Below are 55,690 nucleotides of genomic sequence, written 5' to 3'. Positions count from 1 at the left end.
CCCGGCCTGCTTGTTCTTCTGTGGGCAGTCCCGAGGCGGCGAGGATCCGGTCGAGCAGCCTTTGGGTATGGACAGCTTCCCGGCCGGAGGTCAGTGGCTGCGCCCTGTCGGCGACCCGGTCCAGGAAATGGTGGACGGCGGCGGAGAATCCGAGCGTGTCGGTGGCCGTTGCCCAGCCGTACGCCTCGGCGCTGAGCTCGCGTGATGTGGTGACTCCCTGGACAGTGGTCGAGACGGTTTCCGGGGCCCTGACTTCCACGGTCTTGCCGTCGCCGTAGGCATCGAGTTTTTCGCTCCAGGCACCGGCTGTCCGGGCTGCCATGAGCACTCCGGTGTTGCCGGTGCTGAAGCGGATCATGGCCGCGACGCCGTCTTCCTCCCACGGGTCGTCACCGGCTGCGTGTGCCGCCACGTCCACAGGTTCGCCACCGCAGTACCAGCGGAGCAGATCGACCATGTGGATGGCGTTCTCGAACGTTGCGCGGTATTCCGATCCGGGGCGGTTCTTCTGGGCCACGCAGAAGGTAGCGCCTTTCGTGCCAAACAGCTCACGGCCGGCGGTGTAAACGGGGGCATAGCGGCGGTTGAAGTCGACCATCAGAATGCGGCCGCGCTCATCGGCCAGGTCCGCCAAACGTTCTGCCTCCTCGGTGGCCGGGGCCAGAGGCTTTTCGCAGAACACATCGACGTCGCGGTTCAGGCACAGTTGGACCGCGTGGGCGTGTTCGGAGCGGGGCGTTAGGACGAAGACTGCGTCCAGGTCCTGTGAATCCAGCATGTCCTCGACGGACTTGTATGCGGAGCCGAAGCCCCAGCGTCGGACCAGGCTGCCCGGATCCTCACGGCGGGACACCAAGGCAGCGAGCTCAACATCATCGCGTTGGACGAGCGTGGGCAATTGGGCAATGGTAGCGATGTTGCCCGCGCCGACGACGCCGACACGGAGCCGGTTGGTACTCATCGGGCGTTCCTCACTTCAGCGAGATCAGAAAGCATCGCGCGCAGCACGTCGACTGATTCCCTGAATCCGTCCTCGGGTGCGGGGAGGTCCTGCCGGTGCCAGCGGTACTCAAGTTCGATGCTCAGCACGTCATCGTAGCCGTGCTGCAGCAACGCGGCGAGGATTTGGGGCCAGGGAACGACTCCGCTTCCAACGACCCGGGACCGTACGGCCCGCTCTGAAGCGTTGACACGCGCTGTTTCCGTCGCGCGGAAGGCTGCGTTGGGGTCGGTGAACACAAGATCCTTCACGTGCACGTGACCGATCAGGTCGCCTTGAACAGCCATGGCCTGTTCGAACTTTTCGTCGTGGGTGAACGTGAGGTTCGCCTGATCGTACAGAACGCGGACGGCCGGGTGCGCGACTTCGCGGACCAGGGCTGCGGTTTCGGCTGCGGACTGGGTCATGGTGCCGAAGTGGTTCTCAACGCACAGCCGTACGCCTGCCTGTTCAGCTTCAGGTGCAAGGGTTTGCAGCGCATCCACGAGCTTTGCCCACCGCGGGGCGTGGTCGGAGTCTCCGGCGTGCCAGGATCCGGCGTAGACACGGACCCGGTCAGCCCCGACCATGTGGGCGGTTTCAATGGCGCCGCGGAATTCATCGACCGCGCCGCGCCACTCCTCGTCATCGAGGGAGTTGATGGCTGTGGTGTATGGCGTAAGGCCTACGATCGGCACGCCTTCGCTGTCGGAAGCCTTCAGTGCCTCCATCGCGGCGCGCCGGTCTCCCAGAGGCAACCCTGACAGGTAGTCGTCCTGGTAGATGACCTCCGCGGCGTCGAGGCCGGCGGCTTTGAAGAGCGCCAGTGCTTGGGGAACCGTGTGGTCTGGGGTTCCGAGTGTGTGACCTGCAAGCCGTATCATGGGTTGTCCTTTCTGGAAGTGTTTGGAGCCGCTGTCCAGTCCGCAGGACCGACCAGCCGCGGTGGGGCTGCGACGCGGGACCGGTCGACGATCTCCATCAGCAGGCCCCAGGGGGTAAGGAAGTAGGTCCAGCGGTTGCCGGCTACGCGCGGGCTGTCGCCGGCGACTTCTTTGCGCTCACCGAGCACCCGTACCCCAGGTGTTTCCTGGAGCACGGCGATCGCTTCATCGACGTCGTCCACGACGAAGCACAGGTGGTGTCCGCCGGCATCGCTATGCCGCGGAGGGGTTTCGCGCCGCTCAGCGCTGCTCCACTCGAAGAGTTCAATATTGAGGTTCGGGGGCAGGCGCAGCATGGCGAGCGTGAGTTTCGCATCTGCCGGGACGTCGAAGTTTGTGGGCATGAATTCTTCGTCGGGACCCCGCTCGGAGTGGTACAGTTCCTCGGCCCCGAGCACGTCGACGAAGAACCGGATACCTTCCTCGAGGTTGGGGACGGTCAGGCCGACGTGGTCCGTGTGCTGGAGCCCCGGCAGCCGCCGCAGTGTTTCTGCCGGGGCGCCATTCATTCGCGCGGTCATGTGCGCGGTCCCGAGGTGGAGCCACGGACCAGAAGTTCAGGTTCGAGGACGATGTGGTCCACGGAGCCGTCGATGTTCTGCTTTTCAGCCAGTTCGATGGCGATGTGTCCCATGTCGGCGATGGGTTGCCGGATGGTCGTCAGGGGAGGGTTGAAACGGGCCCCCAAAGCCAGACCGTCGAAACCGATGACCGACACGTCCTCCGGTACACGCACGCCGCTTCGGCCGAGGGCCGAGATTACCGCAAATGCCACCATGTCATTGGCCGCGATGATGGCGGTCGGCGGCTTCTCCATCTCGAGGAAATGCTCGGCCCCACGCGTGCCCGCATCCAGATCCGACCCGCTGTCCAGCACCACAGGTGCGCTGCCGCTCTCGGCGGACAGCTCCAGATACGCGTCCATCCGGTCCTGGGCGGTGTGCGTTCCGGCGATGCCGGAAACATAGCCGATCGAAGTGTGCCCCAGTGAATGCAGGTGGTCCAGCGCGAGCATGATTCCGCGGCGGCTGTCGACGGTGACCGTTGGGACCGCATCGTCCCCTTCCACCCGGTCGATCACGACCACCTTGTGGCCGAAGTCGAAGCGTTTCAGCGCCCCGGTATCGACCTTCGTGGAGGGCGCGACGATCCCGAAGGGGGCATACATGGCCTGCATGGCGATGAAGTATCCCTCAGTTTTGGCAGGGTCCCCATTGGTGACGCAGAGCAGCAGCTGGTAGCCGCGCTCGTCCGCCGCCTGCGTCATCGTCTTGGCAAGTTCTGCAAAGAACGGGTTGGTGATGTCAGGGACGATCAGCGGGATGAAGGTGCTGGTTTTTCGTCGAAGCGCCTGGGCGAGTGGACTCATCGTGTAGCCCAGCCCCTCGGCGACCCGGAGGATGTGCTCGCGGGTTTCACTTTTCACCGCTTCCGGGCGGGAGAATGCCCGGGAGACCGTGGACCGGTGGACACCGGCGGCTTTCGCGACTACGTCGATACTCAGATCAGGCATGTTCTCTTCCTCCGTGCTGGTCGTCATAGGCCTGCCAAATGGGGCGCATGACGTCTTCGAGCTGGGCCAGCGTCGGCAAGCCCTGGAATCCATCTTCCAGCGTCTGGGCGACCCGCCGCACGAACGGATCGTAAAGAGGGTCGCTGTCCACGTCGATCCTGGCGGACTCCGTGGTGCCATCGGCTGCGGTGAAGGTAGCAGAACCATCAGAGTTAACGGAGGCGTATCCTGCCTCACCAGCCGAGGTGTAGCTGCAGTAACGCTTCAGCGGGGAGCCAGGGAATGCGTATCCGACCTCCACGATGGCTTCGCGTCCCTCCGGCGTAGTGAGGATGAGACTGGCGTGGTCCTCCACGTCTCCGCCGTGCAACGTTGACGAAAGCCGGGACTGCACACGAACCGTGGTTGCGTCACAGCCCTGCAGGAACAGGTCCACGAAGTGGGGACCCAGGTTCGCCAGGCACCCTCCGCCCGCCTTGGCCGGGTCCAGCATCCACGCGTTGCCGTTATCGAGATAGCGGGACGGCGGTCCGGCAATAAATGAGATCCGCTGATATGTCGGCCGGCCGGCCTTGGCGAGCCACCGGTCGGTGGGGCCGCCCCGCTGGATCAGCGGGACAGTGGCAGGGACACCGGCTGCCTCGGCGGCTTTGCGCACCGCAGATAGTTCGGCAAGGGACGTTCCCAGCGGCTTTTCCACCACGAACGGAATCCCCCGTTCGATCAGGGCAAGACACTTCTCCGCCATGCCATCGTGCGGGCCAAAAACGTAGGCCAGCCCAATATCGGGGAGGTCAACCAGATTCCGCCAGTCAGCTTCCACCGGAGCCCCCCAGCCCTCAGCCAACCCCTGCACGAGGGACACGTCGTCGTCACTGACGCCGACGACCTGGTGCACTTCAGCGATGGCGTTTGCGTAGAGCGGAGTGTGCCAATGGGAAGCACCAAGAATGATTGTGCGTACGTTGGTCAACCGCGATACCCCCTTGTATGAGATCGGTTGCTGAGATCGGTTGCAATAACAGTATGGATGGTGGGAAAGTTTGTCAACGACACTTCAACAGTGGCCCAGGCAACAACGAGCATCAACACGCCTTGGCCCCAAGAAAGGCACACATGTACAAGAAACTTCGCACCCTGCAGACCATCGACGAATCCGGTGCCGTCCTCATCGTCCGCCTCGACAACGCCGACGTGGCAGAACGCGTTGCGGAAGCTGCCATCGCCGGAGGCTTCCGCGCCCTTGAAATCACACTGTCGATCCCGGGCGCCGTCGATGTAATCCGCCGACTCTCCGCCAGGCATGGGGCCAATGGAGTAGCGATCGGCGCCGGAACAGTGCTGGACGAGCACTCAGCCTACGAGTGCATCCGCGCCGGGGCTGAATTCCTGGTCAGTCCCCAGCTGAATCCGGCAATGATCCGGACAGCGAACCGGTACCAGATACCCACCATCAGCGGGGCCTACACACCCACTGAGCTTGTTAACTCCGCCGAGGCGGGCGCTGACATCCTCAAGCTCTTCCCCACCGAGGCCGGCGGCATCCCCTACGCCAAGTCTGTGCTCGCCCCGCTTGCGCATCTGCCGATCATGCCGGCAGGCGGCGTGACCGTGCAGAACGTAGGCGAATGGTTCGCGGCGGGCGTAGCAGGTGTCGGCGTCGGCAGCTACGTGACAAAAGCATGGCAGCCGGACGGCGACTTTAGCCGCGTCACCAAAGCCGCCGAGGAGTTCCTGTCAGCAGTGGCAGAGGCCCGACGATGACGATCCCCAGCGTCTTTATTGTTATTGGCCCGGCCGGCTCAGGGAAAACGACGGTCGCGCAGAAAACAGCAAAAGAACACAACGCGGCATACCTGGACAAGGACCGCGTATGCGGACGCTTCGTCGAGTTCGCGCTGAAGGCAACTGGACACGACCCCACCGACCGGGAATCCAACGACTACTACCGCGACAACCTGCTTCCCCTCGAGTACGAAACACTCATGGACATCGCCGGTGCCAACCTTCGCCTGGGCCGCTCCGTCGTACTCGACGCCCCTTTCGGAGCCTACTTCGACGAACCGGATTTTCTGACGCGCGCGGCAGAAAAGTTCCATTGGCCACCTTCTAAGACAACGGTGGTGCGGGTGAGGGTCCCCCAAGACCTTCTACGGGACCGGCTAACCCGCCGCGGCCTGGAACGAGACCAGTGGAAACTTTCCCACTGGGATGAGTACTGGTCCGTCTACGGGAGTTTGGAATGCGCATGGTCCGGCGTGCAGTACCTGGACTTCAACAACGAGACACCCCTTCCGGCAGAGGGGTGACGGCTCAACCGCCAGAGCAGCTCATTTCGGCCAGTTCTACGCGGGCCGCCCTTACAGCTTGCAGCAGAAATGGGCCACACCGCCCCAAATCCGACTGAGGCAGCACGTCTGCCTCCAGTGCACAAAGCGGTGGCCCTCCCCCGGAGGCGGCAACGCCAGAACCTGCGACGCGGCTCACGAAAAGACGTTGACAAGCCGCTTTTGTCGCGCTTAGTGTTGTTGCAACCGATCTCTGCAACCGATCTCAGCAACCGATCTTATTAGTTCCGGTGAAAAGCCGGAGGACCGATTGCCTCCGGTTCGATCCCTAACCCCTCCTCAGCAAACGTGAAAGTATGGAGAGTTCAATGAAGACCTCAAAAGATGCGCTCAACAGCTCGGGCCCTTCTGAATTTCCGGAAGTGCCGGAGCCGCCCCGGCGCTCCGTCAACATGGTGGCAGGCACGATCGGCCACTTTGTCGAGTGGTACGACTGGTACATCTACGGGCTGCTGGCAGCGGTGTTCGCGGGACAGATATTCCCAAGCGAGAACCCGTTCGCGTCCCTTGTCGCAGCGCTGCTCACCTACGCGGTCGGTTTCGTTGTACGCCCGCTCAGCGGAATCATCATTTCGCCGCTGGCCGACCGCTACGGCCGCCGGCTCATCCTGACGCTGTCCATCTCCGGGATGGCGCTCGGCTCTCTGATCATCGGTCTCACCCCTTCATTCGCGACGATCGGCTACGCAGCACCTGTTCTCTTTCTGGTTGCACGCATCCTCCAGGGAATCTCGGCCGGCACCGAGCAGCAGAGCGCCATCGCGTTCATGGTCGAACACGCTCCCGCGAACCGGAGGGGCCTGTTCGGCTCGTTCTCCAACATGGCAAGCGGCCTCGCGACCCTCGCCGCGACCGGTTCGGCCGCGATCGTGACATCATCCTTTGCTCCCGCCGAACTCGCAGCCTGGGGTTGGCGTATCCCCTTCGTTGTGGGCGGCGTCCTCGGCGTCGCCGGTCTCATCCTGCGGGCTCGCTCGGATGAGACCCCGGAGTTTGAGGCAGCTGCCCTCGTCGATCAAAAGTCCGCCTGGGCGCGGCTGAAGGACCTGCTTCGCGAACACCCGAAGGCTCTGCTCCAGGCAGCGGCGCTCTCTGCCCCGGCCGTGGCCTACTACACCTGGGCCACGTTTCTCCCCACCTATGCCAAGCTGACCACCGGCCGGGACCTGTCCTCCACCCTGGCCGGGAGCGTTATCGGGCTGGCCTTGCTCGTGGTCATCGTGCCGGTCTGTGGATACCTTTCGGACCGCCTCGGCCGCCGCAAGATCTTCCCCATCATCGGTGCCATCGGCATGATCGTGCTCTTCTACCCACTGCTTCTGCTGCTGAACCAGCCAGGCTTCTGGGTATACGTTCTGGTTTCGGCATCCGGGTGGGTAGTTCTCGGTATTTGGCAGGCCGTTTACCCGACAATCCAGGCCGAGCTGTTCCCGGCCTCAGTCCGGGTAGCAGGCATCGGTTTCGCGCACCAGATCGTCATCGCCGTCTTCGGTGGCACCGCACCACTTATCGCCGCTGCATTCGTCGGCGCCGGACAGCCCATGTTCGTTGCGTACTACATGATCGCCATTGTCACCCTCTCCCTCATCGTCTACTTCACGCTCCCCGAAACCGGCAGCAAGGGCCCGCGTGCCACCGTCGCACCGGCAGACCCCGAAGTGCTGGAAGGAGAGCACCTGCTCTTCGAGACTCCACACGGCGGGACCCAGGCGAACGGTTCCAAGCCGTAGACCTCCATCTCCTCCGCAACACTGCACATGAGGAAAGCCCTCGACCCGCTCCGGTCGAGGGCTTTCCCCTTCCCGGCTCCAAGATGAGGCACACCCCAACCTGACGTCAGGTAGGAGCCCCGGGGCAGTCAGAATAAGGCTGGGTTTCCCTTTACCCGACGAACGTAGAAAAAGTTCCTAGACCCAAAGTAACGCTTGAGGCCCCGACCCGACCCTGCGATTATGAGCAGCTGGCCGAAAGCATCAGTTGCCGCTCAAGCGGTCAGAAGCGGCCACGCGGCCCGGTCGGGAAACCACAGCATAGCCTCGCGGCTACCCAGGACATCAACGTGGAACCGCTCCGACACCTTGGATTTTGAGATGTCAAGATTTGTCAACATGCAGAAGTAAAAAAGCCCCTGACCTGCGGAAACACTGTGCCCGAGGTGGGACTCGAACCCACACACCTTTCGATACCGCATTTTGAGTGCGGCGCGTCTGCCAATTCCGCCACTCGGGCGCGGAATACGTTGAGCAACAAGGTACGCCCACAGCTGACTGTGAGCAACGCGATCGCTTCACGTACGCGGAATTACTCTACATGCAGATAGGCTGAATTCCAGAATCGCGCCGCCGACGCCGCGGATGACCATGCAAGCCAAGTACAGCCGCGGTGGCACCTAAGATAGTGATGTCCCGCCGTACCTTTTCAAGGAGATCCCGTGACTGAACAGACGGAGTCCAAGCCCACGTCCCAGCCGGCGCGCCGCGTCATTGTTGCCGAGGATGAGACCCTCATCCGCCTCGACATCATCGAGATCCTGCGCGGCGAAGGTTACGACGTCGTGGGTGAGGCGGACAACGGCGAGAAGGCCGTCCAGCTCGCTGAGGAACTCAAGCCGGACCTGGTCCTGATGGACGTCAAGATGCCCGTGATGGACGGCATCTCCGCAGCAGAGAAGATCGTGAAGGCCCGGATCGCCCCCGTGGTACTTCTGACCGCCTTCAGCCAAAAGGAACTCGTGGAGCGGGCCCGCGACGCCGGCGCCATGGCCTACGTTGTGAAGCCCTTCACCCCGGCGGACCTCATTCCGGCCCTGGAGATCGCCCTCTCCCGGCACGAGGAAATCAAGGCCCTCGAAAGCGAGGTTTCGGACCTGCAGGAGCAGTTCGCCACCCGCAAGCTCGTGGAGCGCGCCAAGAGCCTCCTCACCACCAAGATGGGCCTCACCGAGCCCGAAGCGTTCCGCTGGATCCAGAAGACCTCCATGGACCGCCGCCTGAGCATGCGCGAAGTCGCCGAGACCATCATCAACCAGGTCAACTAACCTCGGCGTCACGGCAGGTAACGCACGACGGCGGCCTGCCGGGTTCCTGCCACCCGACACCACCCCGCAGCCCAACGAAAAGGACCCCTGCCATCCGGCAGGGGTCCTTTTCGTTGTCAGAAAGGCTAAGCCTTCTTCTTCCTTTCCGGCCAGGGGCCGAGCTTTTCCTTGTTGCTGATGACGTCCCCCGCGCGGGTGGAGTCGGCAAGGTCGCCCACCTTGTGGACCTTCAGCGAGTTGGTGGAACCGGCCTTTCCGGGAGGGGAACCGGCGGCGATGACCACCAAGTCACCGTCCTGCACCAGGCCCATTTCCTCGAGGCTGCGGTCAACTTGCGCGGTCATGGCATCCGTGTGGTCCACCATCTGTACCAGGACCGGCTGGATTCCCCAGGTCAGCGCCAGCTGGTTCCAGACCTGCTCCACCGGGGTGAACGCGAACACCGGCTTGATCGGGCGCAGGCGGGACAGGCGGCGGGCCGAGTCGCCGGACTGTGTGAACGCACAGATGTACTTTGCGTCCAGCTGGTCGGCGATTTCGACGGCGGCACGGGTGATGGCGCCGCCACGGGTCTTGGGCTTGGTCCCCAGCGGGGGGACGCGCTCCAGGCCGTGGACCTCGGTGGACTCGATGATCCGGGCCATGGTCTTGACCGTGTCGATCGGGTACTTGCCCACGCTGGTCTCACCGGACAGCATGACGGCGTCGGCACCATCCAGCACGGCGTTGGCGCAGTCGGAGGCCTCCGCACGGGTGGGGCGCGGGTTGTCGATCATGGACTCCAGGACCTGGGTGGCCACAATGACGGGCTTGGCCCAGCGGCGTGCCAGCTCAATGGCGCGCTTCTGCACGATCGGCACTTCCTCCAAAGGAAGCTCCACGCCCAGGTCGCCACGGGCAACCATGATCGCGTCGAACGCGTCAATGATTTCCGGCAGCTGGTCAACAGCCTGCGGCTTTTCGATCTTGGCGATGACCGGCACACGTCGTCCTTCCTCGTCCATGATCTCGTGCACCCGCGTGATGTCCGAGGCGTCACGGACGAAGGACAGGGCCACCAGGTCCACGCCGCGGCGCATCGCCCAGCGCAGGTCGTCCTCATCCTTTTCGCTCAGCGCCGGCACGTTCACGGCCACGCCGGGCAGGTTGATGCCCTTGTTGTTGGACACCATGCCGCCCACGGTCACCTCGGCGACCACCTTGACGTCGTCGACAGCTACGGCGCGCAGGGCCACCTTGCCGTCGTCGATCAGCAGTGCGTCGCCCACGTTGACGTCCTCGGTGAGGCTCTTCAGCGTGGTGGAGCAGATGTCCTTGGTGCCGGGAACATCCTCGGTGGTGATGGTGAAGGTGTCACCGACGGCGAGGGCGTGCGGGCCGTCGACGAAACGGCCTAGGCGGATCTTGGGACCCTGGAGGTCGGCCATGATGGCCACGGCCTTGCCCAGGTCCGCTGCCGCCTTGCGGACGTTTTCGTAGGTGTTGTCATGCACGGTGTAGTCGCCGTGGCTCATGTTCATCCGGGCGACGTCAACACCTGCTTCCAGCACCGCGAGGGTGTTTTCATAGCTGGCAATCGCCGGGCCGAAAGTAGCCACAATTTTTGCGCGTCTCATATACCTACCCTATTGGTCACTTGCATTGGTTAAGTTGTCGCGGGGGTGAACTTCTGCCCGCAGGTGCAGCGCTAGAGGACGGCGATGGCGCGGTCCGTCGGCGCGACGGGAGCGGGAAGGATGGTGCTTCCCATCAGGTACTTGTCCACGGCGGCAGCCGCTGCGCGGCCTTCGGCGATGGCCCACACGATGAGGGACTGTCCGCGCCCGGCGTCGCCGGCCACGAAAACGCCCTCGGTGTTGGTCATGTAGTAGCCGTCGCGTGCCACGTTGCCGCGGCCGTCGAATTCGGCCTTCACCTGTTCGGTGATGCCCGCCGGCTCGGCGCCGGTGAAGCCCAGCGACAGGAACACCAGGTCCGCGGGGATGATGCGTTCCGTGCCGGCCTTAGGCAGGCGCTTGCCGTCAACGAATTCCGTCTCCGCGACCTTGACGCCGGTCAGCTTGCCGTCCTCGCCCACGAACTCGACGGTGGAGGCGAGGTATGTGCGCTCACCGCCTTCCTCGTGGGCGCTGGCCACCTCGAACAGGGTGGGGAACGTCGGCCAGGGCTGGTGCGCGGCGCGCTCGGCCGGCGGCTGCTTGCCGATGGCCAGCGTGGTCACGGACGCAGCACCGTGCCGGTGCGCGGTGCCGAGGCAGTCGGCGCCGGTGTCGCCGCCGCCGAGGATCACCACGTGCTTGCCCTGGGCGTGGATCTGGTTTTCGATGGTCTCCCCCGCCACGGCGCGGTTGGCCGGCACCAGGTAGTCCATGGCGAAGTGGATGCCGTCCAGGTCCCGGCCCGGGATGGGCAGGTCGCGCGGAACGGTGGCGCCGGTGCACACCACGACGGCGTCGTAGCGGCGCCGCAGCTGCTCCCACGTCACGTCGGTGCCGACGGCGACGCCGGTCCGGAAGCGGGTGCCTTCCGCCTTCATCTGCTCGACGCGGCGGTCCACCTGCTCCTTTTCCATCTTGAAGTCCGGGATGCCATAGCGGAGCAGGCCGCCGATCTTGTCATCGCGTTCGTAGACGGCAACGGTGTGGCCCACGCGGGTGAGCTGCTGGGCCACGGCCAGGCCGGCAGGGCCGGAGCCTACGACGGCGACCGTCTTGCCGGTGAGGCGCGCCGGCGGCAGCGGGTGGACCCAGTTGTTGTCCCACGCTTCGTCGATGATGGACACCTCAACCTGCTTGATGGTGACTGCAGGCTGGTTGATCCCCAGCACGCAGGACGCCTCACAGGGGGCGGGGCAGAGCCGGCCGGTGAATTCGGGGAAGTTGTTCGTGGCATGCAGCCGCTCGATCGCTTCCTCGCCCTTGTCCCGCCACATGAGGTCGTTCCACTCGGGAATCAGGTTGCCCAGCGGGCAGCCCTGGTGACAGAACGGGACGCCGCAGTCCATGCAGCGGCCGGCCTGGGCCTTCAGGGTGCCCTTTTCCTGCGCTTCGTAGACTTCCTTCCAGTCCATGATGCGGACAGGAACGGGACGGCGCGGCTGGGTTTCACGCTGGCGTACTTTCAGAAATCCGCGTGGATCAGCCACCGGTCACCTCCAGGATTCGAGACCATACTTCTTCGCCGTCGGGGTCAAGGCCCTCTTCGATGGCGTCGAGACGGGTTTGCAGCACGGCCGCGTAGTCGCGCGGCAGCACCTTGGTGATGCGGGCGGCGGTGTCGTCGAAGTTCTCGAGGAGGCGCGCAGCCAGCTGGGAGTCAGTTTCTTCAACGTGCTTGACCAGCAGGCCGTGCACAATGTCGCGGTCCTCGGCATCCAGCTCGCGGAGCTGGAGTTCGCCGGACTGCAGGGCGTCCTTGTTGACCTTGGCGGTATCCAGGTCCAGGACGTACGCGGTGCCACCGGACATGCCGGCGCCGAAGTTGCGGCCGGTGCGGCCGATGATCAGGGTCTGGCCGCCGGTCATGTACTCGCAGCCGTGATCGCCAATGCCTTCGACGACGGCGGTGGCACCGGAGTTGCGGACCAGGAAGCGTTCGCCCACCTGGCCGCGCAGGAACATCTCGCCGCTGGTGGCGCCGTAACCGATCACGTTGCCGGCGATGACATTGGTCTCCGCCTTGAACACATTGGTGCGGTCCGGGCGGACGATGATCCGGCCGCCGGAGAGGCCCTTGCCCACGTAGTCGTTCGAGTCGCCGTACAGCCGCAGGGTGATGCCTGCGGGCAGGAACGCGCCCAGCGACTGGCCGGCAGTGCCGTTCAGCGTGACGTCGATAGTGTCCGTGGCGAGCACGTCGGTACCAAAGGTCCTGGTGACCACGTGACCGAGCATGGTGCCTACGGAGCGGTCTGTGTTGATGACGTCCACGGTGATCTTCACCGGGCTGCGGTCCGTCAGGGCCTCAGTGGACATGGTGATCAGCCGCTGGTCGAAGTGCTTGTCCAGCTCGTGGTTCTGGCCGGTCATGTTGCGCAGCGGAGCGTCGTCGTCGAACTCGAGCCCGTGCAGGATCGGGTCCAGGTCCAGGCCGTCGGCCTTCCAGTGGTCGATCGCGTCGCGGGTGTCCAGGACCTCCGCGTGGCCGATGGCCTCTTCCAGGCTGCGGAAGCCCAGCTCGGCCAGGATCTCGCGGACTTCCTCGGCCAGGAACTCGAAGAAGTTGACCACGAACTCGGGCTTGCCGGTGAACCGGGCGCGGAGCTCCGGGTTTTGGGTTGCAACGCCCACCGGGCAGGTGTCCAGGTGGCAGACGCGCATCATGATGCAGCCTTCCACCACCAGCGGGGCGGTGGCGAAGCCGAACTCCTCGCCGCCCAGCAGGGCTGCGATCACAACGTCGCGGCCGGTCTTCAGCTGGCCGTCAACCTGCACCACCACGCGGTCGCGCAGGCCGTTGAGCATCAGGGTCTGCTGCGTCTCGGCGAGGCCGAGCTCCCACGGGACACCGGCGTGCTTGAGCGAGTTCAGCGGCGAGGCGCCGGTTCCGCCGTCGTGGCCGGAGACAAGCACGACGTCGGCCTTCGCCTTGGTCACGCCGGATGCCACCGTGCCGATCCCGACTTCCGACACCAGCTTCACGTGGACGCGGGCCGAGGGGTTGGCGCGCTTGGCGTCGTAGATGAGCTGCGCCAGGTCCTCGATGGAGTAGATGTCGTGGTGAGGCGGCGGGGAAATGAGGCCGACGCCGGGGGTCGAGTGGCGGGTGCGGGCCACCCAGGGGTAGACCTTCTGCGCCATCAGCTGGCCGCCTTCGCCGGGCTTGGCGCCCTGGGCCATCTTGATCTGGATGTCGTCGGCGTTGGTCAGGTAGAGGCTGGTCACGCCGAAGCGGCCGGAGGCGATCTGCTTGACGGCGGAGCGGCGCTCCGGGTCCATCAGGCGGTCCACGTCCTCGCCGCCCTCACCGGTGTTGGACTTGCCGCCCAGCCGGTTCATGGCGATGGCCAGCGTTTCGTGGGCCTCCTGCGAGATGGAGCCGTAGCTCATCGCGCCGGTGGAGAACCGCTTGACGATGCTGGAGACGGGCTCCACTTCCTCGAGCGGAACCGCCGGGCGCTCGTTCTTGAACTTGAGCAGGCCCCGCAGCGTCATCAGGTTGCTGGACTGGTCGTCCACGCCCTTGGTGTACGCCTTGAAGATGTCGTAGCGGCGTTCGCGGGTGGCGTGCTGCAGCCGGAAGACCGTCTCCGGGTTGAACAGGTGCGGTTCGCCGTCACGGCGCCACTGGTACTCGCCGCCGCCCAACAGGGGGCGGTGGGGCTGCTCGATGCCGCCCTCGGGGTACGCCATCTGGTGGCGTGCCGAGACCTCGGCGGCGATGACGTCCAGGCCCACGCCGCCCAGCTGGGAGTGGGTGCCGGCGAAGAATTCGTCCACCAGCTCCTGGCCGAGGCCAAGTGCTTCGAACGTCTGGGCGCCGGTGTAGGACGCCACGGTGGAGATGCCCATCTTGGACATGATCTTCAGGACGCCCTTGCCGAGGCCCTTGATCAGGTTGTAGACGCCGTCCTGCGGGGTGACGCCGGTGACGTCTCCGGCAGCGATCAGCTGCTCCACGGATTCCATGGCCAGGTAAGGGTTCACGGCGGACGCGCCGTAGCCGATGAGCACGGCCACGTGGTGCGTTTCGCGCACGTCGCCCGCCTCGACCACCAGGGCGGTCTTGGTGCGGTTGGCGCTGCGGAGCAGGTGGTGGTGCACGGCGCTGACCAGGAGCAGGGACGGGATGGGTGCCCACTGCGCGTTGGAGTCACGGTCCGAGAGCACGATGTACTGCACGCCGCGGTTGATGGCGCCGGAAACCTGCTCGCAGATCTCGGTAAGCCGGGAACGCAGGGCGTTCTCGCCGCCCTCCGGGCGGTACAGGCCGCGCACCCTCATGGCCACGCGGTTGCCGTCGGCGTCCTCGATGTTGGCGATCTTGGCCAGCTGGTCGTTGTTGATCACGGGGAACGGCAGCTGGACCTGCGGCTGGCGGACCTGCTTGGTATCCAGCAGGTTGCCGGTGGGGCCGATGGCGCACGTCAGGGAGGTGACCAACTCTTCGCGGATGGCGTCCAGCGGCGGGTTGGTGACCTGCGCGAAGGACTGCACGAAGTAGTCGAAGAGCAGCCGGGGGCGCTTGGACAGCACGGCAACCGGGGTGTCGGAGCCCATGGCGCCCAGCGGCTCGGCACCGGTGCGGGCCATCGGGCCCAGCAGGATCTTCAGTTCCTCGGTGGTGTAGCCGAAGGTGCGCTGGCGGATGTTCACGGACGCGGCGGTGTGGACCACGTGCTCGCGCTCGGGAAGGTCGTTCAGGTCGATCAGGTTGTCCTTGACCCAATCCGCCCACGGGTTGGCAGCGGCAACCTCTGCCTTGACCTCTTCATCATCGATGATGCGGCCGGCGTCGGTGTCCACCAGGAACATCTTGCCGGGCGAGACGCGGCCCTTCTTGACCACCTTGGAGGGTTCGACGTCGATGACGCCCACTTCGGACGCGAAGACGATCAGGCCGTCTTCGGTGATCCAGAAGCGGCCGGGGCGCAGGCCGTTGCGGTCCAGGGTTGCGCCCACGAGGTTGCCGTCGGTGAAGGACACGGCGGCGGGGCCGTCCCACGGCTCCATCAGCAGCGAGTGGTACTCGTAGAACGCGCGGCGGGCCGGATCCATGGTGGCGTGGTTTTCCCATGCCTCCGGGATCATCATCATGATCGCGTGCGTGATGGGGCGGCCGGAGAGCCACAGGAGTTCCGCCACCTCGTCGAAGGAGGCGGAGTCGGAGGCGCCGGGCGTGCAGATGGGGTACAGCTCTTCGGGCGCGTCGCCGAGCAGCGGGTTGGCCAGCTGGGACTGCCGTGCGCGCATCCAGTTGCGGTTACCCTTGACCGTGTTGATCTCGCCGTTGTGGGCGATGGTACGGAAGGGCTGCGCCAGCGGCCAGGACGGGAACGTGTTGGTGGAGAAGCGCGAGTGGACAATAGCCAGCTTGGTCTTGAAGCGCTTGTCCGAGAGGTCCGGGTAGAACGGCTCCAGCTGGGCGGTGGTGAGCATGCCCTTGTACACGATGGTGCGCGAGGACAGCGACGGGAAGTAGACGCCGAACTTGTTCTGGGCGCGCTTGCGGATACGCCAGGCGCGGGCATCGAGTTCGTTGCGGTCCAGTTCCTCGCCCGTGGCGGACGCGAGGAAGGGCTGGGAGAAGTAGGGCATGCAGGCGCGGGCCATCGCGCCCACCAAGTCGGCGACGACGGGCACTTCGCGCCAGCCGAGGACCTTCAGGCCCTCGTCTGCGGCGAGGCCCTCGATGCCGGCTTTCGCGGCATCGGCTTCCCGCTGTTCAGCAGGCAGGAACGCCGTGCCGGCCACGTACTGGCCGGGAGCGGGAAGTTCGAACTCGGTGACCGCCCGGAAGAACTCGTCCGGGATCTGCATCAGGAGGCCGGCGCCGTCACCGGTGCCTTCATCGGCGCCCACGGCACCACGGTGCTCGAGGTTGCGCAGGGCGGTGAGTGCGGCGTCAACGATGTCGTACCCGGGTTCGCCGCGGAGCGTTGCGATGATCGCAAGGCCGCAGGCGTCCTTCTCCTGCTCGGGGTTGTAGAGTCCGGCGGCCTCCGGCAGGGCTGCGAAGCGCTTGAACGGCGACAAGGCAGCCTCGGGCTGATCCGGTTCGGACCAGCTGGGAGTGTGCAGAGTTTGGGTCATGGAAGACGTCCTTCCTCCTGATCGTGCGTATGGAAGGGACACCGTTGGCCCCACTCGTCAGGCCCCAGATGATGGGCACAACAAAGTGTTACTACATGGAAATTGTAGGTCAGCCCGGCCTGCTGAACTAACGGTTACAGAGGCCCCTGCCCAAGGCTCCAGCCGGCAGCAGCTCTATGCTGCGCGGGTGGGGCCCCATGCCACGACATTGTGGTTCCGGGAGCTCCGAGCGGTGGCTCTGCTGCCCTCGTGTGGCCGGCGCTTACTTGCTGGTGCCGGCCTCCGATGCGGATCCTGTGGCTGTGCTGCCGGAGTGTCCGGAAGCCGTGGCATCCGTCCCGGGCTTTGCGCCGGAGGGTGCCGCCGTGGCCTCTTCCGTGGGGGCGGAATCGGGCCTGGAACCGTTTTGGTTATCAGGGAGATTATCACGCGCTTCACTATCTGAGACAACCGGGTCCGTATGACGGACCCCGTCTTCAGTGGCCCCAGCGTCGGCGGTGACGGCCGGTTCCGCCGGTTCCCGCCCCGGAAGATAGACCGTGTCGGGCTCCGGGCGGCCCTTCCTGCCCAGCAGGATGAAGACCACCAGCGCAGTCACAAAGACGAAAATACTGGTCCAGACATTGAGCCGGGTGGTGAGGCCGAAGAGCGAGATCTGCTCCGCGTCGTCGATCCGCATGGCCTCAATCCACACCCGTCCCAGGGTGTAGTACATGGCGTACAGCCAGAACAGCCGGCCGCGGCGGAAGTTGAACCTTCGGTCCAGGACGAGCAGGAGCGCGACGCCGGCAAGGTTCCAGAGCGATTCATACAGGAACGTCGGGTGGAACAGGGTCCCGGCGGGAACACCCGCGGGGAAGTTCGCGTTGTCAGCGTCGATCTCCAGGCCCCACGGCACCGTGGTGGGCCCGCCGAAGAGTTCCTGGTTGAACCAGTTGCCCCAACGGCCAATGGCCTGGGCCAGCAGCAGGCCCGGCGCGGCGGCGTCCATGAAGGCGGGGAGCCTGACGCCTGCACGGCGGCAGCCGATCCACGCGCCCAGGACGCCGAGCACCACGGCACCCCAGATTCCCAGGCCGCCGCGCTGGATCTGCGGGATGAGGGAAAGGTCGCCGGTGCCGTCGAAGCCGGGACCGAAGTAGGCGTCGGGCGACGAGAACACGTGGTACAGGCGGCCGCCGATGATGCCAAACGGAATGGCCCAGACCACGATGTCCCATACGCTTCCCTCAGGCGCGCCGCGCTTGGCCCAGCGGACAGAGGTCAGCCAGAGACCCGCCACGATGCCCGCCAGGATGCAGAGGGCGTAGGCGTGGATGCGCAGCGTCCCCCACGGCAGGGGGATGTCGAATCCGGACCAGTCCGGGCTGGGAATGCTGGCGGGTACCAGGGCTGCTGCCTGGAGGAGGCTCTGCATTGGTTAGGCTTCTTCCCTGGCAAGTCCGGAGCTGAGCTCCCTGGCAAGGGAGCCGACGGCGTCCACGCCGCCGGTACCCAGTGCTGACACCAGTGCGGTGCCTACAATGACGCCCTCGGCGTAGGCGGCTATTTCGCGGACCTGGTCGGCGTTGGAGACGCCCAGGCCTACGCAGACGCGCTCCGCCCCGGCGGCGTGCGCCGCGGCCACGACGTTCCGGGCGGCGGTGCTCACCGAGGAACGGGCGCCGGTGACGCCCATGATGGAGACGGCGTAGACGAAGCCGCGGCTGGCGTCGACGGTCCGCTGCATGCGCTCGGCAGTGGACGACGGCGCAACGAGGAACACGCGGTCCAGCCCGTACTTGTCCGAGGCGGCCATCCATTCGTCGGCCTCGTCCGGGATGAGGTCGGGCGTGATGAGCCCGGCTCCCCCGGCTTCGGCCAGGCGGCGGGAGAATTCGTCCACGCCCATCCGGACCACGGGGTTCCAGTACGTCATCACCAGGACGGCGGCGTCGGTCTTGCTGGTGATGCCGGCGACCACGTCGAAGACCTGCCGGACGGAGAAGCCGTTGGCCAGCGCCTGCGTGGTGGCGGCCTGGATGACCTGGCCGTCCATTACGGGATCGGAGTACGGGATGCCGACTTCGATCAGGTCGGCACCGTTCTCCGCGAGGGCGATGCCCGCGGCGATGCTTTCCTCCACTGTGGGGTAGCCGGCAGGCAGGTAGCCGACGAGCGCTGCACGGCCTTCGGCGCGGGCCTTGTCGATGGCCGCCGCCGACTTGCTGGTCGTCTGTGCCTTGCCCGTCATCTGCGCGCTGCTCACAACTGCTCTCCCTCTTTGCCGATTTCCGATTCCGCGGAATCCTTGTCCAACAGGTTGAACCACTCGGCGGCGGTAGCCACGTCCTTGTCGCCACGGCCGGACAGGTTCACGATCACGATCTTGTCCCGTGCGGCAGCGGCGTCCCCAGCGGCGAGGCGCTGGCCCACCTTGATGGCCCCGGCCAGGGCGTGCGAGGACTCGATGGCCGGGATAATGCCCTCCGTGCGGCAGAGGAGCCGGAAGGCCTCCATGGCCTCGCTGTCCGTGATGGGCTCGTAGTTCACCCGCCCGATGTCGGCGAGGTAGGAGTGCTCCGGCCCCACACCCGGGTAGTCGAGGCCCGCGGAGATGGAGTGCGACTCGATGGTCTGGCCGTCGTCGTCCTGCATGAGGTAGGAGCGGGCGCCATGGAGGACGCCGGGCTTGCCCAGCGTGATGGTGGCGGCGTGGCGTCCGGTGTCCACGCCGTCGCCGCCGGCTTCGAAGCCGTAGATCTTGACCGAGGGGTCATCGAGGAAACCGTGGAAAATGCCGATGGCGTTGGATCCGCCGCCGATGCAGGCACACACCGCGTCCGGGAGGCGCCCTTCCTGCTCCAGGATCTGCGCGCGCGCCTCTTCGCCGATGACCTCGTGGAAGTAGCGGACCATGGCGGGGAACGGGTGGGCTCCCGCAGCGGTGCCCAGCAGGTAGTGGGTGTTGTGCACGTTCGCCACCCAGTCGCGCAGGGCCTCGTTGATGGCGTCCTTGAGGGTCTGTGAGCCGCTGGTGACGGGAATAACGGTGGCCCCCAGCAGTTCCATCCGGGCCACGTTCAGCGCCTGGCGGCGGCAGTCCTCGGCGCCCATGTAGACTACGCACTCCAGCCCCATCAGGGCGGCGGCCGTTGCGCTGGCCACGCCATGCTGGCCGGCGCCGGTTTCGGCGATGACGCGGGTCTTGCCCATGCGCTTGGCGAGCAGGGCCTGGCCCAGCACGTTGTTGATCTTGTGCGATCCGGTGTGGTTGAGGTCCTCGCGCTTGAGGAACACCCGCACGCCCCCGGCGTGATCGGAGAACCGCTTGGCTTCGGTCAGCAGCGAGGGGCGGCCCGAGTAGTTCTTGTTCAGGTCCGCGATCTGCGCCCGGAATTCGGGATCGTTCTTCGCCTTGTCGAAGGTCTCCTCGAGTTCGTCCAGGGCCGCGATCAGGGACTCGGGCATCCAGCGTCCGCCGTAGCTGCCGAAGTACGGCCCCGGGGCGTGCCGGAGGGAGCCTTCCGCCAGGAATGCGTCCGCGGCCTTGTTGTCAGCGTTTCCTGAGGGTACGTCGGCCATCAGTCCCGTCCTGTTCGAAGTTGATCGGTCAAAAGTTTGGTCCGGCCGGGGCCGGGATGAGTGCCGGGCATCGCTGCCGTTCGTCCACGGCCGTGCAGCCGCGAGGAGGACAGCGCAGCAGGTCAGCCGCGGGCGGCGATGGCGGCCGCGCCAGCGGCCGTGAACTCCGCGATCCGCTCCCGCGGGGTGGAGTGGCTTACCAGCGCCTCCCCCACCAGCACCGCGTTGGCGCCGCTGGCGGCGTAGTGCGTGACATCGTCGGCGTCCCGGACGCCCGATTCCGCCACTACCAGCGCCCCGGACGGAATGCGTCCGGCGAGCGATGCGAACAGGGAACGGTCGACGTCGAGGGTCTTCAGGTTCCGCACGTTGACGCCGATGACGCGGGCGTTGGCCGCGGCGGCGCGGTCGATTTCCTCTTCGGTGTGCGTTTCCACCAGCACGTTCATGCCGAGCTCGGCGCTGAGGGCGCTGAAGTCGTTGAGCTGGGCGTCGGAAAGTGCCGCGACAATAAGCAGGACGAGGTCCGCGCCGTGGGCGCGGGCTTCCCAGATCTGGTACTCGTCCAGCGTGAAGTCCTTGCGCAGCAGGGGGACGTCGACGGCGGCACGGACGGCATCGAGGTCCGCCAGGGACCCGTTGAAGCGGCGCTGCTCGGTGAGGACGCTGATGACGGAAGCCCCGCCGTCGGCATACTGCCGGGCGAGGGACGCGGGATCGCCGATGCTGGCAAGGTGGCCCTTGGAGGGGCTGCGCCGTTTGATTTCCGCAATGACCTTGAGCTCTTTGCGGTCCCGTGACGGACCGCCCAGGGCGGCCCAGGCATCCCGGGCAGGCGCAACGGATTGGGCCAGGTCCTTTAGTTCAGCCAGCGAAACGAGGCGCTTCCTGGCCTCCATGTCCTCCCGGACACCGGCATTGATGTCGTCGAGAACAGTTGCCATCAGTGGCCGGAGTTCTTCAGCTTGCTGCCTTCGACTCCGTAGCCGGCCTTGCGCATGACGTAACCGAGGATGAGGCCGACCACCATCACGCCGGCCCCGGCGATGAAGATGGGGGTGCTGGCGATGACGAACGCGATCGATGCGATGAGCGCGCCCACCAGCATGGTGATGACACAGGTCCAGGCTGCCGGGCTGTTGCCGTGGCCGAGTTCCTGGCTGTGGTCGATGGCGCCGGGGGCTACCGTGCGGGTGCCGGACTTGGAAACGGACGCAGGTGCTTTGCTCATGGAAAATCTCCTCAGGATGAATACTGCTTACATTCTGCCATTTTTTGGGCCGTGACCGTTTATCGGCGGCTGCCCGACCCCTCACCGGCTGCGGGGCTCGGCCGGGTCAGGTGGGATCGTCTCCGCGGGAGAGCCGGTCCCAGCTGTCGATCTCGTCCACCGGGCCCGCCGCAGGGGCGCTGCCCGCCGCCCCCGGCGCGTCATATTTGGTCCGCGTCTTCCAGTGCCGGCCTGCGGGAATGATGAGCAGGGCGGCCAGTGCCAGCAGGCAGCCGGCGGCGACGGCGAGGGTGGGGAAGGCGGTCAAGTCCACCTGCGCCTGGCTGCCGCTCACGCCTGTTGCGGCTGCGATGGAGCCCTGTGCTGCCGCAAGGGGGTCCGCGAGTACGGTAGCAGCCGCGGCGATGATGCCTGCCGAGGCAAGGACGATGATGGCGGTGATGACCCACCGGGCGATCCTGCCCGCGATCGCTGCTGCCAGTCCCCCGGCCAGCGCCACCAAGGCCAGCGCCGTCACTGTGGTGGCGGCATCACTGCCCTGGACCGTGAGCGGTTCCTGCCCGGCACCTGCCTGGCCCACCTGGTTGGGATCCAGGGTGACGGACATCCAGGTCTGGGTGGTGGTGCCGAAAACCGCCAGCGCCAGGACGGCGATGAGGAGCACCAGCGTTGACTTCCGTGCCCAGGCGGGGGCAGCCCTCTTTTCGCTACCGGCCTGCCCGGGCACCGTTCCCTGCTGGGGCATCAGGCGTCGGTCCCGCCGGGAAGCGACTCCGCAGAGATGTTCTGCAGGGAGCCGGCGGTGTGGACTGCACGAAGCGGTGCCGCGGCCTTGTTCACGGTTTCGAGCGCCTCGGTGGGGTTCACCGAGTCGGCCACAATGCCGCCGCCGGCCTGGACGTAGGCACGGCCGTCGCGGAGCAGCGCCGAACGGATGGCGATGGCCATGTCCATGTCACCAGCGAAATCGAGGTAGCCCACCACGCCGCCGTAGATGCCGCGGCGATGGGGCTCCAGTTCATCGAGCAGGCGCAGCGCCCGGGGTTTCGGGGCACCGGACAGCGTGCCGGCAGGGAAAGTCGCCTTGAGGACGTCATAGGCCTTGGCCTGTGGCGACAGCTGGCCCACCACCGTGGACACCAGGTGCATGATGTGGCTGAAGCGCTCCACCTCCATGAACTGCGTGACGTCCACCGTTCCGGCAACACAAACCTTGGAGAGGTCGTTCCGGGACAGGTCAACGAGCATCAGGTGCTCGGCGCGTTCCTTCTGGTCGGCCAGCAGTTCCTCGGCGAGGACCTTGTCCGCCTCCACGGTCTTCCCGCGGGGACGCGAGCCGGCGATTGGGTGCGTGATGACCTCCCCACCCGTGACGGTGACCAGGGCCTCGGGTGACGAGCCCACGATGGAGTACTCCCGGCCGTCGGCGTCCGCCAGGCTGAAGATGTACATGTAGGGGCTGGGGTTGGTGTTGCGCAGCACCCGGTAAACGTCCAGCGCGGAGGCCTTGCACTCCATCTCGAACCGGCGGGAGATGACCACCTGGAAGACCTCGCCGTCAACGATTGCTTCCTTGCCCCGGTCCAGGGCGGCCAGGTATTCGTTCTCGTCCCAGCGCTCCTGGACGCTGGAGGCAAAGTCCAGGGCAGCCGGAGCCAGGACCGACACGGGCTGCGCCACGGGGCTGCTGACCTTTGCCAGGAGGGCCTTGACCCGGGCCACGGCGTCATGCCAGGCCTCGTCAACGCGTTCGGAGCTGTTGTCGAAATTGATGGCGTTGGCGATCAGCAGCACCGTGCCGTCCACGTTGTCGTGGACCGCCATATCGGTGACCAGGTTCAAGGCCATTTCGGGCAGGTGCAGGTCATCCTCGGGAGGGCTGACCAGCCGCTCCCAGTGCCGGACGGTTTCCCAGCCCAGGAACCCCACCAGGCCGGAGGTGAACGGCGGGAGCCCCTCGAAGCGGTCAGTGCGCAGGGCTTCGATGGTGTCGCGGATGGCGTCCACCGGGCTGCCGTCCACCGGCACTCCGGCCGGGGGCTCGCCCAGCCAGTGCGCGTTGCCGTCCTTGGTGGTCAGCGTGGCGCGAGACCTTGCGCCGATGAACGAATAGCGGGACCAGGCGCCGCCCACCGCCGCTGACTCCATGAGGAATGTCCCGGGCTGGCCCTGGGCCAGCTTGCGGTACAGGCCGATGGGGGTCTCAGCGTCGGCAAGCACCTTGAGCCGGACGGGGATAACGCGGCTGTGGCCGGCGAGTTCCCGGAACTCCTCCAGGCTCGGGCTGATGGTTCCAAGGTCCTGCATGGCTATGGTTTCCGCCTGTTCTCGTGAGGGCCGGCAGCGCCGGACGCCTAAATATTCCTGCAGCGGGCCGTGGCTGCCGCTGTCTTGCGGGCGCCGGTAGGGCCGCCGGTGCGGTTCAGACCGCCTGGGCCGTGGTGACGTTCAGTTCCCTGCCGTCGAAGCAGGTGCGGGTGCCGGTGTGGCAGGCGGCACCCACCTGGTCCACGCGCACCAGCAGTGCGTCGCCGTCGCAATCCATGGCGACGGATTTCACCCACTGGACGTGCCCGGACGTGTCCCCCTTGCGCCAGTACTCCTGGCGGGAGCGCGAGTAGAAGGTGACACGGCCCGTGGTCATGGTGCGGTGGAGGGCTTCGTCGTCCATCCAGCCGAGCATCAGGACCTCGTTGGTGTCGTACTGCTGCACCACGGCGGCCACCAGGCCTGCGCTGTCCCGCTTCAGGGCGGCTGCCAGCTCCGCGGGGAGCGGGCCTGTTTCAGCGGCGGCGGGGCTTCCGGGCACGGCGGAACCGGAGGCTTGGACGGGGGCGGGCTGCTCAGACATCAGATCAAGTCTAGTGCCTTCGGTGGAGCCGTTCCGGATGTGAACAACGGCACGCCAGCAGCGCCCGGGAAGCTGCCCAACTTCGCGGCTGTCGTGCTAGTTTTCCAAGTGATGCATTTCGTCGAACCGTCCCGAGAAGTCCTGGCCGAGACCCTGCTTGCGGCCGGTCCTGATGCGCCCACGCTATGCAGGGGCTGGCGTACCAGGGATCTCGCCGCGCACCTTTACCTGCGTGAGCGGAAAGCTGCCGTGGGGCTGGGCCTGATCATCAAGCGCCTGGCCAAAGCCTCGGACCAGGCCACGGCAAGGCTCGCTGCCAAGCTGACCGCTCCCGAGGACTACGCCGGACTGGTGAACACGTTCCGCGCGGGCCCGCCGGCATTCTCGCCGATGAACATCAAGGCCCTGGACGAAAGCTCCAACCTCATCGAATACTTCGTGCACACGGAGGATGTCCGCCGCGCCGTTGACCGCTGGGCCCCCAGGGCCCTGGACGAGGCCTACTCGGACGCCCTTTGGCATGAACTGGTCAAGCGTGCCGCCATCCTTTACCGCGGCGTGGACCTCGGCATCGTCCTGGTGCGCCCGTCGGGCCCCCGGCACGTCGCCAGGCGTGCTCCGGTTTCCGTGGCCATCGTCGGTGACCCGGGGGAACTGCTGATGCACGCCCACGGCCGCACGCGCCACGCCCTGGTTACGTTCGAGGGCCAGCCGGACGCCGTCGCGCTTCTCCAGTCAGCCGAAGTGGGGCTGTAACCGGCAGCATCCGGTCAGCGGACTTCGAAGCCGGCCGCCCTGATGGCGTCCTTGACCTGGTGCATCATGTCGTTCGGGCCCCAGTGGAAGATCGAGGCAGCCAGTACGGCATCGGCGCCCGCGGCAACTGCCGGCGGGAAATGTGCCGGCTCGCCTGCCCCGCCGGAGGCGATCAGAGGAACCTTCACGGCGGCCCGGACAGCGCGGATCATCTCCAGGTCGAAACCGTCCTTGGTGCCGTCGGCGTCGATGGAGTTGAGCAGGATCTCCCCCACGCCACGGTCGGCTGCTTCCTTGGCCCATTCAATGGCATCGATGCCCGTGCCGGTGCGGCCGCCGTGGGTGGTCACTTCGAAGCCCGACGGCGTGGGCTCTGACCCCGGGCGGGTGCGCCGGGCGTCCACGGACAGGACGAGGACCTGGGAGCCGAAGTGCCGGGTGATTTCATCGATCACGTCCGGACGGGCCACGGCCGCGGTGTTGATGGCAGCCTTGTCCGCGCCGTAGCGCAGCAGCTTGTCCACTTCAGCCACGCCGCGGACGCCGCCGCCCACGCACAGCGGGATGAACACTTCCTCGGCGGTGCGGCGCACCACGTCGAAGGTGGTTTCGCGGTTGCCGGATGAGGCGGTGACGTCAAGGAACGTCAGTTCGTCAGCACCGGCATTGTCGTAACGGTGCGCCAGCTCCACGGGGTCACCGGCGTCGCGGAGGCCCTCGAAGTTGACACCTTTGACGACGCGCCCGGCGTCCACGTCAAGGCAGGGAATGACTCGTACTGCTACTGCCATGGGAAACTCCTGGAAATCTTTGGTGGTCCTGCTGCGCTGTTGCTGGGATTAAAGGGCTCAGATGCGGCAGGCGTGGATGCTGCTGACCAGGATGGCCCGGGCGCCGAGGTCGTACAGCTCATCCATGATCCGGTTGGTTTCCTTTTTGGGCACCATGGACCGGACGGCAACCCAGTCCGAATCCCGCAGCGGGGACACGGTGGGCGACTCCAGGCCGGGGGTCAGCGCGGCGGCCTTCTCCATGAGTTCCTTGCGGATGTCGTAATCCATGAGGACGTACTGCCGCGCCACCAGGACGCCCTGGAGGCGGCGGATGAGGACGTCGATTTCCCGGGCGGTGCCGTTGGCGGCGCCGCCTTCACCGGTGCGGCGGATCAGGACGGCCTCGGACTTGAGGATGGGTTCGCCGAAGATTTCCATTCCGGCGGCCTTCAGGGTGTTGCCGGTCTCCACGACGTCGGCGATGGCGTCGGCCACGCCCAGCCGGACGGAGGATTCCACGGCGCCGTCCAGCCGGACCACCTTGGCGTTGATGCCGCGTTCGGCCAGGTAGCCGCGGAGGAGTCCGTCATAGCTGGTGGCCAGGCGCTTGCCCTCGAGTTCCTCGGCGGCCGAAAAATCGCCCACCGGACCGGCGAAGCGGAACGTGGACGCAGCAAATCCCAGGGGAAGGAGTTCTTCGGCTTCCACCTCGGCGTCCAGCAGCAGGTCCCGGCCGGTGATGCCGACGTCGAGCGTTCCCTGGCCCACGTAGACCGCGATGTCGCGGGGACGCAGGAAGAAGAATTCGATGTCATTGTCCGGGTCCACCATGACCAGTTCGCGGGTGTCGCGGCGCTGGCGGTATCCGGCTTCGGACAGCATGGCGGAGGCGGCTTCGGACAGGGACCCCTTGTTGGGGACGGCTACTCGCAGCATGGAAAATGTCTTTCTGGATTGGAAGGTCTGGGTGTTCAGGCAGTGCAGGCCACAGCGGGCACGGCGGCGGGAAGCGCGCCGGGCCGGTGGCTACAGATGCTTGTAGACGTCTTCCAGGGTCAGGCCTTTGGCGAGCATCAGGACCTGCAGGTGGTACAGCAGCTGGGAGATTTCCTCGGCTGCGGCTTCGTCGGATTCATATTCGGCGGCCATCCATACTTCGGCTGCTTCCTCAACGACTTTCTTGCCGATGCCGTGAACTCCGGACTCCAACTCAGCGACGGTGCGGGAGCCTTCCGGGCGGGTGGCTGCCTTCTCGCTGAGCTCAGCGAACAGCGTCTCGAAATTCTTCACACCCTCCAGCCTACTTGCTGCGGGCGGGAGGGCGCTTCCCGGGCCGTAGCATGACGGGCGCGATGTGAGGGAACACACACACGCGCCCGCCAGCATGCGGCGAGTTAGTTCTTGTACTGCTTGAGGACGACGGCGGTGGCCAGCGCCGCGGTGACGGCCTCATGGCCCTTGTCTTCCTTGGAGCCCGGCAGGCCGGCGCGGTCCAGGCCCTGCTGTTCGGTGTCACAGGTGAGGACGCCGAAGCCTACCGGCACGCCGGTGTTCACGCTGACGTCGGTGAGTCCCGACGTCGCCGCCTGGCAGACGTAGTCGAAGTGCGGGGTGCCGCCGCGGATGACGACGCCGAGCGCCACCACGGCGTCGAAGTGCGGCGCCAGCCGGGCGGCGGCAACGGGAAGTTCGAAGCTGCCCGGGACGCGCAGGACGGTGGGCTCGCTGATGCCGGCGTCCTTGGCGGCGCGCAGGGCCCCGTCGAGGAGTCCGTCCATGATCTGGGTGTGCCAGCTGGCTGCCACGATGGCCAGCCGCAGCTGGGAGGTTTCGGCCGGGCTGAGGGTGGTGAGGTCGATGTCGGGGGCGCCGTGTCCGCTCATAGGTACGTTGTTTCCGTTCAGTCTTGTTCGTGGATGAGGGTGTTCGGGGTGGTGACGGGCACGGGTGCCACGTGGGTGTCCAGGAGGAGGCGGTGCTCCATCCGGTCTTTCTTGGTCTGCAGGTAGCGGATGTTCTGGTCACGGGAAGGAACTTCGGTGGGAACCATTTCCACCACCTTCACGCCTGCCCGGGCGAGCCGGTTCTGCTTGTCCGGGTTGTTGCTGAGCAGGCGGACTTCGTGCAGGCCCATTTCGGCGAGGACCTGGGCGGCGGCGTTGTAGGACCGGGCGTCCACGGGCAGTCCCAGCTGCTCGTTGGCTTCGACCGTGTCGAACCCGGCCTCCTGCAGTGCGTAGGCTTTGATCTTGTTCGCCAGGCCGATGCCGCGGCCCTCCTGGCCGCGGAGGTACAGCAGGGTTCCGCCCTGATCCTGGATCAGCTCCAGGGCGTACGCCAGCTGCTCGCCGCAGTCGCAGCGGTAGGAGCCGAACACGTCGCCGGTGAGGCATTCGGAGTGCAGCCTGACCAGCGGGGCCTTGCCGTCACGGGGCGGATTGGGGGAACTGACGGCCAGGTGTTCAACACCGGTGACCATGTCTGTCCAGGCCTGCGCCACGAAGTCGCCGAAGGCGGTGGGCAGTTGCACGATGGGGCCGCCGCTGACCGGATGGGGCACCACCCCGCTGCCGGTCCGCCCGCTGTGGTGGCCGTCCTGGTGGTGGCTGTCCTGGTGGTGGCTGTCCTGGTGGTGGCCGTCCTGGTGGTTGCCATTGCTGGCTGCAGATGCCGTCATCGTTTCTCCTTCTCCCCGGCCGGTGCAGGCCGTACGCCGTGCCCCGGAGCATCCCCCGCCCTGGTTGCAAGGTAACCCACCAGATCTTCGATGGAGATCAGGGGGCAGCTATGCTCCGCCGCGAACGTCCGAAGACCGTCCAGGCGCATCATCTCACCGTCGTCATACACCGCTTCCGCGATGACGCCCACTGGCTCCAGGCCTGCGAGGCGGCACAGGTCCACTGCGGCCTCTGTGTGGCCGGGGCGTTCCCGCACACCTCCGTCAACTGCCCGGAGCGGAAAAATATGCCCCGGCCGGGTCACTGAGGACGGTCCGGCCTGCGGGTCGGCCAGGACCCGGGCGGTGAGGGCGCGGTCGGTGGCGGAAATTCCCGTGCTGACGCCAACGGCGGCGTCGCACGAGACAGTGTAGGCGGTGCCTTTGGCATCCTCGTTGACCGTCACCATCGGAGGCAGTGCCAGGGCGTCGGCCCGCTCGCCCGAGAGCGGGACGCAAATAACGCCGGAGCTGTACCGGATGGTCCAGCCCATCAGGGCCGGCGTGGCGTGCTGGGCCGCGAAGATGATGTCGCCTTCGTTTTCCCTGTCCTCGTTGTCCACCACGAGGACAGGTTTTCCGGCCGCGATGGCACGGACGGCGGTCTCGATGGAATCCAGGACATGCTCCTGTCCTGCTGCGGCTCCGCGGGCGGTTTCCGGTGCCACAGCCCCGGGCTGCCCTGTTTCCGGCTTCAGCCGGACAGCGGCGTTCACAGTGCACCACCGGCGGGTGCCGAGGAATCGCGGAATGCCAGCAGGCGCTCGGTGTATTTGGCCAGCACGTCCACTTCCAGGTTGACGCGGCTGCCGGTCCGCTTGGCACCCAGACCGGTTTCGGCGAGGGTGGTGGGGATGAGGCCCACTTCGAACCACGGCTCCGCTTCCCCGGCAGCACTAACGGCCGTGACGGTGAGGGATACGCCGTCGGTGGCAATGGAGCCCTTCTCCGCGATGTAGCGGGCGAGGTTCGCCGGCACGCCGAACCGCAGCCGTTCCCAGTTGCCGAGCGGTTCCCGCTCCAAAAGCACACCCACGCCGTCCACATGTCCCTGGACAACGTGGCCGTCCAGCCGGCCGCCGGCCGGGACGCAGCGTTCGAGGTTAACGGAGTCGCCGGGGGCCAGCTCGCCGGTGGTGCTGCGGACCAGGGTCTCCCCCATGACGTCCACGCTGAACTCCTTGCCGTCGATTTCGGTGGCCGTGAGGCAGACGCCATTGACTGCGATCGAGCCGCCCAGGGCAAGGCCCTCGGTGGTGCCGGGTGCGTGGAGCCGGATGGTGGCGCTGGTGTCGCCATCCCGGTCAACGGACAGCACGTGCCCTTGTTCGGCAATAATTCCGGTAAACATCAGTGGCCTCCCTGGGCTTGCTCCGCGCTGTGGCGGGACGGTTGTGGATCGAGGGCAACAGAACGTTGCGGTCGTAGGTGAAGTCGAAGGTCCCGGCCCAGCGTGCGCACGGCGCCGCCGTCGGACGGGTCCCATTCCCACTGCTGGGCATCGGGAAGGCTGGTGATGCCCAGGCCGTTGAGGGCGGGCGTTCCCGAGCCCAGCAGCGTGGGCGCCAGGTAGACGACGAGTTCGTCGACGAGTCCTGCGGTGAGGAAGGCGCTGAGGATGCGGGAGCCGCCTTCCACCATGACGTGCCGGGCACCGGTGCCATAGAGCAGGGACAGCGCATCGCCGGCGTCCCGGGTGGGCAGGTGGACGGCGAGACCGTCCTCCCCGCGGATGGCGGCGTCCGCCGGAATCTCCCGGAGCCCCATCACGGCGCGGACGGGCTGCTTCGAGGCCGCCACCCCCTGGCGGTCCCGGGCAGTCAGCCGCGGGTTGTCCACGAGCACCGTCTGGGTGCCCACCAGGATGGCATCGATCCGGCCGCGGATCGCGTGGTTGTCGGCCAGGGATTCGGGGCTGGAGATCCACTGGCTGGTGCCGTCCTCGGCGGCGATGCGGCCGTCGAGGGTCTGCGCGATATGGAGCGTCACGAAGGGGCGTTTTGCGGCCACTGCCTCGAACCATTGCCGGTTCAGGTCCAGTGATTCCTCGGCCCCGAGGCCGCTGCGGACGCGCACGCCCGCGTTGCGCAGCGTGGCTGCCCCGCCGGCAGCGGGGTCGTGCGGATCATCCACGGCGTACACCACGTCCGTGATGCCGGCGGCGATGATCGCCTCCGTGCAGGGGCCGGTGCGGCCCACGTGGTCGCAGGGCTCCAGGGTGACCACCATGGTGCAGCCGGCCAGGTCCAGCCCGGACGCCTTCGCCTGCGCGATCGCGTCGGCTTCGGCGTGGGCCGTTCCGGCGCCGCGGTGGTATCCGGTGACCAGTGGGATCCCGTCAGGACCAACGACGACGGCGCCCACCAGCGGGTTGGCCCCGCGTGGTCCCTGCAGGGCTGCTTCGAGCGCAGCCTCCATGGCCGAGGTCTCGGCGGGGCTGAAAGCAGTGACGGTCCCACTGGCCGGCCGGAGGTCCGGGTGTCCTGCCATGCGGCCGGCCCCTGCCTGGCTGGAGGCAATGGTCCGGCTGGAGGCAATGGTCCGGCTGGACGGCGGGTTGCTGACGGTCATGTGGAAACCGCTAAACCGGTGGTGGTGGCGGCTGCGGAGGCAGCAGCAGTTTCGGCATCATCAAAGAGCCATCGCATGGGGTTCATTCCTGCGTCGTTCCTTCCCTCTCGAACCGCGATGGCTCCGGGGGTATACGACAGCAGAACGCTGCGGGGCCGGACGGCCCTGCAGATACAGCTGTACGTGCTTCTCTCATCCAGACTTTAACTGTCGGTACCGGAATTTCACCGGTTCAACCGTCCGCCGGGCCTTCTCCTGGGAGAAGCACCGGCTCGCGGGTCGCGGACTGTCACCGCCGGTTCGGACTTACACCGACCCCGGAGCACGTATGTGTTTTGTTATTGTGCCACAACAGGAGGGGGTGCCCTGTTATTCCGTCGCCGCGCGTAACGTCCGCGCGCCTTCTTCCCGCAGCCTGTCGATGGCGGCGGCGGGCTCGTCGGCACCGTAGACGGCGGAGCCGGCCACGAAGACGTTGGCCCCTGCTTCCGCTGCACGTGTGATGGTTTCCTCGGTGATCCCGCCATCCACCTGGATGGCCACTCCCACTCCCGAACCGTCGATGGCTGCCCTGGCCCGGCGGATCTTGGGGAGGGTGATGTCCAGGAAAGCCTGGCCGCCGAAGCCGGGCTCCACGGTCATGATCAGCAGCATGTCCAGTTCGGGCAGCATGTCCAGGTAGGGCTCAACCGGAGTGGCGGGCCGCAGGGCCATCCCCGCTTTGGAGCCCCTGCTGCGGAGTTCGCGGGCAAGCTTCACCGGGGCGATCGACGCCTCGGCGTGGAAAGTGACCGAGGCCAGGCCGGCGTCGGCGAAACCGGGAGCCCAGCGGTCGGCATCGGCGATCATCAGGTGGGCATCCAGCGGCACCGGGCTCACGGCCTGGATGCGCTGCACCACGGGAAGCCCGATGGTCAGGTTGGGCACGAAGTGGTTGTCCATCACGTCCACGTGCACGGCGTCGGCATTGCTGATGCGCTGCAGTTCAGCCTCAAGGTTGACGAAGTCGGCGGAGAGGATGCTCGGGTTGATGCAGCATTGCGTCACGGGGATGCCTTTCACTGGTTCTGGTGGAGGGGTCGGTCATCGGGCAGGGCTGGCCTGCGCGGCAGCCACGCTTCGACTGCGCCGGGTCAGGCCTTCTTGCGGATGAGGGCCAGGAACATGGCGTCGGTGCTGTGGATGTGCGGCCAAAGCTGCGCCGTGGATTCGTGGCCTGCACCCAGGTTTCCGGTCAGGCTGACGGCGTTGAGGGCAGCCCCGGCGTCGAGGAGCTCAAGGTCGTCCCGCTTGCGGAGGGCATCGGCCACCACGGCCTTGGTCTCGGCCGGATGCGGCGAGCACGTCACGTAGGCCACCACTCCCCCTGGCCGGACGGCAGCCAGTGCCGAGGCAAGCAGTTCACGCTGCAGGGGTGCGAGATCGGTCAGGTCCTTCGGGGACCGGCGCCAGCGGGACTCGGGCCGGCGCCGGAGCGCGCCGAGACCGCTGCAGGGAACGTCCACCAGGACCCGGTGGTAGGACTCCGGCTGCTCGGCACCGACCTCGCGGCCGTCGCCGGTGCGGACTTGCCACATGTCCCCCGGTACTGCGGACAGTGCCTGGCTGACGAGCTTGGCACGGTGCGGGGCCGGCTCGTTGGCCAGCAGCGTGGCGCCGCGCTCCCGGGCAAGCGCGCCCAGCAGGGCGGCCTTCCCGCCGGGGCCTGCGCAGAGGTCCAGCCACGCCTCGCCGGTACCGGCGCCGCCCGGCCCGAGGTCCGCTGCCGCCATGGCCCGGGCCACGAGCTGCGAGCCCACGTCCTGGACGCGGGTGGTACCGTTGCGGACCGAGGAGAGCCGGCCCAGGTCCCCGCCGCTGGACAGGGCGGACCCCTCCACCAGTTCGCCGGGGGCGGCGCCGCTCTCCAGTGCCTCGTCCAGGCTTCCCAGCCCGGGCAGGGCCACGAGGTTGACCACCGGGGCGGCGTTGTCCGCTTCCAGGAGCTCGTTGATTTCAGCCGCCGGACGGCCGTGCGCCACAAGGGACTGGCGCATGGCGCGGACGATCCATTCAGGGTGGGCGTGCCGCAGCGCGGCGATCCGGGTCTGGTCGGTTTCGCCCTCCACCAGGAGGTCCAGCCATTCGTCCAGACTGCGGGCCGCGACTTTGCGGAGCACGGCATTGATCAAGGCCGATGGTCCTGCCCCGATCACGGCCCTGGCGAGCCCCACGGTCTGGTCCAAGGCGGCGTGGGCGGGAACCCGCATGGCGAGCAGCTGGTGCGTGCCGATGCGCAGGGCGTCGAGGACGGCGGGGTCCAGCTGGTCCAGCGGCCGGTCCACGCACCGCGCCAGGATGGCGTCGTAAGTTCCCTGGCCCCGGAGGGCGCCGTAACTGAGCTCCGTGGCGAAGCCGGCGTCACGCTTGTCCAGCCCGTGGTGCCGGATCCGTGCCGGCAGCACCAGGTTTGCGTACGCGTCCTCGGCCGCGACAGCGCGCAGGACCTCGAAGGCCACCAGCCGCGCCGGATCCGCCCGCCGGGTGCGCTGGGACGGAGCGCTTTCGGTGAAGTTCCGCTGCGGTCCGCGGTTGCGCTCACGGCCCTGGGCGTTCCGCCGGCTGTTGTCCCGGGGGCCACCTTGGCCGCGGCCGCCCCTCGGACCGCCCTGGCCGGAGTTGCCGCCCGGCCCGCCGGCGTTGCCCCTGCCTCCCGCTTTTCCGGGTCCTCCCTGATTCCCGCCGGAACCGCTCATTCGAATACCACGCCTTCCAGTGAAGCCAGGCCGCGTGCCCAATCAGCAGCGGACATCATCTTTTTCCCGGCGGGCTGGATCCGGGTCAGTTCAACGGCATGCGACCCCGTGCCCACCAGGACACTCTTGCCGTGCAGGGACACGGCGCCGGGCGCCAGCCCGTCCACGTCGGACCGAAGCCGGACGGGTTCCAGTTTCACGCGCTGTCCGTCCAGGAGTGTCCAGGCGCCGGGTTCCGGGGTGACACCGCGGGCCTGCCGGGAGATGGCGAGGGCAGGGTGGCCCCAGTTGAGGTGCCCGTCCTCGAGCGTGAGTTTCGGTGCCAGGGAAACGTCGCCGGACTGCCGGACCGGGGACGCCTTCCCTGCCTGGATGGCCGAAAGGGTCTGCGCCAGGAGGACCGCACCGCTGTGGGAGAGCCGCTCCAGCAGCTCTCCGGCGGTGTCCTCCGGCCCCACCCTCTCGGTGAGGGTGCCGAAGACAGGCCCGGTATCCAGGCCTTCCTCGAGCTGGAACGTGACAGCCCCGGTGATATCGTCCCCGGCCATCACTGCGCGCTGTACGGGCGCTGCGCCGCGCCAGGCGGGCAGCAGGGAAAAATGCAGGTTGACCCAGCCGTGCCGGGGTATGCCGAGGGCAGCGGGCGGAACAAGGCCGCCATACGCGACGATGGCCGCGACGTCCGGTTCGGCTTCCGCGATCCTGGCCGTTGCTTCGGCGTCGACCCGGGACGCCCGGATCACGTCGATACCCAGTTCTGCCGCCCGGGCGGCAACCGGCGACGGCGTGAGCACGCGTTTACGCCCAATGGGGGCATCCGGGCGGGTCAGCACGGCAACGACGTCGAAGCCGGCCTCCACCAGGGCGTTCAGGGACGGGACGGCGACCGCGGGGGTGCCCGCGAAAAGGACCCTCACCCGGCGCTGCCGGCGGCGCCGGGTCCGAAGCTGGAGCCGCCAAAGCTTGAGCCGCCGAAACTGGACCTGACAGTCTTGGCGCGCTTGGCCGTGGTCCGTTCCGTGACGGCGTCGTAATTGGCGTTGCGGATGGAGCGCAGGGCCGCCTTCCGGTCCTCCCCCTCAAGCCGGTCGGTGTAGAGGATGCCGTCCAGGTGGTCGTTTTCGTGCTGGAAGCAGCGTGCCAGCATCCCTTCGGCATCAACGGACACCGGGTTGCCCTGCATGTCCACGCCGGTCACGCGGGTTGCGCGGAACCGGCGCACGGGGAAGCCGAGGCCCGGAATGGAGAGGCAGCCTTCCACCTCGTCCTCCTGGTAGTCAGTGCTGTTTTCCAGCACTGGGTTGACGATATGTCCTTCCACGCCGCCGATGCGGTACGTGAAGACACGCTGGCTGACGCCCACCTGCGGCGCGGCGAGGCCTGCGCCCTCCACGTCCTCCATGGTCTCGGTCATGTCGGCGACAAGTTTGGCAAGCTCGGGTCCGAATTCCGTCACGGGCTCGGCGACTGTGCGGAGCACGGGATCGCCGATGATGCGGATATTCAGGATAGCCATGCGCTGTTTTTCCTCACGGTTTGCGGCAAAGGGGACCAATACAGTTTAGGTGCAGTAACCGGCGTCAGCCCGTCCGGGCAGGCACCAGGGGCGGCGGGGCGATGGGGAGCAGCGCCGTTCCGGCGCTGATTGTGTCCGCGGACAACTCCCACACCCGGCGCAGTGCGCAGAACTTCCACCAGTGGTGCTTGAGGACTTCCGGGTTGGCACGCACGGGACGGACTTCGGTTTCGCCGATGGCCACTGCCAGCAGCACGGGGTTGTCACCGTACTTCCAGGGCTCCCAGGTTCCCGCGACCGGGTCCACCAGGCTTTCCTCCGCCTTCATGCCCGCCACCAGCTGCATGACCACCTTGTCATCCAGCGGTTTGACCGTGCCGTCACGGGTTGTGCCCTTGGTCTTGTAGTCGATCAGGCAGACGCGGCCGTTGATGCGGGCAACAAGGTCAAGCGTTCCGGCGTACCCCACGGAGTTGTTCCACACAGTGATTTCCGGCGCGATTGGTTCAACCCGGAAGAGCTCCCACCATTCGTCGAACCGGACAGCGAACGCTTCTTCACCGTTGGCCGCCAGGGCTTCCCGGGCTTCCTTCATGGCATGGGGGCGGCCGAGTGCCCGGAGCGCCACCTGCTCACAATAGTGATGCACCCGGTCCCCGCGCCGGGCTGCCTCATCCCGGTAGGTTTCGGCAGCCTTGGCCGCCCGGTTTATTGCCTGCTTGATCTTGGCCGGGCTTCCCAGGCAGTCCGCCAGCAGGGGATCTTTCGCCAGGCTGCTGGCCCCCATGTACCCGAACCACCCGTCCATGCCATGCGGCTGCTGGCTGATGACGGTAGTAATGGACGGCACGGAAAACTGCTCCGACGTGGACCGGGCGTACATCCGGCCGTATTCCGTGGCGTGGGCAAGAAGCGGATCAGTCATGGAAAAGACTCTTTCACAGGGGGCCGACAAAGTCTCCGGGCGATGGTCCGGGCACAAAAAAGGTCCGCTTCCACTGCTCATTGAGCGGAAACGGACCAATCTTTGGTGGGCGATACTGGGTTCGAACCAGTGACCTCTTCGGTGTGAACGAAGCGCGCTACCACTGCGCCAATCGCCCTGATGCATTTGAATGCTAGCCCACGTTTCCGCCATTTCAAAAATCGGCGGCACCCAGGCATCGACATTCCCTGGATGGCACTCAAGAAGACCACAGAAAGGTCCCCCTATAGGAGAACTCCGGCCCGCCGCCGTCGTGAATTACACAGCTGTAACTCCGCCACTTCCGCGCCATTGCAGGGAAGCAGGCACATCGGCGCCGGCTGCGGCACCCCCGATTTGGAGAATCCCGGAACCTCCTATATTGTTTTTACTCGTTGGAACGCGAGGAAATGCCGGGAACGGCAGCGAATCACCCTCCAAAATGCGGACGTAGCTCAGCTGGTAGAGCACCACCTTGCCAAGGTGGATGTCGCGAGTTCGAATCTCGTCGTCCGCTCGCAGGACACTGTCACAGCAACGGTTCCCCGGAATCAGCGCTTACACGGTGGGTTGGCCGAGAGGCGAGGCAGCGGCCTGCAAAGCCGTATACACGGGTTCGAATCCCGTACCCACCTCGGTGAAAACCATGGTTTCCGGATGCCATCCGGTGCAATGGGCGATTGGCGCAGCGGTAGCGCGCTTCCCTGACACGGAAGAGGTCACTGGTTCGATCCCAGTATCGCCCACTCGGCAAGGTCACTTGCCACAACGCAGTCCGGTTTCGGCCGGAACGCATATGCGGACGTAGCTCAGCTGGTAGAGCACCACCTTGCCAAGGTGGATGTCGCGAGTTCGAATCTCGTCGTCCGCTCTCTTACCTTTTACACAACCCATATGCCGGTCTTCCGGTTCCGGGCGATTGGCGCAGCGGTAGCGCGCTTCCCTGACACGGAAGAGGTCACTGGTTCGATCCCAGTATCGCCCACACTTTGCAGCAGCTCTTCGGAGCTGCTTTTTTGTTGTCCGGAACTCTTGCACCCCCGTGATTGCGCTGCCGGCGAACGGCCAAAGCTCCCGATGTCCTTGGCAGGCCTTTCCGGCAGGTCTAGGATCGAATGCGCGAGGAGCGACCTGGCTCCGCGATTGAAGGGAGGTGCTCGTGGGACTCATTGGCGATCTAAAGGGCAAAGCTCAAGGTCTCATCCGTGGCAACGAGCAGGCCATCAAGAACGGCATCAGCAAGGCCGGTGATTTCGTCGACACCAAGACCGGAGGCAAGTACTCGGGCCACGTCGACAAGATCCAGAATGGCGCTTCCAAGCTCGTTGACAAGAACGGAACCCCGGGCCAGGCACCTGCCGCCGGGCAGGTTCCCCCGGTCCCTCCCGTCAACCCGGTTCCGCCGGCTGACAGGACACCGTAAAGGATTTGGCCAGGGCTTTGCCCTAGTACGTCAACGGGGCGCGGGTCCCGCCGGGAGGCGGCACCCGCGCCCTTGGCGTTTAACCCGCTCTGGCCGGATCCCGCATCGGGCTTAGGCAGTCCGATTCCCGCCGTGCCGTCCGGCACCGGTAACCTGCGGGTATGGCGAAGTCCCCTGCACCCTTCAAACTGCAATCGGCCGGCGCCCCATCGAGGCTGGATTCGCGGCCTATTGTTGCGGGCATGGTCACCGCCCTGGTGGGCTTCACCTCATCCTTCGCCGTTGTCCTCGCCGGCCTGAAGGCCGTGGGTGCCGACCCCGCCCAGGCAGCGTCCGGCCTGCTGGCATTGACGCTGGCCGTGGGCCTCGGCGTTGTGCTGCTGGCCTGGCGTTCCAAGGTGCCGGTCACCCTGGCGTGGTCCACGCCCGGGGCGGCGCTGCTTGCCACATCCGGAGCGGCCGACGGCGGGTGGCCGGCCGCCGTCGGCGCGTTCCTTGCCACGGGGGTCCTGATAGCCCTGGCCGGCCTGGTGCCGGCACTGGGCCGGCTGATGGCACGGATCCCGACGTCGCTGGCGCAGGCCATGCTCGCCGGCGTGCTCCTGCAGCTTTGCCTCGCACCGTTCAAGGCCCTGGGCACCGTCCCCCTGCTGGTGGGTCCGGTCATCATCTGCTGGCTGCTGCTGATGAGGTTCGCGCCGCGCTGGGCAGTGCCGGGTGCCCTGCTGGTTGCCCTCGGAGTGATCGCCGTTGCGCTGGCGGCCAGCGGGACAGGCATCCCGCAAACAACTTTGCTGCCCACGCTGGTCTGGACCACCCCGTCGTTCAGCCTGCAGGCCATGGTGGGCATAGCCCTGCCGCTGTTCGTGGTGACCATGGCTTCACAGAATGTGCCCGGGGTGGCAGTCCTGCGCTCCTTCGGGTACGACACACCGTGGCGGCCGGCCATGCTGGTGACAGGCGCGGGCACTGCCCTCGGCGCGTCCTTCGGTGGCCATGCCATCAACCTCGCCGCGCTGAGCGCCGCGCTTGCCGCGGGTGAAGAGGCCGGCCACGACCGGAGCCGGCGGTGGATTGCCGGTGTTACTTCCGGCCTTGCCTATCTGGTCCTGGCTGCATTCTCAGCGGCCCTCGTAACCCTGGTCCACGCCGCGCCCGGGGGGATGCTGGAAGCCGTGGCCGGACTGGCGCTGCTGGGGACCCTGGCCGCCGCAGTCTCCGCGGCACTGGCCGATCCCGAGGACAGGATTGCCCCGTCCGTCACCTTCCTGGCTGCGGCGTCCGGGCTGGCTTTCCTGGGCATCGGCTCGGCATTCTGGGCACTGGCTGCCGGCCTGCTGGTCGGGGCCGTCCTGAAGCCCCGCCTCCCCCGGGCTGCAAGCTAGCCGCTAGGAGGGTTCGTGGTTCTGGCCCTCGCGGGCCAGCGCGGTGAGGCGCGATACGGCACGGAAGTACTTCTTCAGGTAGCCGCCCGTCATCATTTCCTCGGTGAAGAGCTTGTCGAACGGGACGCCGCTGGCAAGGATGGGGACGTCCTTGTCGTAGAGACGGTCGGCGAGGACCACGAACCGCAGCGCCACGGCCTGCTCGGTGATGGTTTCCACGTTGCGCCACACCACGCCGTCGATGCCGTCGATCAGCTGCCGGTAACGGCTGGGGTGCACGCCCGCGAGGTGGTGGATCAGCGTGGAGAATTCGTCCTGGGCCACCGTCTTGCCGTCGAACTCCGCCTTCATGTGCGAGGAGAGTTCGCTGTTCTTCAGGGGCGCCGGCGCGGCTGGCAGCCCGCGGTGCCGGAAGTCCTCGCCGTCGATCCGGATGACGTCGAACTGGTCCGCCAACACCTGGATCTCACGCTGGAAGTCCACCGCTGCGAACCGCCCGTCACCCAGGGAACCAGGCAGCGTATTGGACGTTGCGGCGAGTTTGACGCCGGCATCGGCCAGTTCCCGCATCAGCCGGGACATCAGGACGGTGTCGCCCGGATCGTCCAGTTCGAACTCGTCAATGCAGACCAGCCTGTAGCTGCTGAGTGCGTCCACGGTTTTCCGGAAGGACAAGGCGCCCACCAGGTTGGTGTATTCAACGAACGTGCCGAAGGCCTTGGGGCCGGGGGACGCGTGCCACAGCGAGGCCAGCAGGTGGGTCTTGCCCACGCCGAAGCCGCCGTCCAGGTAGATCCCGGCGCGGGAGTCGTCCTTCTTGCCGAACAGCTTCTTGAACAGGCCGCCGCCGCCGTTGGCCGGGCCCACGCCGTCGGCGAAACCCTGGAGTGCCCGGACTGCCGCGGCCTGGCTCGGCTGCTTGGGGTCCGGACGGTAGCTGGCGAATGACACCTGGCCGAACCGGGGCGAGGGATAGAAGCCCTGGAGGAGTTCATCCACCGAAACTGCCGGGGTGCGGGCGGCAAGCTGTTCGATCTGTACCAAGGTGGTCCGTTCTGCTGGTAGGAGGTCCCCAGAAAGGATACCGGCAATGCGGTGCCCCGCCCGGTTCCCCGGCCTGCTGCCGGCGCGCAGTGATGAAGGCAACATTTCGTCCTGTTAACGGAATACGGACAACGTGCTGGGCGCTGGCTAGTGTGGGAACAGGTCCCGACGCCGGTGCCACTCCAGGTCCAGCGGTCCTCCCGTGTCTCTAATGAAAGGCCATCACCAATGCCCTACCCCGTTGAGCAGAACGAGAAGTTCGCCGCCTACGCCCACCCCGAGCGCCTGGTCTCCACTGAATGGCTTGCTGCAGCCCTTGCAGAGGGTGCCGTGGCCAGCGGCGACCTGGTGGTCGTGGAGTCCGACGAGGACGTGCTCCTGCACGAAACAGGCCACATTCCCGGTGCCGTGAAGATCGACTGGCACACGGACCTGAACGACGAGGTGACGCGCGACTACGTGGACGGAGCCGCCTTCGCCAAGCTCGCGGCGTCGAAGGGCATTTCCCGGGACACAACAGTGGTCATCTACGGCGACAAGTCCAACTGGTGGGCCGCCTATGCCCTGTGGGTCTTCACCCTTTTCGGCCACCAGGACGTCCGGCTGCTCGACGGCGGCCGGGACAAGTGGATTGCCGAAGGCCGGGAACTGACCAAGGACAAGCCCGCACCCGCCGCCGGCAACTACCCCGTGGTGGAGCGCGACGACGCCCCCATCCGTGCATTCAAGGAAGACGTCCTGGCGCACCTGGGCACCGGGCCGCTGATCGACGTCCGCTCCCCCGAGGAGTACACCGGCCAGCGCACGCACATGCCCGCCTACCCGGAGGAAGGCGCCCTGCGCGGCGGTCACATCCCCACTGCCGCCTCCGTCCCCTGGGCACGGGCCGCCGCAGCTGACGGCACCTACCGCAGCCGCGAGGAACTCGAGGCCATCTACCTGGGCGAGGCCGGCCTCACCGCGGGCGACGACGTCGTGGCCTACTGCCGCATCGGCGAGCGCTCCAGCCACACCTGGTTCGCCCTCAAGTACCTCCTGGGCTTCGAGTCCGTCCGCAACTATGACGGCTCATGGACCGAATGGGGCAATGCTGTCCGCGTCCCGATCGTCAAGGGCGCCGAGCGCGGTTCCGTTTCCGTCCCGGCAGGAGTCTGACGCGGACACCGTCCCGCGTAAACTTGGACTGATGACTACTCAAGCCTTGCCCTCCGCCCTGGCGGCCATCGTCGACGACTTCCAGGCCCTCAGCGAACCCGAGAGGCTGCAGCTGCTGCTGGAATTCTCCGAGGGACTGCCGCCGCTTCCGGAGCGGCTGAACGACCATCCCGAGCTCCTCGAGCAGGTGGTGGAGTGCCAGTCGCCGCTGTTCCTTACCATTGAGACGGAGAAGAACGACGGCGGGCAGGCGCCTGCCGTGCGCCTGTACTTCAAGGCCCCGGCCGAGGCTCCCACCACGCGCGGTTTCGCCGGCGTCCTGCATGAGGGGCTTGACGGGCTGTCGCCCCAAGAGATCCTCTCGGTGCCCGACGACATGCCCGAACTTCTCGGCCTCACCAGGGCCATCACGCCGCTGCGGATGCGCGGCATGACGGCAATGCTGGGAAGGATCAAGCGCAAGGTGGCCGCTGCCGGCGGCGTCCGCGCCTGATCCGCGTACCGGTGGCACGCAAGAGCGCTTTCCAGGGAACCCCGGCCACAGCGGCACTGACCGCGGCCGGGGTTCCCTTTGTGCTGCACCCCTATACCCACGATCCCGCGGTGGCCAGCTACGGGACCGAAGCCGCGGAAGTCCTGGGCATCGATCCGGCCCGCGTGTTCAAAACGCTGATGGTCGAGGTGGAGGGAAAGCTGGCGGTGGGGATCGTGCCTGTCAGCGGAAGCCTTGACCTGAAGGCCTTTGCCGCCGCCATGGGGGCGAAGAAGGCGGCAATGGCTGATCCCGCTGCCGCCCAGCGGAGGACCGGTTATGTCCTTGGCGGCATCTCCCCGCTTGGCCAGCGGCTGCCCTCCCCCACTGTGCTGGACTCCAGCGCCCTCACGCTCGAGAGCCTGCTCGTTTCCGGGGGTAAGCGGGGCCTGGATGTCGAACTCGCCCCGGCGGACCTTGTCCGCCTGACCAACGCCGCCACGGCACCCATCAGCTCCCTGGCCTAGGACCGCTTGGGGCAAAACAGTTGCCGGACCGGGGCTACCGGGCACCTGGATTGAGCCGTGGCGCAAGCTGCTGCCGCAGCCACGCTTTCACGAGCCGCTCCCAGCGTTCCGGGTCCACGTTCCATTCCTTCGTGTGGCGGGCCTGGTGGAAGGGTTCGAAGGTGACCATCTCCGGATTCCGTTCCGCCAGCAGCGTGGACGGCTTGTACGGCACATACTCGTCGTCAACGCTGTGGATGATCAGCGTGGGGGTCCTCAGTTCCACGGCGCGGGACACCCAATCCATCTCTTTCAGGTCCACGGGCGCGGCGAGCCCGGTCAGCCGGCGTCCCAGCGGATGCCCGAGCATCAGCTGCCCGTACCGGCCCACCAGGGACGGAATCCGGTTGATTTGCGCATGGTGCGCCAGGACGTTCACCCAGTCGATCACCGGGGCATCGAGCACCATGGCACGGATCAGGTGCCGGTACCGGGACAGGTCGGCGGTCTGCAGGCAGATGGCACCTCCCATCGACCAGCCAAACAGCACGATTTCCTCGGCGCCGTTGGCCAGCGCGTACTCAATGGCGGATTCAATGTCCCGCCATTCCGTGGAGCCCAGGCCATACCGCCCGTCACCGGCCGACGGCGCGAGCCCGTCGTTGCGATAGGAGACCAGCAGGCTGGTCAGGCCGAGTTCCAGCGCCGGGCCCACGGCACGCAGCGCCTCCTGCCGGCTGGCGCCCCGGCCGTGCACCATCACCGCCCACGTCCGGGCAGTGCCACCGGCACGCACCAGCCACGCCGGCGCCTCGCCGCGGTCCACCGGGATCACCACGTCCTCCGCTGGAAGCCCGACGGCGGCCGGGTCCGGGTAGACAGCCCCGCTCCACCAGCCCCAGCGTGCAGTGGAAAGGTCGCCGGCGTACACGGCTTCGACTTCGCGCAGCACTGTCCGCTCCGACGGAGAATAAGACACGATCCGGCCGATCCGCGCGTGCCCCTGGCCGCCGTCGAAGAAGAACCCATACACACCGTCCACGGTTGTGTCATCGGTGGCGGCAAGGATCACCTGCTGTTTCTGGCCGTCCCGGATCACGGCCAGCACCTCCTGGTCCGCGGTCCGCTGCCGGGAGGGGGTGATGACCCGCCGGGCGAAGTAGACCGCCAGGGCCGACGAGCCGGTGGCAAGGAGTCCGGCCAGGGCCCCGCCGCCTATCGCGCCGCCGATGGCCCACTTTGCCCGCGATGACATGCCGCCGGATTCGCTGGCGGGTGATACGGGGACCGGGCCGGTGCGCTGGAAAAGAGCCATGGCACTATTCTTACCGCCCGCGGACGGTAGCCCGCATTCCTGGACCGCGGACGCACCCGGGAGCCGGGCGGTGACCGGGTGCGGCTCCCCGGGCGCAGGGCTAGGCTAAGGCCATGAGCGAACCCATCGTCATCCTGACCGAAGAACCCCTGGGCGCGGACGACCGCGTGAACATCGAACGGCTTGTGGACGGAGCAGAGACACGCCTCCTTGTCCTGGTGCCCGCCAACACCGAGCGGCACCTACTGGTGGATTTCCTCGAGAACCTTTCCCTGCTGGACATTGCCAAGGCTTTCCGGGAACTGACAGCGGGCGCACCTGATCCGGGCACCGAGCGGGCCCACGCGGCGGAAACACTGGCGGCCTCCGTCGCTGCCCTCGAAGGACTGGGCAGCGGCGTTTCAGGTGAGGTGGTGGAGGGCGGAGCGGTTGACGGCCTGGTGGCCAAAGTCCGCGAGACCGGCGCGTCCCAGGCAGTGGTGATCACCCGGCCCCATGCCGTGGCCGACACCTTCCATACGGACTGGGCCAACAAGGCGCAGGACCGGCTGGGCGTGCCCGTGCTGCACCTGTATGCGGGCTCGGGATTTATCGGCGACTCCTGAGCGTTGACAAACGTATGAACATCTTCGGAAACAGCATCTTCGGTAACCGGGCCACCCACGCCGTCGCGGACCCTGCCGCAGTGCAGGACACCGCCCACGAGGAGTCCGCCACGGAAACCGCCGACGGAACCGGCACCGTCCGGAAAAGCGATGCCGAATGGCGGCAGGAACTGACTCCGGAGGAGTTCTACGTCCTGCGGCAGGCCGGCACCGAGCGTCCCTTCACCGGAGAGTACTGGGACACGCACACGGCGGGCACCTACCAGTGCCGCGCCTGCGGGACGGAACTGTTCACCAGCAACGAGAAGTTCGACTCCCATTGCGGCTGGCCGTCCTTCTGGGCTCCGCTGGCTGAGGGGAAGGTCCGCTACATCCATGACCGCACCCTTGGCATGGACCGCGTGGAAGTCCGCTGCGGAACCTGCGACTCCCACCTTGGCCACGTCTTTGAGGGCGAAGGCTATGGCACACCCACGGACCAGCGCTACTGCATCAATTCCGTCTCCCTGAAGCTGGTTCCGCGGGAAGAACCGCAGGTCAGCGGCGGAATCCCCGAGGCCTGATCCCCCAGCACCAGGAGGGCTCGGGCCCTCCGGTTCAGCCCCGAGCAACAGTTTTTCTTGGGGTAGACCGCTTTTCAGATTAGTTCTTCTGGTTGCTTGCTACGCTCCCCATAGACAGCAAGCAACCAGAAAGGCAGCCGACGATGACCGAAGTCCTGACCACCGCCGTGACCGGAATCTCCGCCACTAACCCGGACTGGCTCCGGCTCAAGGCCGCGGCCGCGGCACTCCAGCTCCTGCAGGCGCAGGACGGTTCAATCCCCGACACGGCAGCGCATGCCGCGGCTTCCGCTTCCGTTGACGAGATCATCGCCGCGGTCCGGGCCCTGGCCCCCGCGTTCCCGCACGACGCCGCATACCTCGATGCTGCCTGCAGTGACTTCGCAGCGTGGCAGGCCGGCGGGTTCGGTGTGCCCGATTTCCTGAACTCCCTGCTCGCCTTCCAACCACAGGAGCAGCGCCGCGACGGCCTGCAGCACCTGGTCATCTTCCCCATGTACACGCAGAACGGCAGCAGCAGCCGCCTCGTGGAAGCAGTCCTCATCGAGGTCATCTGGCCGGAATTCATCGCCGGCCTGGAAAGCGGAGACTACTCCAACAAGCTGTTCGTCCCCATCCGCTTCCTGGACTTCACCGCCGGCTATGACACCAACTCCGCCGTCCTCTTCCCCGAAACCGTTGCCGTCAGCGAAACCCCCACCTTCACGTGGGGCGCAATCTTCGCCGACCGGGAAGCAGCCCGCTTCCGCCGCGTCCTGAAGGCGGCCGCCGGGATCACCTGCCTGGACCTGCCCGAAGGTGCCGCGGACATGCTCGCCGACCAGGACCTCACGGAGGCCACCTTCGTGATGTGGGACCTGATCCACGACCGCACCCACATGCGCGGCGACCTGCCCTTCGACCCGTTCATGATCAAGCAGCGCATGCCGTTCTTCCTGTACTCCCTGGAAGAGCTCCGCTGCGACCTGACCGCCTTCCGCGAGTCCGTGCGGATCGAGCAGGACGAGAACGCGGATCCGGAGGCACGCCGGCACGCGAAGCTGGTGCAGTACGCCATCATCTTCGACCGCATCTTCCGCTTCGCCATCACTGGCAGCCGCGTCCGCAACTACGACGGCCTGGGCGGACAGCTCCTTTTCGCGTGGCTGCACCAGCACCACGTCCTCCACTGGACCGACACCCGGCTCACCATCGACTGGGATGAAGTGGCTGACGCCGTCATTGCCCTCGGCACCGCCATTGATGACCTGTACTGGCGCTCCATCGACCGGCCCAAGACCGCGCACTGGCTGGCCGCCTATAAGCTGATCTCCGCGACCGTCACCCCGAATCCGGCGTCAGTCTGGGCCAAGGGACCGGAGGCGCTGCCCCTCGCGGGTCCGCCGCGGGGCCTCACCGACCAGGTGCTGGACGACGAGTTCCCGCTGTCCATGTTCTACGAGGCATTGGAAAAGAAAATGCGCCCCGTTATCGAATCCACCGCCGGCATCACCGGCAGCTCCGCACTGTGAGCAGCCCCCGGAACGGCGAACTACCGCTGAACGTCCTGATCACGGGCGGCAGCGGCGCCTCCGGCGTGGCCGTGGCCCGCGCGCTCCACCAGGCCGGCTGCCGGGTCTTCACGGTCGGCTCGGACCGGCACCGGATTGAGGCAGCGGCACAGCAGGCGGGCGACGGCGTCACCCCCCTGGTGTGCGACCTTGCCAGGCTCAACGACGTCCGGCGGCTGCGGGAGGAAGTTTCCGCAGCCGCGGGGCCGGTGGACGCGGTGATCCACCTGGTGGGCGGCTGGCGTGGCGCCTCCGGCATCCCGGACCAGTCCGACGAGGACTGGGACTTCCTGCACCAGGGCGCAGTCACCACACTGCGCAATGTCTCCCGCGTGTTCTTCGATGACATCGCCGCCTCGGGCAACGGCAGGTTCGTTATGGTCTCCTCCACGGCCCTTGACCAGCCCACGGCAGGTGTGGCCAGCTATGTCGCAGCCAAGGCGGCCGCTGAAGCCTGGACCATGGCGATGGCAGACGGCTTCCGCAAGGTGGACGGCGGGCAGGCTGCCGCCGTCGTGCTGGTGGTGAAGGCCCTGGTGGACGAAGGCCTTCGGCGCAGCCACCCGGAACGCTCCTTCCCAGGGGCCACGGACGTGGAGGAGCTGGCGGCCGCCGTCGTCCGGCTCTTCAAGGCGCCCGCGGACGAACTGAACGGCACGCGCCTCCGGCTGGCCGGCCAGCCGCCGCAGTGACTGTACCTAGACTGAAAGCGTGAGCAAAAGCATGACAGCAACAACGGCAGAAATCGGGCACGCGGCGCGGCTGCACGATCCCGGCATGCGCGGCTTTGCCTCGGACAACTACTCCGGCGCCCACCCCGAGGTCCTCGCGGCCCTCGCCGCCGCGAACGGCGGGCACCAGGTCTCCTACGGGGAGGATGACTACACGGCACGGCTGGAAGAACTGATGGCGGAGCACTTCGGGCCAGGCATCGAATGCTTTCCCGTCTTCAACGGGACCGGTGCCAATGTCCTGGCCCTGCAGTCGCTGCTGCCGCGCTGGGGCGCCGTGGTGTGCGCCTCCACCGCGCACATCAACATGGACGAGAACGGCGCCCCCGAGCGGATCGGCGGCATCAAGCTGCTGCACGTCCCCACCCCGGACGGCAAGCTGACGCCCGAACTGATCGACCGCGAGGCCTGGGGTTGGGGCGACGAACACCGCGCCCAGCCGCTCGCCGTCTCCATCACCCAGACCACCGAGCTTGGCACCTGCTACACCCCGGAGGAAGTCCGCGCCATCGCGGACCATGCCCACGCGCGGGGCATGAAGCTGCACATGGACGGCGCCCGGCTGGCCAACGCCGCCGCCCACCTGCAGGTTCCGCTGCGGGACTTCACCCGGGATGCCGGCGTGGACATCCTCTCCTTCGGGGGCACCAAGAACGGCCTGCTGTTCGGCGAAGTGGTGGTGGCACTCAACCCGGAGGCCGCCCACGGGCTGGTCTACCTCCGCAAGATGAACATGCAGCTGGCCTCCAAGATGCGGTTCCTGTCCGCCCAGTTCATCGCCCTCCTCGAGGGCGGCCTCTGGCTGCGGTCGGCCTCGCATGCCAACGCCATGGCTGCCCGCCTGCGCGCCGCCGTCGACACCATCGACGGCGTCCGGCCCACCCAGAAAACCGAATCCAACGGCGTCTTTGCCGTGCTGCCCCCAGGCGTGGCAGACAGGCTCCGCACGTCCTTCCGGTTCTACGACTGGAACGAGGCCGCCGGGGAAGTCCGCTGGATGTGCTCCTTCGACACCACCGAGGAGGATGTTGATGCCTTCGCTGCCGCAATCCGCCACGAACTCCGCGATTACCGGAGCGGGCAGGGCACCTAGGCCTCCGGTGACGGCGAGCCTTCCCGTTCTGCCTTGGCCTGTTGCGTAATCTGCCAAGGTGAACGCACTTGACCAGGTTCCCCCGGATTTTCTCCACGCCTTGGGAACCCTCAGGAAAGCCCAGTGCCGCAAGGAACTCCGCCTCGCGGAAATTCCCGCGCCCGCGCGCCTTGCGCCCTTCGCCGTCGCCCTGGGAGCAGAAGTCATGGCGCCCGGTGCCGCCACTCCTGCCACTCCCCTGCACGGACCCGCCGCCATGGCCCTGGCGGCCGCGGCGGGTTCCGGGAACGACTCCGAAACGGAGCTGGCAACCGGGCGGTTCATCCTGCTCCACGACCCCGAGGGCTCGGCCGTCTGGGATGGCGAATTCCGGATCGTGACCTACATCAGGGCCGAACTGGAGCCAGAGATGGGCAACGACGAAATGCTCGGAACGGTGGCCTGGACCTGGCTGGTGGAAGCGCTGGAGAACCACAAGGCGCCCTACCGGGCAGCGGGCGGCACGGCCACGCGGGTCCTGTCCGAAAGCTTCGGCACCCTCGCTGAACGTCCGGGGTCCATCGACATCGAGCTCCGGGCGTCGTGGACCCCGGCGTCCTCCGACGTCACTGCCCACCTTGAAGCGTGGTCCGACATGGTGTGCACGTTCGCCGGGCTGCCTCCGCTGCCCGACGGCGTGACGCCCCTGCCGCATCGGCGCCGCAACTAGTGCGCGCGCACCGCTGCCGGCGTGCAGGCAGGCCGCCTTTCCGGGGCTGCCCGGTAAACTAAGGGCATCATGACCCCTAACATTCCGGAAAACACCACGGCCGGCGTCCCGGCTGCTGATACCGCACCCCACATCACGGTGGAAGGCTTCGACAGCCCCATCCCCGAAATCATCGAGCTGGCAGCACCCCGGGAGGGCGTACCGCTGGTTATCGAAACCCAGGCCGGGCTGGAGCGGTGCGCCGCCGCCATTGCTGCCGGCACGGGCCCCGCGGGGGTTGACGCCGAACGCGCTTCCGGTTTCCGTTACGGGCAGCGGGCGTTCCTGGTCCAGATCCGCCGCGAAGGCGCCGGCACCTGGCTGATCGATCCCGAACCCTTCGAGAACCTCACCATCATCAATGACGCCCTCCGCGGCGTCGAATGGATCCTCCACGCGGCCACCCAGGACCTGCCCTGCCTCCTGGAGCTGGGCATGTGGCCGGACAAGCTCTTCGATACCGAACTCGCCGCACGCCTGGCGGGCCTGCCCCGGGTTGGCCTGGCCGCGGTCATCGAGCAGCTCCTGGGATTCAGCCTCGCCAAGGAACATTCGGCAGCGGACTGGTCCACCAGGCCCCTGCCGGAACCCTGGCTCCGCTACGCCGCCCTCGACGTCGAGGTGCTCAGCGAGCTGCGTGAAGAGCTGGTGGAGCTGCTGGAAGCCGACGGGAAGCTCGGGTACGCCGAGCAGGAGTTTGCCGCCATCCTCGCTGCCGGCGTGGCCCCGCCCCGGGTTGATCCCTGGCGGAAGACCTCCGGCCTGCACCAGATCCGGGACCGCCGCCAGCTCGCCGCCGTCCGGGAGCTGTGGCTGGAACGCGACTCCCTGGCACAAAAACGGGACGTGGCACCGGGACGGCTGATTCCCGACTCCGCCCTGGTGGCGGCCGCGAAGGCCATGCCCGCCACCGTGCCGCAACTGCTGGGCACCAAGGGATTCCATGGCAGGGCAGCACAACGGGAGGCTCCACGCTGGCTGCGGTGCATTGCCGCCGCCCGGGACCTCGAGGAACTGCCTCCGCTGCACCTGGCGACGAACGCCCCGCCCCCGCCCCGCGTCTGGGCGGACCGCGACCCGGATGCCGCCGCGCGGCTGGCCACGGCCCGGCCCCTGCTGCAGGAAAAGGCCGAACAGTTGAACCTGCCGCTGGAGAACCTCCTGACCCCTGATTTCCTCCGGCGGGTGGCATGGCGGCCGCCCGCCCACATCAGCGAGGCGTCCGTGGCTGCCGAGCTGCGAGCCCTGGGCGCACGGGACTGGCAGGTGGAACTCACCGCGCCGCTGATTGCCGGCGCCTTCCTCAATCCGCAGCCGCTGCCGCCCAAGGAACCCAAAGCCGCCGTGGCAGCAACCGGGGAATGAGGGCGGGACGGTGGCCTTGCGGGCGAAGTTACCGGTGAGTAACATCTGGGATACATCCCCGTCCTAAGGAGCCCCGTCATGAGCGCCGCAGACTTTTCCGATTTCGCCAGCTTGTTCCCCGACGAGACCGTCACCCACTCCACCGTCCGGGACGTCGACCTGCCCGGCGCGGCCGGCACGTTCGCCCTCATCACCCTGGACAACGGGCTGGACGCCTCCAAGCCCACAACCCTGGGACCGAACACCCTGGTGGAACTCGGCACCGTGCTCGAGGGACTGCGGACACGGGTGGCGAACGGGGAGATCGCCGGCGTCGGCATCACGGGCAAGTCCTCCTACTTCGTTGCCGGCGCGGACCTTTCGGCGGTGAAATCCCTGGCGAAGCGCGAACACGGACTGTGGATGGCACAGCTTGGCCATGAGGTGTTCCGGACCCTTGCCAACCTGGGGGTTCCGAGCTTTGCGTTCGTCAACGGCCCGGCCTTGGGCGGCGGCCTCGAGGTGGCCCTGCAATCCACGTACCGGACGGTCTCGGCGGGCGCCGGAGCGCTGGCGCTGCCGGAAGCGTTCCTCGGGCTGGTGCCGGGCTGGGGCGGCGTCTACCTCCTTCCCCGCCTGATCGGCCCGGAACGCGCAGTCCAGGTCATGATCGAGAACCCGCTCAGCAACAACCGGACGCTGACCGGCGCCCAGGCCTTCGACCTTGGCATGGCGGACGCCCTCTTCGGCCCGGACAACTTCCTGGAGCAGTCCCTGGCCTGGGCTGCGGGAGTCATCACCGGGGAGGTTGTTCCGGAACGCCCCAACGCCGTCGACCCTTCCGCGCCCGACACCGCCGCCCGGTGGGTCGCCGCGGTGGCGACAGGCCGGCAGTTCGTCACCGCAAAGACCTCGGATGCGGCTCCCGCCCCGGGCAAGGTCCTTGACCTGCTCGAAGCCAACCGCACCCTGGGCCAGGCGGAATCCGCCGCGCTGGAATGCGAGACCCTGGCGGAGCTGATGCAGACGGATGAGTTCCGGGCAACGGTCTACGCTTTCCTCGACCTCGTCCAGAAGCGCTCCAAGCGCCCGGCCGGCGCCCCGGACCGGAGCCTGGCCCGGCCGGTCGCCAAGGTGGGCGTGGTGGGTGCCGGACTGATGGCCAGCCAGCTGGCGCTGCTCTTCGCCCGCCAGCTCAAGCTCCCCGTGGTCATGACGGACATCGACCAGGCCCGGGTGGACAAAGGTGTTGGCTACGTCCATGCCGAGGTGGACAAGCTGCTGGCAAAGGAGCGCATCAGCCCTGATGCCGCGGCACGGACCAAGGCGCTGGTCACCGGTTCCGTGTCCAAGGAAGCCTTCGCCGACGCCGACTTCGTCATCGAGGCCGTCTTCGAGGAGCTGGGCGTCAAGAAGCAGGTGTTCGCCGAGCTGGAGGGCATCGTCCGGCCCGATTGCATCCTGGCCACCAACACGTCCTCGCTGTCAGTCACCGCCATGGCCGAGGACCTGCAGCATCCTGAGCGCCTGGTGGGGTTCCACTTCTTCAACCCGGTGGCCGTGATGCCGCTGCTGGAGATCGTCCGTGCCCCGCGGACCGGGGACGAGGTCCTCGCCACCGCGTTCGAGCTCGCCAGGACCCTCAAGAAAACGGGAGTGCTGGTCAAGGATGCTGCCGCCTTCGTGGTCAACCGGATCCTGCTCCGGCTGATGGGCGAAGTGACCGCGGCCTTCGACGAAGGGACGCCCGCGGAGGTGGCTGACAACGCCCTGCGCCCGATGGGCCTGCCGATGACCCCGTTCACGCTGCTCGCGATGGTGGGACTTCCGGTGGCCCAGCACGTCCAGGAGTCCCTGAACGCTGCTTTCGGCAGCCGCTTCCCCGTCTCCGCCAACCTGCAGAAACTCATCGACAACGGCGTCAAGGGCCTCTGGGAAACGGCTCCGGACGGGACCCGCGCCATCCCCGGGTCCACCATGGCACTGATGTCCTTCGGCACCGCACCGTCCTCAGGTGAAGAGGTGCTGCGGCGCACCCAGGACGCCCTTGCCGAGGAGATCGGCCTGATGCTGGACGAGGGCGTGGTGGCCGGCCCCGAAGACATCGACCTCTGCATGATCCTGGGCGCCGGCTGGCCCCTGTTCCTCGGCGGCATCACCCCCTACCTGGACCGCGTGGGGGCATCGGAGCGGGTCAACGGCAGGCGCTTCCTGCCGCCGGGCGTGGCATCAAGCCCGGCCGCAGCGGCTTAGGCGGTACGTCAGGCTTCCGCCAGCCGGCCGCCGTCGAGCGCCAGGATGCGGTGCGCCACTTGCCGCGCGTATGCCAGGTCATGCGTGACAAGCACGACGGCGGCGCCCTCCTCCGCTGCGGACCGGACGGCAGCGTCGAGGACCGCCAGGCCCGCGCCGTCGAGCGCCACCGTTGGTTCGTCGAGCGCCAGGACGGCCGGCCTGCGGGCGAGGGCCGTGGCAACGGCCAGCAGCCGTTTGCCGGATGCGGGCAATTCCGCGGGATGCGCCTGCGCCTCGCCCTCCAGCCCGACGGCGGCCAGCGCCGCCTCCGCCCGCTCCCCCGCCGCGGCCCGGCCGACATGCCGGTCCAGGCCGAACCGGACCTCGCGCAGGGCGCTCCGCTCGAACAGCTGGTCCCGTGGTTGCTGGAAGAGAATTCCAACGGATGCCGCGATGCTGCCCACGGGTCGCGGTGCAATGTCGTTGCCCCGAACCAGTACTGACCCGCTTCCCGGCCTGAGCAGGCCGTTGAAGTGCCGCAGGAGGGTTGACTTGCCCGCACCGTTGGGACCCGTAATGGCCACCACCTCACCCGGGTGGACAGCCAGGTCTATGCCCTGCAGTACCGGGGACGGGAGGCTGCCGGCAGCAAAGTCCTGGCCTGGCCTGCGCCTGAAGCCCCGTCTGCGCTCTACATCGTTCCGGTAGCCGAAGGTCACGTTCCGAAGTTCCAGGGCCGGGGCCGTGCTGCCGCTGCGGCGGGAAATCGCGGTTTCCCGCGGCGGGGCCTCGTGCGGCCGCCGGATTCCCGCCGGCAGGGCACCGCCCGCCTGGAAATGGGCGGGCGGTCCGCTGGCGCTGACTGTCCCTTCCGCCAGGACAACCCACGTTGCGGCGTCCAGCAGCGGGGCGTCGAGCACCTGGCTCAGGATGACGACGGCGGTTCCGGCCGCGGTCAGGCGGCGCACCAGCACCTCCACTTCCCTGACACCCGGGGCGTCGAGGGAGGCGAACGGCTCGTCCATGACCAGCACCGGCGGACGGGTGATGATGGCACAGCCGATGGCCAGCCGCCGCAGCTGGCCGCCGGAGAGCCGGGCAGGATCCCGTTCCAGCAGTCCGGTGAGCCCGAGCAGGCCAGCAGTGTGTTCCACCGCCGCCCGCATGTCCTCCCGGTCCATCCCGGCGTTTTCCAGGCCGAACGCGAGTTCCTCCGCTACCGTTGCCTTGACCGTGGACAGGATGGCAGACGCATCCTGCGGGACGAACCCCGCCTGCCGGCCCCACTGCGCCGGATCGATCCGCGGATCTGCGGCGCTCCCGTCAAACTCCAGCCGCTGCCCGGCCAGTTCCAGGAATCCTGCCAGCACGCCACCCGTAGCCGGGGACAGCCAGCCGGCAAGAAGTTTGCCAAGCGTCGTCTTGCCGCTGCCGGAAGTGCCCAGGACTGCGGTGAGTGTTCCCGGGGCGAGTTCCAGATCCACGCTGGAAAGGACCGGTGCGCCGCCGCCGTGGTAGGCGAAGCTGCGGATGCCTGCTGCCAGCACCGGGCGGAGAAGGTGGTGCACGTCAGTTCCCCTCTGCGTAGTGCCACAGGCGCACGGCAACCGCGGCCGCAGCGGCAAGCACCAGCACCAGGCGCAGGACCCGTTGCGGCAGCGAATCCGGCACGACCCGGTAGCTGGTGCGGGGCCCGGTGCTGCTGAAGCCGCGGGCCTCCAGGGCAGCGGCCCGGGTTCCGGCGTCCTCCACCAGTGACAGGACCAGCGGGACAGCCTGGAGGCGGAAGGCGGCTGCCCGGTGCAGGAGCCCGCGCCGGATCACCAGACCGCGGGATTCCTGGGCCTGCCTGATCCGCCCGGTGCGGGCAGCGATGGCCGGCAGCAACGTGAGGGTGGAGGCGAGCACGAACCCGAACCGGCCACGGATGCCGCGCGCGGACAGGGCCGCCACCAGGTCCGGGACGTTGACGCTGCAGGAGTAGGCCAGCAGGACGAGGACCACCGCGGACAGCTGGGCCGCCCGCTCGAGCGCGAAGGACAGACCCTCTGCCGTGACGCGGACCGGACCCCACTGGGCGAGAACCGTCAGCCCCTCCGGAAAGGACAGCCCGTGCACAATCAGCAGGGACAACCCCAAGGGCAGCAGCACGGCGGCGGCAGCGGGCAGCATCCGGCGGGCGGTGCCCGCCACCACCGAGAGCGTCAGCGCAGCGGCGGACACGGCGACGGACAGCGGAAGGCTCGCCGCCGCCGTCGTGATCACTGCTGTGCTGCCGGCCGCTGCCAGTCCGCTCAGCGGATGAATCCGCACGGGTATGCCTAGGACGCCTGACCCGGCCCCGGCACCGTCGCTTCGGTCCGCGTTGCTTCCGACGCGGGAGCCTTGCCGGCCAGCACGCGGTGCCGGCGGACAAACGGGAACTGCTGGCTGGCGCGGCGCGGCAGCGCGTAGACCAGCACAGCCACCACGGTAAAGACGATGGCCTTGTCCATGGGATCCGAAATGAGTGCCTGCTTGGTGATGGCGGCCAGGAGGGTATCGCCCATCGAGCGGAAGGCGCTGACGATCGCACCCGTGGCCACCCCGGAGGTGCCGCCGAACACGAAGGCCGCAACCGGGGCGGACACTACGCCACCGATGATCCCGGTGGCGAAGCCGGCAACGGGCGCGAGGTAGAAGCGGCGGAACAGGCCGTACCGCGCGGCCAGCCCGGCGAGGCAGCCGATCAGTGCGGCCCCGGCGGCGAAGGGAAGCACTGTGGGGTTGAAGAAGGACCAGACGATGCTGCTGAGGGCGCCGGTGGCGGCACCGGCTGCCGGTCCTGCCAGGACGGCGATCAGGACGGTGCCGATCGCGTCCAGGTAGAACGGGACCAGGGTGCTGCCCACGAACTGGCCGAGGACGATGTTCAGGACCAGGGCCACCGGGATCAGCACCACCGTGGAGGCCGGAAGTGTGGGGAGGATGGCGACGATCAGCAGGACAGCCCCGGCCAGGAAGCCGGACAGGGCGACCAGGGCCGCTGCGCTGCCGGGGCCGCCGGTGATGTCGGCAGGCTGGTTGAGCACCAGGTAGATGTAGGTGGCGGCGATGGCCAGGCCGCCGAGGATTTCCAGCAGCCGGCGCCTGCGGGCGGCAGCGGGAGCTGGAGACGGCAACGTCAGGGAGGGCGATGACATGGGGTTCCTTCTGGGGTGCGGCACTTCAGGGCCCGGAAAATGCCGGGCCGTGCGGGACGCCGCCTATGTCACCTCGGCAGCAGCTGCGCC

At 67.2% G+C, this 55,690-nt stretch carries 52 protein-coding genes, 7 tRNA genes and 1 riboswitch (1 of these 60 running past the window's edge); of the genes, 23 read left to right on the top strand and 36 right to left on the bottom strand.

Going from position 1 to position 55,690, the window contains the following annotated elements:
* The 5 genes in view from AC5RUO_RS18075 to AC5RUO_RS18055 are tightly spaced (each overlapping or abutting the next) and all read right to left on the bottom strand, a layout consistent with a single transcriptional unit that may run on beyond the window.
* On the bottom strand, positions 1-961 hold the 5' portion of the coding sequence (locus tag AC5RUO_RS18075) for a Gfo/Idh/MocA family protein (RefSeq protein WP_494104226.1). It extends 35 nt beyond the left edge of the window; only the first 961 of its 996 coding nucleotides appear in the window; its start codon is at positions 959-961; its stop codon lies off the left edge, out of view.
* Positions 958-1,863, bottom strand: a complete 906-nt coding sequence (locus tag AC5RUO_RS18070; RefSeq protein ID WP_494104225.1) for a sugar phosphate isomerase/epimerase family protein — start codon at positions 1,861-1,863, stop codon at positions 958-960. Before AC5RUO_RS18070 ends, AC5RUO_RS18075 begins: the two co-directional genes overlap by 4 nt.
* Positions 1,860-2,444 carry a VOC family protein gene (locus tag AC5RUO_RS18065; protein WP_494104224.1) on the bottom strand — a complete coding sequence of 195 codons (585 nt, stop codon included), beginning with the start codon at positions 2,442-2,444 and terminating at the stop codon, positions 1,860-1,862. The genes AC5RUO_RS18070 and AC5RUO_RS18065 overlap by 4 nt, the downstream gene beginning before the upstream one ends.
* A complete protein-coding gene (locus AC5RUO_RS18060; RefSeq protein WP_494104223.1) occupies positions 2,441-3,436 on the bottom strand; it encodes a LacI family DNA-binding transcriptional regulator in 996 nt (331 codons plus the stop codon). Before AC5RUO_RS18060 ends, AC5RUO_RS18065 begins: the two co-directional genes overlap by 4 nt.
* A complete protein-coding gene (locus AC5RUO_RS18055; RefSeq protein ID WP_494104222.1) occupies positions 3,429-4,409 on the bottom strand; it encodes a Gfo/Idh/MocA family protein in 981 nt (326 codons plus the stop codon). The genes AC5RUO_RS18060 and AC5RUO_RS18055 overlap by 8 nt, the downstream gene beginning before the upstream one ends.
* A gap of 143 nt (positions 4,410-4,552) precedes the next feature.
* On the opposite strand from AC5RUO_RS18055, the gene AC5RUO_RS18050 reads away from it, so the two are divergent.
* The 3 genes from AC5RUO_RS18050 (at position 4,553) to AC5RUO_RS18040 (ending at position 7,514) form a co-directional block, all read left to right on the top strand.
* Positions 4,553-5,200 carry a bifunctional 4-hydroxy-2-oxoglutarate aldolase/2-dehydro-3-deoxy-phosphogluconate aldolase gene (locus tag AC5RUO_RS18050; RefSeq protein ID WP_494104221.1) on the top strand — a complete coding sequence of 216 codons (648 nt, stop codon included), beginning with the start codon at positions 4,553-4,555 and terminating at the stop codon, positions 5,198-5,200.
* Entirely contained in the window at positions 5,197-5,745 is a 549-nt protein-coding gene (locus AC5RUO_RS18045) for a P-loop nucleotide/nucleoside kinase family protein (RefSeq protein WP_494104220.1), read from the top strand. The genes AC5RUO_RS18050 and AC5RUO_RS18045 overlap by 4 nt, the downstream gene beginning before the upstream one ends.
* A gap of 347 nt (positions 5,746-6,092) precedes the next feature.
* Positions 6,093-7,514 (top strand): MFS transporter, encoded by a 1,422-nt coding sequence (locus AC5RUO_RS18040; RefSeq protein WP_494104219.1) that lies wholly within the window; start codon positions 6,093-6,095, stop codon positions 7,512-7,514.
* Between the two features lie 417 nt (positions 7,515-7,931).
* Here the strand turns inward: AC5RUO_RS18040 and AC5RUO_RS18035 are convergent.
* Positions 7,932-8,013, bottom strand: a tRNA-Leu gene (locus AC5RUO_RS18035).
* Between the two features lie 202 nt (positions 8,014-8,215).
* Between AC5RUO_RS18035 and AC5RUO_RS18030 the strand changes: the two genes are divergently transcribed.
* Complete coding sequence (locus tag AC5RUO_RS18030; RefSeq protein WP_009358190.1) at positions 8,216-8,821, top strand: ANTAR domain-containing response regulator; 606 nt, start codon at positions 8,216-8,218, stop codon at positions 8,819-8,821.
* A gap of 125 nt (positions 8,822-8,946) precedes the next feature.
* Here AC5RUO_RS18030 and pyk read toward each other — a convergent pair whose 3' ends face one another.
* From pyk to hisI, 11 genes are all read right to left on the bottom strand, one after another.
* Positions 8,947-10,437 (bottom strand): pyruvate kinase, encoded by a 1,491-nt coding sequence (gene pyk, locus AC5RUO_RS18025; RefSeq protein ID WP_494011075.1) that lies wholly within the window; start codon positions 10,435-10,437, stop codon positions 8,947-8,949.
* A gap of 71 nt (positions 10,438-10,508) precedes the next feature.
* Entirely contained in the window at positions 10,509-11,966 is a 1,458-nt protein-coding gene (locus AC5RUO_RS18020; RefSeq protein ID WP_494011074.1) for a glutamate synthase subunit beta, read from the bottom strand.
* On the bottom strand, positions 11,959-16,572 hold the full coding sequence (gltB, locus tag AC5RUO_RS18015; protein ID WP_494011073.1) for a glutamate synthase large subunit: 4,614 nt from the start codon (positions 16,570-16,572) through the stop codon (positions 11,959-11,961). Before gltB ends, AC5RUO_RS18020 begins: the two co-directional genes overlap by 8 nt.
* A gap of 262 nt (positions 16,573-16,834) precedes the next feature.
* Positions 16,835-17,989: a prolipoprotein diacylglyceryl transferase gene (gene lgt / locus AC5RUO_RS18010; RefSeq protein ID WP_494011072.1), complete on the bottom strand. Its 1,155-nt coding sequence runs from the start codon at positions 17,987-17,989 to the stop codon at positions 16,835-16,837.
* 3 nt (positions 17,990-17,992) lie between these two features.
* Positions 17,993-18,805, bottom strand: coding sequence for a tryptophan synthase subunit alpha (gene trpA, locus AC5RUO_RS18005; protein ID WP_494011206.1), 813 nt, complete (start codon positions 18,803-18,805; stop codon positions 17,993-17,995).
* 11 nt (positions 18,806-18,816) lie between these two features.
* Entirely contained in the window at positions 18,817-20,136 is a 1,320-nt protein-coding gene (gene trpB / locus AC5RUO_RS18000) for a tryptophan synthase subunit beta (RefSeq protein WP_494104218.1), read from the bottom strand.
* Positions 20,137-20,258: 122 nt separating this feature from the next.
* On the bottom strand, positions 20,259-21,080 hold the full coding sequence (gene trpC, locus AC5RUO_RS17995; protein ID WP_494104217.1) for an indole-3-glycerol phosphate synthase TrpC: 822 nt from the start codon (positions 21,078-21,080) through the stop codon (positions 20,259-20,261).
* A complete protein-coding gene (locus tag AC5RUO_RS17990) occupies positions 21,080-21,367 on the bottom strand; it encodes an HGxxPAAW family protein (protein WP_494011069.1) in 288 nt (95 codons plus the stop codon). The genes trpC and AC5RUO_RS17990 overlap by 1 nt, the downstream gene beginning before the upstream one ends.
* 106 nt (positions 21,368-21,473) lie before the next feature.
* Positions 21,474-22,112 carry a Trp biosynthesis-associated membrane protein gene (locus tag AC5RUO_RS17985; protein WP_494104216.1) on the bottom strand — a complete coding sequence of 213 codons (639 nt, stop codon included), beginning with the start codon at positions 22,110-22,112 and terminating at the stop codon, positions 21,474-21,476.
* On the bottom strand, positions 22,112-23,674 hold the full coding sequence (locus AC5RUO_RS17980; RefSeq protein WP_494104215.1) for an anthranilate synthase component I: 1,563 nt from the start codon (positions 23,672-23,674) through the stop codon (positions 22,112-22,114). Before AC5RUO_RS17980 ends, AC5RUO_RS17985 begins: the two co-directional genes overlap by 1 nt.
* A 115-nt stretch (positions 23,675-23,789) precedes the next feature.
* Positions 23,790-24,218, bottom strand: a complete 429-nt coding sequence (gene hisI / locus AC5RUO_RS17975; protein WP_494011066.1) for a phosphoribosyl-AMP cyclohydrolase — start codon at positions 24,216-24,218, stop codon at positions 23,790-23,792.
* A 111-nt stretch (positions 24,219-24,329) separates the two neighbouring features.
* On the opposite strand from hisI, the gene AC5RUO_RS17970 reads away from it, so the two are divergent.
* Positions 24,330-24,974 (top strand): TIGR03085 family metal-binding protein, encoded by a 645-nt coding sequence (locus tag AC5RUO_RS17970; protein ID WP_494011065.1) that lies wholly within the window; start codon positions 24,330-24,332, stop codon positions 24,972-24,974.
* 14 nt (positions 24,975-24,988) lie between these two features.
* Here AC5RUO_RS17970 and hisF read toward each other — a convergent pair whose 3' ends face one another.
* From hisF to AC5RUO_RS17900, 14 genes are all read right to left on the bottom strand, one after another.
* Positions 24,989-25,765, bottom strand: a complete 777-nt coding sequence (hisF, locus tag AC5RUO_RS17965; protein ID WP_494052949.1) for an imidazole glycerol phosphate synthase subunit HisF — start codon at positions 25,763-25,765, stop codon at positions 24,989-24,991.
* Between the two features lie 57 nt (positions 25,766-25,822).
* Positions 25,823-26,683 (bottom strand): ATP phosphoribosyltransferase, encoded by an 861-nt coding sequence (gene hisG / locus AC5RUO_RS17960; protein ID WP_494011063.1) that lies wholly within the window; start codon positions 26,681-26,683, stop codon positions 25,823-25,825.
* A gap of 90 nt (positions 26,684-26,773) precedes the next feature.
* Positions 26,774-27,037 (bottom strand): phosphoribosyl-ATP diphosphatase, encoded by a 264-nt coding sequence (locus AC5RUO_RS17955; RefSeq protein WP_009358176.1) that lies wholly within the window; start codon positions 27,035-27,037, stop codon positions 26,774-26,776.
* Between the two features lie 104 nt (positions 27,038-27,141).
* On the bottom strand, positions 27,142-27,630 hold the full coding sequence (gene ribH, locus AC5RUO_RS17950; protein ID WP_494104214.1) for a 6,7-dimethyl-8-ribityllumazine synthase: 489 nt from the start codon (positions 27,628-27,630) through the stop codon (positions 27,142-27,144).
* A 17-nt stretch (positions 27,631-27,647) separates the two neighbouring features.
* Positions 27,648-28,424 carry a GTP cyclohydrolase II gene (gene ribA, locus AC5RUO_RS17945; RefSeq protein WP_494104213.1) on the bottom strand — a complete coding sequence of 259 codons (777 nt, stop codon included), beginning with the start codon at positions 28,422-28,424 and terminating at the stop codon, positions 27,648-27,650.
* Positions 28,421-29,131 carry a 3,4-dihydroxy-2-butanone-4-phosphate synthase gene (gene ribB / locus AC5RUO_RS17940; protein ID WP_494104212.1) on the bottom strand — a complete coding sequence of 237 codons (711 nt, stop codon included), beginning with the start codon at positions 29,129-29,131 and terminating at the stop codon, positions 28,421-28,423. The genes ribA and ribB overlap by 4 nt, the downstream gene beginning before the upstream one ends.
* A 44-nt stretch (positions 29,132-29,175) precedes the next feature.
* Entirely contained in the window at positions 29,176-29,814 is a 639-nt protein-coding gene (locus tag AC5RUO_RS17935) for a riboflavin synthase (RefSeq protein WP_494104211.1), read from the bottom strand.
* Positions 29,814-30,953, bottom strand: coding sequence for a bifunctional diaminohydroxyphosphoribosylaminopyrimidine deaminase/5-amino-6-(5-phosphoribosylamino)uracil reductase RibD (gene ribD, locus AC5RUO_RS17930; RefSeq protein WP_494104243.1), 1,140 nt, complete (start codon positions 30,951-30,953; stop codon positions 29,814-29,816). Before ribD ends, AC5RUO_RS17935 begins: the two co-directional genes overlap by 1 nt.
* Positions 30,954-31,213: 260 nt before the next feature.
* A riboswitch (FMN riboswitch) is annotated at positions 31,214-31,364 on the bottom strand.
* A gap of 39 nt (positions 31,365-31,403) precedes the next feature.
* A complete protein-coding gene (gene rpe / locus AC5RUO_RS17925) occupies positions 31,404-32,081 on the bottom strand; it encodes a ribulose-phosphate 3-epimerase (RefSeq protein WP_494104210.1) in 678 nt (225 codons plus the stop codon).
* Positions 32,082-32,167: 86 nt separating this feature from the next.
* Positions 32,168-33,769, bottom strand: a complete 1,602-nt coding sequence (locus AC5RUO_RS17920; RefSeq protein WP_494104209.1) for an RsmB/NOP family class I SAM-dependent RNA methyltransferase — start codon at positions 33,767-33,769, stop codon at positions 32,168-32,170.
* The gene (gene fmt / locus AC5RUO_RS17915) at positions 33,766-34,686 is read right to left on the bottom strand and encodes a methionyl-tRNA formyltransferase (RefSeq protein WP_494104208.1); all 921 of its coding nucleotides are present in this window, start codon (positions 34,684-34,686) and stop codon (positions 33,766-33,768) included. The genes AC5RUO_RS17920 and fmt overlap by 4 nt, the downstream gene beginning before the upstream one ends.
* Positions 34,683-35,285: a peptide deformylase gene (gene def, locus AC5RUO_RS17910; protein WP_494104207.1), complete on the bottom strand. Its 603-nt coding sequence runs from the start codon at positions 35,283-35,285 to the stop codon at positions 34,683-34,685. Before def ends, fmt begins: the two co-directional genes overlap by 4 nt.
* Positions 35,286-35,349: 64 nt before the next feature.
* The gene (locus AC5RUO_RS17905; protein WP_494011054.1) at positions 35,350-36,210 is read right to left on the bottom strand and encodes a cytochrome; all 861 of its coding nucleotides are present in this window, start codon (positions 36,208-36,210) and stop codon (positions 35,350-35,352) included.
* Positions 36,211-36,313: 103 nt separating this feature from the next.
* Positions 36,314-36,388 (bottom strand) — tRNA-Val (locus AC5RUO_RS17900).
* 305 nt (positions 36,389-36,693) lie between these two features.
* Here AC5RUO_RS17900 and AC5RUO_RS17895 point away from each other — a divergent pair.
* The 7 genes from AC5RUO_RS17895 (at position 36,694) to AC5RUO_RS17865 (ending at position 39,057) form a co-directional block, all read left to right on the top strand.
* Positions 36,694-36,766, top strand: a tRNA-Gly gene (locus AC5RUO_RS17895).
* 47 nt (positions 36,767-36,813) lie between these two features.
* Positions 36,814-36,884 (top strand) — tRNA-Cys (locus AC5RUO_RS17890).
* Positions 36,885-36,923: 39 nt separating this feature from the next.
* Positions 36,924-36,995 (top strand) — tRNA-Val (locus tag AC5RUO_RS17885).
* A 52-nt stretch (positions 36,996-37,047) separates the two neighbouring features.
* A tRNA-Gly gene (locus tag AC5RUO_RS17880) sits at positions 37,048-37,120 on the top strand.
* A 42-nt stretch (positions 37,121-37,162) separates the two neighbouring features.
* Positions 37,163-37,234, top strand: a tRNA-Val gene (locus AC5RUO_RS17875).
* 174 nt (positions 37,235-37,408) lie between these two features.
* On the top strand, positions 37,409-37,672 hold the full coding sequence (locus AC5RUO_RS17870) for an antitoxin (protein ID WP_494011053.1): 264 nt from the start codon (positions 37,409-37,411) through the stop codon (positions 37,670-37,672).
* A 161-nt stretch (positions 37,673-37,833) separates the two neighbouring features.
* Positions 37,834-39,057, top strand: coding sequence for a benzoate/H(+) symporter BenE family transporter (locus tag AC5RUO_RS17865; RefSeq protein ID WP_494104206.1), 1,224 nt, complete (start codon positions 37,834-37,836; stop codon positions 39,055-39,057).
* A 3-nt stretch (positions 39,058-39,060) separates the two neighbouring features.
* On the opposite strand, the gene zapE is transcribed toward AC5RUO_RS17865, so the two are convergent.
* The gene (gene zapE, locus AC5RUO_RS17860) at positions 39,061-40,101 is read right to left on the bottom strand and encodes a cell division protein ZapE (protein WP_494011051.1); all 1,041 of its coding nucleotides are present in this window, start codon (positions 40,099-40,101) and stop codon (positions 39,061-39,063) included.
* 228 nt (positions 40,102-40,329) lie between these two features.
* Here zapE and AC5RUO_RS17855 point away from each other — a divergent pair, with 228 nt between their 5' ends.
* The 3 genes from AC5RUO_RS17855 to ybaK are packed head-to-tail and all read left to right on the top strand — an operon-like array spanning position 40,330 to position 42,255.
* Positions 40,330-41,256, top strand: coding sequence for a sulfurtransferase (locus tag AC5RUO_RS17855; RefSeq protein WP_494104205.1), 927 nt, complete (start codon positions 40,330-40,332; stop codon positions 41,254-41,256).
* A 31-nt stretch (positions 41,257-41,287) separates the two neighbouring features.
* Complete coding sequence (locus AC5RUO_RS17850) at positions 41,288-41,749, top strand: SufE family protein (RefSeq protein WP_494011049.1); 462 nt, start codon at positions 41,288-41,290, stop codon at positions 41,747-41,749.
* 11 nt (positions 41,750-41,760) lie between these two features.
* Complete coding sequence (gene ybaK, locus AC5RUO_RS17845; RefSeq protein ID WP_494011048.1) at positions 41,761-42,255, top strand: Cys-tRNA(Pro) deacylase; 495 nt, start codon at positions 41,761-41,763, stop codon at positions 42,253-42,255.
* Positions 42,256-42,289: 34 nt separating this feature from the next.
* On the opposite strand, the gene AC5RUO_RS17840 is transcribed toward ybaK, so the two are convergent.
* A complete protein-coding gene (locus AC5RUO_RS17840; RefSeq protein WP_494011047.1) occupies positions 42,290-43,549 on the bottom strand; it encodes an alpha/beta hydrolase family protein in 1,260 nt (419 codons plus the stop codon).
* 113 nt (positions 43,550-43,662) lie between these two features.
* Between AC5RUO_RS17840 and AC5RUO_RS17835 the strand changes: the two genes are divergently transcribed.
* The 8 genes from AC5RUO_RS17835 (at position 43,663) to AC5RUO_RS17800 (ending at position 52,436) form a co-directional block, all read left to right on the top strand.
* The gene (locus AC5RUO_RS17835; RefSeq protein WP_494011046.1) at positions 43,663-44,154 is read left to right on the top strand and encodes a hypothetical protein; all 492 of its coding nucleotides are present in this window, start codon (positions 43,663-43,665) and stop codon (positions 44,152-44,154) included.
* A 14-nt stretch (positions 44,155-44,168) separates the two neighbouring features.
* The gene (gene msrB / locus AC5RUO_RS17830) at positions 44,169-44,717 is read left to right on the top strand and encodes a peptide-methionine (R)-S-oxide reductase MsrB (RefSeq protein WP_494011045.1); all 549 of its coding nucleotides are present in this window, start codon (positions 44,169-44,171) and stop codon (positions 44,715-44,717) included.
* A gap of 143 nt (positions 44,718-44,860) precedes the next feature.
* Complete coding sequence (locus AC5RUO_RS17825) at positions 44,861-46,228, top strand: DUF6421 family protein (protein WP_494104204.1); 1,368 nt, start codon at positions 44,861-44,863, stop codon at positions 46,226-46,228.
* Positions 46,225-46,959 carry an SDR family NAD(P)-dependent oxidoreductase gene (locus AC5RUO_RS17820; protein WP_494104203.1) on the top strand — a complete coding sequence of 245 codons (735 nt, stop codon included), beginning with the start codon at positions 46,225-46,227 and terminating at the stop codon, positions 46,957-46,959. Before AC5RUO_RS17825 ends, AC5RUO_RS17820 begins: the two co-directional genes overlap by 4 nt.
* A gap of 31 nt (positions 46,960-46,990) precedes the next feature.
* A complete protein-coding gene (locus AC5RUO_RS17815) occupies positions 46,991-48,091 on the top strand; it encodes a threonine aldolase family protein (RefSeq protein WP_494104242.1) in 1,101 nt (366 codons plus the stop codon).
* 58 nt (positions 48,092-48,149) lie between these two features.
* The gene (locus AC5RUO_RS17810; protein ID WP_494011042.1) at positions 48,150-48,800 is read left to right on the top strand and encodes a DUF3000 domain-containing protein; all 651 of its coding nucleotides are present in this window, start codon (positions 48,150-48,152) and stop codon (positions 48,798-48,800) included.
* 69 nt (positions 48,801-48,869) lie between these two features.
* Positions 48,870-50,204 carry an HRDC domain-containing protein gene (locus AC5RUO_RS17805; protein ID WP_494011041.1) on the top strand — a complete coding sequence of 445 codons (1,335 nt, stop codon included), beginning with the start codon at positions 48,870-48,872 and terminating at the stop codon, positions 50,202-50,204.
* A gap of 78 nt (positions 50,205-50,282) precedes the next feature.
* Positions 50,283-52,436, top strand: a complete 2,154-nt coding sequence (locus AC5RUO_RS17800) for a 3-hydroxyacyl-CoA dehydrogenase NAD-binding domain-containing protein (protein WP_494104202.1) — start codon at positions 50,283-50,285, stop codon at positions 52,434-52,436.
* An 8-nt stretch (positions 52,437-52,444) separates the two neighbouring features.
* Here the strand turns inward: AC5RUO_RS17800 and AC5RUO_RS17795 are convergent, their stop codons facing one another.
* The 3 genes from AC5RUO_RS17795 to AC5RUO_RS17785 are packed head-to-tail and all read right to left on the bottom strand — an operon-like array spanning position 52,445 to position 55,600.
* Positions 52,445-53,986 carry an ABC transporter ATP-binding protein gene (locus AC5RUO_RS17795; protein WP_494104201.1) on the bottom strand — a complete coding sequence of 514 codons (1,542 nt, stop codon included), beginning with the start codon at positions 53,984-53,986 and terminating at the stop codon, positions 52,445-52,447.
* 1 nt (position 53,987) lies between these two features.
* Entirely contained in the window at positions 53,988-54,731 is a 744-nt protein-coding gene (locus tag AC5RUO_RS17790; protein ID WP_494104200.1) for an energy-coupling factor transporter transmembrane component T, read from the bottom strand.
* Between the two features lie 8 nt (positions 54,732-54,739).
* Positions 54,740-55,600: an ECF transporter S component gene (locus tag AC5RUO_RS17785; RefSeq protein ID WP_494011037.1), complete on the bottom strand. Its 861-nt coding sequence runs from the start codon at positions 55,598-55,600 to the stop codon at positions 54,740-54,742.
* Positions 55,601-55,690 lie beyond the last annotated feature (90 nt).

This window comes from Arthrobacter sp. Y3221087, from assembly GCF_059089905.1.
Note: the sequence above shows the minus strand (reverse complement) of the source record. Positions and strands in the feature narration are given on the sequence as shown.

Coding starts and splice junctions, on each gene's coding strand:
- AC5RUO_RS18040 (WP_494104219.1), top strand. CDS start 6,093: ATGAAGACCTCAAAAGATGCGCTCAACAGCTCGGGCCCTTCTGAATTT.
- ribA (WP_494104213.1), bottom strand. CDS start 28,424: ATGACGGCATCTGCAGCCAGCAATGGCAACCACCAGGACGGCCACCAC.
- AC5RUO_RS17920 (WP_494104209.1), bottom strand. CDS start 33,769: ATGAGCGGTTCCGGCGGGAATCAGGGAGGACCCGGAAAAGCGGGAGGC.
- AC5RUO_RS18070 (WP_494104225.1), bottom strand. CDS start 1,863: ATGATACGGCTTGCAGGTCACACACTCGGAACCCCAGACCACACGGTT.
- AC5RUO_RS17865 (WP_494104206.1), top strand. CDS start 37,834: ATGGCGAAGTCCCCTGCACCCTTCAAACTGCAATCGGCCGGCGCCCCA.
- hisG (WP_494011063.1), bottom strand. CDS start 26,683: ATGCTGCGAGTAGCCGTCCCCAACAAGGGGTCCCTGTCCGAAGCCGCC.
- AC5RUO_RS18050 (WP_494104221.1), top strand. CDS start 4,553: ATGTACAAGAAACTTCGCACCCTGCAGACCATCGACGAATCCGGTGCC.
- AC5RUO_RS17905 (WP_494011054.1), bottom strand. CDS start 36,210: ATGACTGATCCGCTTCTTGCCCACGCCACGGAATACGGCCGGATGTAC.
- AC5RUO_RS17990 (WP_494011069.1), bottom strand. CDS start 21,367: ATGAGCAAAGCACCTGCGTCCGTTTCCAAGTCCGGCACCCGCACGGTA.
- AC5RUO_RS17825 (WP_494104204.1), top strand. CDS start 44,861: ATGACCGAAGTCCTGACCACCGCCGTGACCGGAATCTCCGCCACTAAC.
- ribD (WP_494104243.1), bottom strand. CDS start 30,953: ATGGCAGGACACCCGGACCTCCGGCCGGCCAGTGGGACCGTCACTGCT.
- ribH (WP_494104214.1), bottom strand. CDS start 27,630: ATGAGCGGACACGGCGCCCCCGACATCGACCTCACCACCCTCAGCCCG.
- pyk (WP_494011075.1), bottom strand. CDS start 10,437: ATGAGACGCGCAAAAATTGTGGCTACTTTCGGCCCGGCGATTGCCAGC.
- AC5RUO_RS17785 (WP_494011037.1), bottom strand. CDS start 55,600: ATGTCATCGCCCTCCCTGACGTTGCCGTCTCCAGCTCCCGCTGCCGCC.
- hisI (WP_494011066.1), bottom strand. CDS start 24,218: ATGTCTGAGCAGCCCGCCCCCGTCCAAGCCTCCGGTTCCGCCGTGCCC.
- AC5RUO_RS18065 (WP_494104224.1), bottom strand. CDS start 2,444: ATGACCGCGCGAATGAATGGCGCCCCGGCAGAAACACTGCGGCGGCTG.
- AC5RUO_RS18060 (WP_494104223.1), bottom strand. CDS start 3,436: ATGCCTGATCTGAGTATCGACGTAGTCGCGAAAGCCGCCGGTGTCCAC.
- def (WP_494104207.1), bottom strand. CDS start 35,285: ATGGCTATCCTGAATATCCGCATCATCGGCGATCCCGTGCTCCGCACA.
- AC5RUO_RS17980 (WP_494104215.1), bottom strand. CDS start 23,674: ATGCAGGACCTTGGAACCATCAGCCCGAGCCTGGAGGAGTTCCGGGAA.
- AC5RUO_RS17935 (WP_494104211.1), bottom strand. CDS start 29,814: ATGTTTACCGGAATTATTGCCGAACAAGGGCACGTGCTGTCCGTTGAC.
- AC5RUO_RS17835 (WP_494011046.1), top strand. CDS start 43,663: ATGAGCGAACCCATCGTCATCCTGACCGAAGAACCCCTGGGCGCGGAC.
- trpA (WP_494011206.1), bottom strand. CDS start 18,805: ATGACGGGCAAGGCACAGACGACCAGCAAGTCGGCGGCGGCCATCGAC.
- AC5RUO_RS17985 (WP_494104216.1), bottom strand. CDS start 22,112: ATGCCCCAGCAGGGAACGGTGCCCGGGCAGGCCGGTAGCGAAAAGAGG.
- hisF (WP_494052949.1), bottom strand. CDS start 25,765: ATGGCAGTAGCAGTACGAGTCATTCCCTGCCTTGACGTGGACGCCGGG.
- trpB (WP_494104218.1), bottom strand. CDS start 20,136: ATGGCCGACGTACCCTCAGGAAACGCTGACAACAAGGCCGCGGACGCA.
- AC5RUO_RS17850 (WP_494011049.1), top strand. CDS start 41,288: ATGACTACTCAAGCCTTGCCCTCCGCCCTGGCGGCCATCGTCGACGAC.
- AC5RUO_RS17805 (WP_494011041.1), top strand. CDS start 48,870: ATGACCCCTAACATTCCGGAAAACACCACGGCCGGCGTCCCGGCTGCT.
- AC5RUO_RS17970 (WP_494011065.1), top strand. CDS start 24,330: ATGCATTTCGTCGAACCGTCCCGAGAAGTCCTGGCCGAGACCCTGCTT.
- AC5RUO_RS17800 (WP_494104202.1), top strand. CDS start 50,283: ATGAGCGCCGCAGACTTTTCCGATTTCGCCAGCTTGTTCCCCGACGAG.
- msrB (WP_494011045.1), top strand. CDS start 44,169: ATGAACATCTTCGGAAACAGCATCTTCGGTAACCGGGCCACCCACGCC.
- lgt (WP_494011072.1), bottom strand. CDS start 17,989: ATGCAGAGCCTCCTCCAGGCAGCAGCCCTGGTACCCGCCAGCATTCCC.
- gltB (WP_494011073.1), bottom strand. CDS start 16,572: ATGACCCAAACTCTGCACACTCCCAGCTGGTCCGAACCGGATCAGCCC.
- trpC (WP_494104217.1), bottom strand. CDS start 21,080: ATGGCAACTGTTCTCGACGACATCAATGCCGGTGTCCGGGAGGACATG.
- AC5RUO_RS17855 (WP_494104205.1), top strand. CDS start 40,330: ATGCCCTACCCCGTTGAGCAGAACGAGAAGTTCGCCGCCTACGCCCAC.
- AC5RUO_RS17840 (WP_494011047.1), bottom strand. CDS start 43,549: ATGGCTCTTTTCCAGCGCACCGGCCCGGTCCCCGTATCACCCGCCAGC.
- AC5RUO_RS17815 (WP_494104242.1), top strand. CDS start 46,991: ATGACAGCAACAACGGCAGAAATCGGGCACGCGGCGCGGCTGCACGAT.
- AC5RUO_RS18045 (WP_494104220.1), top strand. CDS start 5,197: ATGACGATCCCCAGCGTCTTTATTGTTATTGGCCCGGCCGGCTCAGGG.